General features: G+C 70.2%; 58 protein-coding genes, 1 pseudogene and 1 riboswitch (2 of these 60 running past the window's edge). Of the genes and pseudogenes, 20 read left to right on the top strand and 39 right to left on the bottom strand.

Annotated elements, in window-relative coordinates; all coding sequences use genetic code 11:
* The 3 genes in view from ABZU72_RS01890 to ABZU72_RS01880 are tightly spaced (at most 27 nt apart) and all read left to right on the top strand, a layout consistent with a single transcriptional unit that may run on beyond the window.
* A protein-coding gene (locus ABZU72_RS01890; protein ID WP_355017214.1) for an ABC transporter ATP-binding protein crosses the window boundary here: on the top strand, positions 1–271 show its 3' portion. It extends 527 nt beyond the left edge of the window; 271 of the gene's 798 nt are visible here — the last part of the coding sequence; the start codon falls outside the window, past its left edge; it ends in the stop codon at positions 269–271.
* 27 nt (positions 272–298) lie between these two features.
* Positions 299–1,312 (top strand): iron-siderophore ABC transporter substrate-binding protein, encoded by a 1,014-nt coding sequence (locus ABZU72_RS01885; RefSeq protein ID WP_355017213.1) that lies wholly within the window; start codon positions 299–301, stop codon positions 1,310–1,312.
* Complete coding sequence (locus ABZU72_RS01880) at positions 1,309–3,408, top strand: iron ABC transporter permease (RefSeq protein ID WP_355017212.1); 2,100 nt, start codon at positions 1,309–1,311, stop codon at positions 3,406–3,408. The genes ABZU72_RS01885 and ABZU72_RS01880 overlap by 4 nt, the downstream gene beginning before the upstream one ends.
* A gap of 10 nt (positions 3,409–3,418) precedes the next feature.
* Here ABZU72_RS01880 and ABZU72_RS01875 read toward each other — a convergent pair whose 3' ends face one another.
* The 5 genes from ABZU72_RS01875 to ABZU72_RS01855 form a co-directional block, all read right to left on the bottom strand.
* On the bottom strand, positions 3,419–4,462 hold the full coding sequence (locus ABZU72_RS01875) for an ATP-binding protein (RefSeq protein ID WP_355017211.1): 1,044 nt from the start codon (positions 4,460–4,462) through the stop codon (positions 3,419–3,421).
* Positions 4,463–4,499: 37 nt separating this feature from the next.
* Positions 4,500–5,702 (bottom strand): oxygenase MpaB family protein, encoded by a 1,203-nt coding sequence (locus ABZU72_RS01870; protein ID WP_355017210.1) that lies wholly within the window; start codon positions 5,700–5,702, stop codon positions 4,500–4,502.
* Between the two features lie 68 nt (positions 5,703–5,770).
* A complete protein-coding gene (locus ABZU72_RS01865) occupies positions 5,771–6,958 on the bottom strand; it encodes an MFS transporter (protein ID WP_355017209.1) in 1,188 nt (395 codons plus the stop codon).
* Between the two features lie 4 nt (positions 6,959–6,962).
* Positions 6,963–8,018, bottom strand: a complete 1,056-nt coding sequence (locus ABZU72_RS01860) for a MerR family transcriptional regulator (protein WP_355017208.1) — start codon at positions 8,016–8,018, stop codon at positions 6,963–6,965.
* A gap of 55 nt (positions 8,019–8,073) precedes the next feature.
* A complete protein-coding gene (locus ABZU72_RS01855; RefSeq protein ID WP_355017207.1) occupies positions 8,074–8,616 on the bottom strand; it encodes a TetR/AcrR family transcriptional regulator in 543 nt (180 codons plus the stop codon).
* Between the two features lie 79 nt (positions 8,617–8,695).
* Between ABZU72_RS01855 and ABZU72_RS01850 the strand changes: the two genes are divergently transcribed.
* Positions 8,696–9,244, top strand: a complete 549-nt coding sequence (locus ABZU72_RS01850; RefSeq protein ID WP_355017206.1) for a hypothetical protein — start codon at positions 8,696–8,698, stop codon at positions 9,242–9,244.
* Here the strand turns inward: ABZU72_RS01850 and ABZU72_RS01845 are convergent.
* The 5 genes from ABZU72_RS01845 to ABZU72_RS01825 form a co-directional block, all read right to left on the bottom strand.
* Positions 9,234–10,052 carry an RNA methyltransferase gene (locus ABZU72_RS01845; RefSeq protein ID WP_355017205.1) on the bottom strand — a complete coding sequence of 273 codons (819 nt, stop codon included), beginning with the start codon at positions 10,050–10,052 and terminating at the stop codon, positions 9,234–9,236. The two genes, ABZU72_RS01850 and ABZU72_RS01845, sit on opposite strands and share 11 nt — an antisense overlap.
* Before the next feature lie 84 nt (positions 10,053–10,136).
* Positions 10,137–10,520, bottom strand: a complete 384-nt coding sequence (gene rplT, locus ABZU72_RS01840) for a 50S ribosomal protein L20 (protein ID WP_355017204.1) — start codon at positions 10,518–10,520, stop codon at positions 10,137–10,139.
* A gap of 43 nt (positions 10,521–10,563) precedes the next feature.
* Entirely contained in the window at positions 10,564–10,776 is a 213-nt protein-coding gene (locus ABZU72_RS01835) for a 50S ribosomal protein L35 (RefSeq protein ID WP_008359371.1), read from the bottom strand.
* A gap of 75 nt (positions 10,777–10,851) precedes the next feature.
* The gene (gene infC / locus ABZU72_RS01830; RefSeq protein WP_355017203.1) at positions 10,852–11,595 is read right to left on the bottom strand and encodes a translation initiation factor IF-3; all 744 of its coding nucleotides are present in this window, start codon (positions 11,593–11,595) and stop codon (positions 10,852–10,854) included.
* 257 nt (positions 11,596–11,852) lie between these two features.
* Complete coding sequence (locus tag ABZU72_RS01825) at positions 11,853–12,347, bottom strand: SseB family protein (RefSeq protein WP_355017202.1); 495 nt, start codon at positions 12,345–12,347, stop codon at positions 11,853–11,855.
* A 90-nt stretch (positions 12,348–12,437) separates the two neighbouring features.
* Between ABZU72_RS01825 and ABZU72_RS01820 the strand changes: the two genes are divergently transcribed.
* From ABZU72_RS01820 to ABZU72_RS01800, 5 genes are all read left to right on the top strand, one after another.
* Positions 12,438–12,902, top strand: a complete 465-nt coding sequence (locus ABZU72_RS01820) for a hypothetical protein (RefSeq protein ID WP_355017201.1) — start codon at positions 12,438–12,440, stop codon at positions 12,900–12,902.
* A 1-nt stretch (position 12,903) separates the two neighbouring features.
* Positions 12,904–13,473, top strand: a complete 570-nt coding sequence (locus tag ABZU72_RS01815) for a 4-amino-4-deoxy-L-arabinose transferase (RefSeq protein WP_355017200.1) — start codon at positions 12,904–12,906, stop codon at positions 13,471–13,473.
* 76 nt (positions 13,474–13,549) lie between these two features.
* Positions 13,550–14,452, top strand: coding sequence for an aldose 1-epimerase family protein (locus ABZU72_RS01810; protein WP_355017199.1), 903 nt, complete (start codon positions 13,550–13,552; stop codon positions 14,450–14,452).
* On the top strand, positions 14,449–15,087 hold the full coding sequence (ccmA, locus tag ABZU72_RS01805; protein ID WP_355017198.1) for a heme ABC exporter ATP-binding protein CcmA: 639 nt from the start codon (positions 14,449–14,451) through the stop codon (positions 15,085–15,087). The genes ABZU72_RS01810 and ccmA overlap by 4 nt, the downstream gene beginning before the upstream one ends.
* A complete protein-coding gene (locus tag ABZU72_RS01800; protein ID WP_355017197.1) occupies positions 15,084–16,538 on the top strand; it encodes a DUF6297 family protein in 1,455 nt (484 codons plus the stop codon). Before ccmA ends, ABZU72_RS01800 begins: the two co-directional genes overlap by 4 nt.
* A 7-nt stretch (positions 16,539–16,545) precedes the next feature.
* On the opposite strand, the gene ABZU72_RS01795 is transcribed toward ABZU72_RS01800, so the two are convergent.
* The 4 genes from ABZU72_RS01795 to ABZU72_RS01780 form a co-directional block, all read right to left on the bottom strand.
* The gene (locus ABZU72_RS01795; protein WP_355017196.1) at positions 16,546–17,760 is read right to left on the bottom strand and encodes an SGNH/GDSL hydrolase family protein; all 1,215 of its coding nucleotides are present in this window, start codon (positions 17,758–17,760) and stop codon (positions 16,546–16,548) included.
* Between the two features lie 91 nt (positions 17,761–17,851).
* Positions 17,852–18,304 (bottom strand): PH domain-containing protein, encoded by a 453-nt coding sequence (locus ABZU72_RS01790; RefSeq protein WP_355017195.1) that lies wholly within the window; start codon positions 18,302–18,304, stop codon positions 17,852–17,854.
* Positions 18,288–19,178, bottom strand: a complete 891-nt coding sequence (gene hisG, locus ABZU72_RS01785) for an ATP phosphoribosyltransferase (RefSeq protein ID WP_355017194.1) — start codon at positions 19,176–19,178, stop codon at positions 18,288–18,290. Before hisG ends, ABZU72_RS01790 begins: the two co-directional genes overlap by 17 nt.
* Positions 19,179–19,188: 10 nt before the next feature.
* Positions 19,189–19,452, bottom strand: coding sequence for a phosphoribosyl-ATP diphosphatase (locus ABZU72_RS01780; protein ID WP_008359350.1), 264 nt, complete (start codon positions 19,450–19,452; stop codon positions 19,189–19,191).
* A 107-nt stretch (positions 19,453–19,559) separates the two neighbouring features.
* On the opposite strand from ABZU72_RS01780, the gene ABZU72_RS01775 reads away from it, so the two are divergent.
* Complete coding sequence (locus ABZU72_RS01775) at positions 19,560–19,814, top strand: helix-turn-helix transcriptional regulator (RefSeq protein WP_355017193.1); 255 nt, start codon at positions 19,560–19,562, stop codon at positions 19,812–19,814.
* Positions 19,811–20,431, top strand: a complete 621-nt coding sequence (locus tag ABZU72_RS01770; protein ID WP_355017192.1) for a hypothetical protein — start codon at positions 19,811–19,813, stop codon at positions 20,429–20,431. The genes ABZU72_RS01775 and ABZU72_RS01770 overlap by 4 nt, the downstream gene beginning before the upstream one ends.
* Before the next feature lie 21 nt (positions 20,432–20,452).
* On the opposite strand, the gene ABZU72_RS01765 is transcribed toward ABZU72_RS01770, so the two are convergent.
* The 4 genes from ABZU72_RS01765 to ABZU72_RS01750 all read right to left on the bottom strand — a co-directional run bounded on the left by ABZU72_RS01765 (position 20,453) and on the right by ABZU72_RS01750 (position 23,844).
* On the bottom strand, positions 20,453–20,980 hold the full coding sequence (locus ABZU72_RS01765; RefSeq protein ID WP_355017191.1) for a gamma carbonic anhydrase family protein: 528 nt from the start codon (positions 20,978–20,980) through the stop codon (positions 20,453–20,455).
* Between the two features lie 11 nt (positions 20,981–20,991).
* The gene (locus ABZU72_RS01760) at positions 20,992–21,996 is read right to left on the bottom strand and encodes a cation diffusion facilitator family transporter (protein ID WP_355017190.1); all 1,005 of its coding nucleotides are present in this window, start codon (positions 21,994–21,996) and stop codon (positions 20,992–20,994) included.
* Complete coding sequence (locus tag ABZU72_RS01755; protein ID WP_355017189.1) at positions 21,993–22,349, bottom strand: metalloregulator ArsR/SmtB family transcription factor; 357 nt, start codon at positions 22,347–22,349, stop codon at positions 21,993–21,995. Before ABZU72_RS01755 ends, ABZU72_RS01760 begins: the two co-directional genes overlap by 4 nt.
* 253 nt (positions 22,350–22,602) lie before the next feature.
* Positions 22,603–23,844 (bottom strand): DUF222 domain-containing protein, encoded by a 1,242-nt coding sequence (locus ABZU72_RS01750; RefSeq protein ID WP_355017188.1) that lies wholly within the window; start codon positions 23,842–23,844, stop codon positions 22,603–22,605.
* Between the two features lie 342 nt (positions 23,845–24,186).
* Between ABZU72_RS01750 and ABZU72_RS01745 the strand changes: the two genes are divergently transcribed.
* Both ABZU72_RS01745 and ABZU72_RS01740 read left to right on the top strand, forming a co-directional pair.
* Positions 24,187–24,795, top strand: a complete 609-nt coding sequence (locus ABZU72_RS01745) for a class I SAM-dependent methyltransferase (RefSeq protein ID WP_355017187.1) — start codon at positions 24,187–24,189, stop codon at positions 24,793–24,795.
* Between the two features lie 311 nt (positions 24,796–25,106).
* A pseudogene (locus ABZU72_RS01740) lies at positions 25,107–25,364 on the top strand (TipAS antibiotic-recognition domain-containing protein); the annotation flags it as partial.
* 7 nt (positions 25,365–25,371) lie between these two features.
* Here ABZU72_RS01740 and ribH read toward each other — a convergent pair.
* From ribH to ABZU72_RS01705, 7 genes are all read right to left on the bottom strand, one after another.
* On the bottom strand, positions 25,372–25,854 hold the full coding sequence (gene ribH, locus ABZU72_RS01735; RefSeq protein ID WP_350657968.1) for a 6,7-dimethyl-8-ribityllumazine synthase: 483 nt from the start codon (positions 25,852–25,854) through the stop codon (positions 25,372–25,374).
* Positions 25,851–27,122, bottom strand: a complete 1,272-nt coding sequence (locus ABZU72_RS01730; RefSeq protein ID WP_355017186.1) for a bifunctional 3,4-dihydroxy-2-butanone-4-phosphate synthase/GTP cyclohydrolase II — start codon at positions 27,120–27,122, stop codon at positions 25,851–25,853. Before ABZU72_RS01730 ends, ribH begins: the two co-directional genes overlap by 4 nt.
* Complete coding sequence (locus ABZU72_RS01725; protein ID WP_355017185.1) at positions 27,119–27,715, bottom strand: riboflavin synthase; 597 nt, start codon at positions 27,713–27,715, stop codon at positions 27,119–27,121. The genes ABZU72_RS01730 and ABZU72_RS01725 overlap by 4 nt, the downstream gene beginning before the upstream one ends.
* On the bottom strand, positions 27,715–28,782 hold the full coding sequence (gene ribD / locus ABZU72_RS01720) for a bifunctional diaminohydroxyphosphoribosylaminopyrimidine deaminase/5-amino-6-(5-phosphoribosylamino)uracil reductase RibD (protein ID WP_355017184.1): 1,068 nt from the start codon (positions 28,780–28,782) through the stop codon (positions 27,715–27,717). The genes ABZU72_RS01725 and ribD overlap by 1 nt, the downstream gene beginning before the upstream one ends.
* A 90-nt stretch (positions 28,783–28,872) precedes the next feature.
* Positions 28,873–29,020: riboswitch (FMN riboswitch) on the bottom strand.
* Between the two features lie 50 nt (positions 29,021–29,070).
* Positions 29,071–29,739, bottom strand: coding sequence for a ribulose-phosphate 3-epimerase (gene rpe / locus ABZU72_RS01715; RefSeq protein ID WP_355017183.1), 669 nt, complete (start codon positions 29,737–29,739; stop codon positions 29,071–29,073).
* 28 nt (positions 29,740–29,767) lie between these two features.
* On the bottom strand, positions 29,768–30,409 hold the full coding sequence (locus ABZU72_RS01710; RefSeq protein ID WP_355017182.1) for an HAD family phosphatase: 642 nt from the start codon (positions 30,407–30,409) through the stop codon (positions 29,768–29,770).
* 20 nt (positions 30,410–30,429) lie between these two features.
* Positions 30,430–31,578, bottom strand: coding sequence for a sterol desaturase family protein (locus tag ABZU72_RS01705; protein ID WP_355017181.1), 1,149 nt, complete (start codon positions 31,576–31,578; stop codon positions 30,430–30,432).
* Between the two features lie 202 nt (positions 31,579–31,780).
* On the opposite strand from ABZU72_RS01705, the gene ABZU72_RS01700 reads away from it, so the two are divergent.
* Positions 31,781–34,081, top strand: coding sequence for an FdhF/YdeP family oxidoreductase (locus ABZU72_RS01700; protein WP_355017180.1), 2,301 nt, complete (start codon positions 31,781–31,783; stop codon positions 34,079–34,081).
* A gap of 3 nt (positions 34,082–34,084) precedes the next feature.
* On the opposite strand, the gene fdhD is transcribed toward ABZU72_RS01700, so the two are convergent.
* The 4 genes from fdhD to ABZU72_RS01680 are packed head-to-tail and all read right to left on the bottom strand — an operon-like array spanning position 34,085 to position 37,708.
* Positions 34,085–34,921, bottom strand: a complete 837-nt coding sequence (fdhD, locus tag ABZU72_RS01695; RefSeq protein ID WP_355017179.1) for a formate dehydrogenase accessory sulfurtransferase FdhD — start codon at positions 34,919–34,921, stop codon at positions 34,085–34,087.
* Entirely contained in the window at positions 34,909–36,171 is a 1,263-nt protein-coding gene (locus ABZU72_RS01690; protein WP_355017178.1) for an MFS transporter, read from the bottom strand. The genes fdhD and ABZU72_RS01690 overlap by 13 nt, the downstream gene beginning before the upstream one ends.
* 21 nt (positions 36,172–36,192) lie before the next feature.
* On the bottom strand, positions 36,193–37,161 hold the full coding sequence (locus tag ABZU72_RS01685) for a Dyp-type peroxidase (RefSeq protein ID WP_355017177.1): 969 nt from the start codon (positions 37,159–37,161) through the stop codon (positions 36,193–36,195).
* 28 nt (positions 37,162–37,189) lie between these two features.
* Positions 37,190–37,708 (bottom strand): hypothetical protein, encoded by a 519-nt coding sequence (locus ABZU72_RS01680; RefSeq protein WP_355017176.1) that lies wholly within the window; start codon positions 37,706–37,708, stop codon positions 37,190–37,192.
* Positions 37,709–37,848: 140 nt separating this feature from the next.
* On the opposite strand from ABZU72_RS01680, the gene ABZU72_RS01675 reads away from it, so the two are divergent.
* Positions 37,849–38,499: a DUF1345 domain-containing protein gene (locus tag ABZU72_RS01675; protein WP_355017175.1), complete on the top strand. Its 651-nt coding sequence runs from the start codon at positions 37,849–37,851 to the stop codon at positions 38,497–38,499.
* On the opposite strand, the gene ABZU72_RS01670 is transcribed toward ABZU72_RS01675, so the two are convergent.
* Complete coding sequence (locus ABZU72_RS01670; RefSeq protein WP_355017174.1) at positions 38,468–39,730, bottom strand: helix-turn-helix domain-containing protein; 1,263 nt, start codon at positions 39,728–39,730, stop codon at positions 38,468–38,470. The genes ABZU72_RS01675 and ABZU72_RS01670 overlap by 32 nt on opposite strands.
* A gap of 126 nt (positions 39,731–39,856) precedes the next feature.
* Here ABZU72_RS01670 and ABZU72_RS01665 point away from each other — a divergent pair, with 126 nt between their 5' ends.
* On the top strand, positions 39,857–40,771 hold the full coding sequence (locus ABZU72_RS01665; RefSeq protein ID WP_355017173.1) for a hypothetical protein: 915 nt from the start codon (positions 39,857–39,859) through the stop codon (positions 40,769–40,771).
* Positions 40,772–40,780: 9 nt separating this feature from the next.
* Here the strand turns inward: ABZU72_RS01665 and ABZU72_RS01660 are convergent, their stop codons facing one another.
* Positions 40,781–41,182: a TIGR03668 family PPOX class F420-dependent oxidoreductase gene (locus ABZU72_RS01660; RefSeq protein ID WP_355017172.1), complete on the bottom strand. Its 402-nt coding sequence runs from the start codon at positions 41,180–41,182 to the stop codon at positions 40,781–40,783.
* Between the two features lie 78 nt (positions 41,183–41,260).
* Here ABZU72_RS01660 and ABZU72_RS01655 point away from each other — a divergent pair, with 78 nt between their 5' ends.
* A complete protein-coding gene (locus ABZU72_RS01655; RefSeq protein WP_355017171.1) occupies positions 41,261–41,992 on the top strand; it encodes a hypothetical protein in 732 nt (243 codons plus the stop codon).
* Here ABZU72_RS01655 and metH read toward each other — a convergent pair.
* The gene (gene metH, locus ABZU72_RS01650; RefSeq protein ID WP_355017170.1) at positions 41,974–45,687 is read right to left on the bottom strand and encodes a methionine synthase; all 3,714 of its coding nucleotides are present in this window, start codon (positions 45,685–45,687) and stop codon (positions 41,974–41,976) included. The genes ABZU72_RS01655 and metH overlap by 19 nt on opposite strands.
* Positions 45,688–45,876: 189 nt before the next feature.
* On the opposite strand from metH, the gene ABZU72_RS01645 reads away from it, so the two are divergent.
* Complete coding sequence (locus ABZU72_RS01645; protein WP_355017169.1) at positions 45,877–46,725, top strand: PAC2 family protein; 849 nt, start codon at positions 45,877–45,879, stop codon at positions 46,723–46,725.
* Positions 46,726–46,844: 119 nt separating this feature from the next.
* Here ABZU72_RS01645 and mshC read toward each other — a convergent pair whose 3' ends face one another.
* From mshC to ABZU72_RS01625, 4 genes are read right to left on the bottom strand one after another with little or no spacing between them, the layout of a single operon-like run.
* Positions 46,845–48,077 (bottom strand): cysteine--1-D-myo-inosityl 2-amino-2-deoxy-alpha-D-glucopyranoside ligase, encoded by a 1,233-nt coding sequence (mshC, locus tag ABZU72_RS01640; protein ID WP_355017168.1) that lies wholly within the window; start codon positions 48,075–48,077, stop codon positions 46,845–46,847.
* A 32-nt stretch (positions 48,078–48,109) separates the two neighbouring features.
* Positions 48,110–48,913, bottom strand: a complete 804-nt coding sequence (locus ABZU72_RS01635) for an SCO1664 family protein (protein ID WP_355017167.1) — start codon at positions 48,911–48,913, stop codon at positions 48,110–48,112.
* Entirely contained in the window at positions 48,900–49,505 is a 606-nt protein-coding gene (locus ABZU72_RS01630) for a DUF3090 domain-containing protein (RefSeq protein WP_355017166.1), read from the bottom strand. The genes ABZU72_RS01635 and ABZU72_RS01630 overlap by 14 nt, the downstream gene beginning before the upstream one ends.
* 2 nt (positions 49,506–49,507) lie before the next feature.
* Positions 49,508–50,245, bottom strand: a complete 738-nt coding sequence (locus ABZU72_RS01625) for a histidine phosphatase family protein (protein ID WP_355017165.1) — start codon at positions 50,243–50,245, stop codon at positions 49,508–49,510.
* A 69-nt stretch (positions 50,246–50,314) separates the two neighbouring features.
* On the opposite strand from ABZU72_RS01625, the gene corA reads away from it, so the two are divergent.
* Positions 50,315–51,295, top strand: coding sequence for a magnesium/cobalt transporter CorA (gene corA, locus ABZU72_RS01620; RefSeq protein ID WP_355017164.1), 981 nt, complete (start codon positions 50,315–50,317; stop codon positions 51,293–51,295).
* A 579-nt stretch (positions 51,296–51,874) separates the two neighbouring features.
* Positions 51,875–52,570, top strand: coding sequence for a hypothetical protein (locus ABZU72_RS01615; RefSeq protein WP_355017163.1), 696 nt, complete (start codon positions 51,875–51,877; stop codon positions 52,568–52,570).
* Here ABZU72_RS01615 and ABZU72_RS01610 read toward each other — a convergent pair.
* The 3 genes in view from ABZU72_RS01610 to ABZU72_RS01600 are tightly spaced (at most 19 nt apart) and all read right to left on the bottom strand, a layout consistent with a single transcriptional unit that may run on beyond the window.
* Positions 52,567–53,772 (bottom strand): hypothetical protein, encoded by a 1,206-nt coding sequence (locus ABZU72_RS01610; RefSeq protein WP_355017162.1) that lies wholly within the window; start codon positions 53,770–53,772, stop codon positions 52,567–52,569. The two genes, ABZU72_RS01615 and ABZU72_RS01610, sit on opposite strands and share 4 nt — an antisense overlap.
* Positions 53,772–55,028, bottom strand: coding sequence for a threonine ammonia-lyase IlvA (gene ilvA / locus ABZU72_RS01605; RefSeq protein WP_355017161.1), 1,257 nt, complete (start codon positions 55,026–55,028; stop codon positions 53,772–53,774). The genes ABZU72_RS01610 and ilvA overlap by 1 nt, the downstream gene beginning before the upstream one ends.
* Before the next feature lie 19 nt (positions 55,029–55,047).
* Positions 55,048–55,132, bottom strand: the 3' portion of a protein-coding gene (locus tag ABZU72_RS01600) for an undecaprenyl-diphosphate phosphatase (RefSeq protein WP_355017160.1). Its footprint extends 740 nt past the window's final position; the window shows 85 of its 825 coding nt (coding positions 741–825); its start codon lies beyond the right edge, outside the window — the gene reads right to left on this strand; the stop codon is at positions 55,048–55,050.

Raw genomic sequence — 55,132 nt, 5'->3', positions numbered from 1 at the left:
GGTCGAGATCCTTGACTTGGTCCGCGATCTCGCGGACCACCACGGGACGGCCGTCGGCGTCGTCCTGCACGACCTGAACCAGACCGCCGCTGTGGCGGACCAGGTCGTACTGCTGCACCACGGCGATGTGCACGCCGCCGGCGAACCCGCTGACGTGCTCACCGCCGAACACCTCTCCGAGGTGTACGGGCTCCCGATCGAGGTGACCTCCGATCCGGAGTCCGGGCGCGTCCGGGTCGAGCCCCGCGGCAGGCATCACGCCCGGCTCTGACGCCGGCGGACACGAAGAGGAAACACGATGTTTCGACGTACGACCACTGCTGCCCTGACAGCGGCCGGCGCCCTGATGCTGGCCGCCTGCGGACAGACGACGACCGCTGCCGATTCCGGTGAGCCCGAGAAGAAGGCCTCCGCGGGCTGCGAGGGCGTCTCGACCTCCACCGGCCCGGTCAGCCTGACCGACTCCTTCGGCAACAAGGTCGAGCTCGACAAGCCCGCCGAGCGGGTCGCGGTGCTGGAGTGGCAGCAGACCGAGGACCTGCTCAGTCTGTGCGTGGACCCGGTGGCCGTCGCCGACGGCAAGGGCTACCGCACCTGGGACACCGCCGAGGAGCTCGGCGACGGCGCCACCGAGGTCGGCACCCGCGGCGAGCCGAACCTGGAGACCCTCTTCGGCACCAACCCCGACCTGATCGTCGTCGAGGCCTACACCGCCGAGGACGAGATCCTCAAGCAGCTCGCCAAGTACGACGTCCCCGTCCTCGCCACCAAGGGCGCCGACGCCAAGGACCCGGTCGCCAACATGGTGACCACCTTCGAGATGATCGCCGAGGCGACCGGCCGCGAGGAGCAGGCCGAGAAGATCGTCGGCGAGTTCGAGGACAAGCTCGCCGACTCCAAGAAGGCGGTCGCGGAGGCCGACGCCGCAGGCACCGAGTTCGTCTACTTCGACGGCTGGATCGACGGCGCCAACGTGGCGATCCGCCCGTTCGGCCAGGGCTCGCTGATCGGTGAGCTCGGCGAGGAGCTCGGGCTGAAGAACGCCTGGACGGGCGAGGTCGACCCCGCGTACGGCCTCGGGCAGACCGACATCGAGGGCATGACCACCCTCGGCGACGCCACCTTCTTCCACACCGGAACCGTCGACCCCGCCGGCGACATCAACGCCGAGCTGGCCAAGAACGAGGTCTGGAAGTCGATCCCGGCCGTCAGCGAGGGCCGCACCCACGCCTTCCCCGAGGGCATCTGGACCTTCGGTGGGCCCCGATCGGCCGAGCAGGTTCTGGACGCGTACGTCGACCTGCTCAAGTGACCGATGCCCTCAAGGCCCCGCGAGCGGGTGCCGGAGGCGCCTCTGTCGTCCTCCTGTGCCTGCTCGCCGGGCTGCTGCTCACCGCTTGCTGGCATCTCACCCAGGGCACCTCGGGTGTAGGGCCCGCCGACTTCCTCGACGCGCTGCTCGGGCGTGAGCAGTCCCACGGCGCGACCGCGTCGACGATGGAGATCATCACCGGGTCGCGGATCCCCCGGCTCGCGGCGGGCATCGCGGTCGGCTTCGCCCTCGGCGTCGCCGGGGCGCTCCTGCAGTCGCTCGCGCGCAACGCGATGGCTGCCCCCGACACCCTGGCGGTGACCGGCGGCGCCTACTTCGCGGTCACCCTGGTCGCCGCGTTCGGGCTGTCGGTCCCGCTGTGGGCCTCCAGCATCACGGCCTTCCTCGGCGGCCTCGTCGCCGCCGGGATCGTCCTCGCCCTCGCCGGTGGCGCGGGCACCTCGACGACCCGGCTGATCCTGGCCGGCTCGGCGGTGGCGCTCGCGCTCCAGGCCGCTACCTCGACGCTGCTCATCCTGTACTCCGAGGAGACCACGAGCCTGTTCGCCTGGGGCAGCGGATCGCTGAGCCAGCTCGGGCTGCAGGCGTTCTGGCAGGTGGCACCGGTGGTCGTGGTGGCGACCGTCTGCGGCCTGCTGCTCGCCCGCCGGCTCGACCTGCTCTCGGCCGGCGACGACGCCGCCTCGGTCCTCGGCGTACCGGTCCGCTCGACGCGGGCGATCGGGACCGTGCTCGCGGTGCTGCTCACCTCAGCAGCGGTGACCCTGGCGGGGCCGATCGGCTTCGTCGGGCTCTGCGCCCCAGTGCTGGTACGCCTTCTTGGCCGGGTCGTCCCGGCGCTGAACCGGCACGCCGTCCTGATCCCGGCCGCCGGTCTCGTGGGCGCCCTCGTCGTGGTCGTGGCGGACGTCCTCGTCCGGGCGGTGCTCGGTGCGGACGAGGCCATGTCCGTGCCCACCGGAGTGACGACGACGATCGCCGGTGCGGTCGTGATGGTGCTCCTCGCCCGTGGCGGGCGCGACTCCGGGCCCACCCGCCGTCCACCCGGCGCCACCGTCACCATCCGCAGCCGGCTCCGGTTCCTGGTGGTGCTCGTCCTGCTGCTCGCGCTGACCGTCGGGGCCACCGTCGTCGGCCTGCTCGCCGGGCATCAGTGGCTCTACACCGGCGACATCGTCGCCTGGATCCAGGGCGAGGGCATCCCGCTGGTCCAGTTCGCACTCGACGAGCGTGCGCCCCGGGTCGCCGCAGCCGTCCTCGCCGGTGGTGCCCTCGCTCTCGCCGGCACCTTCGTCCAGGCCACCTGCCGCAACCCGCTGGCCGAGCCCGGGATCCTGGGCATCACCGGCGGCGCCGGCGTGGGCGCGGTCATCGTGGTCACCGGCCTCTCCTCGGGCTGGAGCGGCGGCAGCTCGGCCGCGGCCTCGACGACCACCATGCTCATCGCCGCGACCGCCGGAGCGCTGGTCGCCTTCGGCGTCGTCTACGGCCTGGCCTGGCGCCACGGCATCGACACCGACAGGCTGGTGCTCATCGGCATCGGTGTCTGGTACGGGTCGGTCTCGCTCAGCACCTTCCTGCTGGTGCGCTCCAACCCGTGGGACACACCGCGGATCTACACCTGGCTCTCGGGCTCGACCTACGGTCGCAGCTGGGAGCAGGTCGTCCCGGTCGCGGTGGCGTTGGCCGTCGCGATTCCGATCGCCTTCGTGGTACGTCGCGAGCTCGACCTGCTCACGCTGGACGACGACACGCCACGGCTGGTCGGCGTCTCCTCGGAGCGGGTGCGCCTGCTGATCCTGCTGACCGCCGCGGTGCTCACCGCGATGGCGGTCTCCGCCGTCGGTGTCGTCGGCTTCGTCGGCCTGGTCGCGCCGCACATCGCGCGCGCCCTCGTCGGCGGGCGCAGTGCGCGGGTGGTCCCGGTCGCCATCCTGGTCGGGGCGCTGCTCCTCGTGGTCGCCGACGCCATCGGCCGCACCGCGATCAGTCCCGCCCAAATCCCCGCGGGTCTCGTCGTCGCGCTCATCGGCGCGCCGTACTTCATCTTCCTGCTGGCCCGCTCGAGGCCGTGAGGGAGTGACCTCAGGCCGACGGCGGATTCCGGGGCCAGGCGACCTCGATGCGGGCCCCGCCGCCGTCGGCATCGCCGATCGTGACCGAGCCGTGGTGGGCGCGGGTGAGGCCGCCGACTATGTAGAGGCCCAGGCCCGAGCCGCCGCGGGCGCCGTGCTTCCAGAACTTGGTGAACACGCGCTGGCGCAGCTCGGCGGGGATGCCCTCGCCGCGGTCCTCGACGACCAGCAGGACCTGGTCGGGGTCGTCGGGCCGAACGCCCAGGCTCACGGTGACGACACCGTCCCCGTGGCGTACGGCGTTCTCGACGAGGTTGGTGACGACCTGGGTGAACTTGTCCGGGTCGGCGTGGATCTCGAGCTCGTCCTCACCTGCGGAGATGTCGAGCTCGATCGGCCTGGACGTCGCCGAGCGCACCGACTCGACCACCCGGGTGACGAGCACCGTCGCGTCGCTGGCGCGCGGGTAGAGCTGCAGCCGGCCGGTGTCGATCCGGGCGACGTCGAGGAGCTCGGCGATCAGCCTCGAGAGCCGGTCGGAGTCGGAGGCGACGGTCTTGAGCATCAGCTTCTTCTGATCGTCGTTGAGCCGGTCCCAGCGGTTCAGGAGCGCCTGGACGAACCCTTTGACCCCGGTCAGCGGCGAGCGCAGCTCGTGGGCGACGGTGGCGACCAGGTCGGACCGCTCCCGGTCCAGGCGCTTGCGGCCCCGGCCCGAGCGCAGCGAGATCGAGACCTGGTCGACGTCGGCGTCCAGGGACGGTCGCCGGATCGTCGAGACGACCAGCACCTCGGTGCCGTCGGGCAGCAGCCAGGCCTGCTCCGGGGTGCCGGTGACGGTCCGCAGGGTGTCGTAGGGCCGGTTGGCCTCGGTCCAGGTCTGCCCTTCGGTGCTCCTCAGCGCGAGTACGTCACCCAGCGGCTTCCCCAGGCTCGAGACCGGGTCGACGCCGAGCATTCGCCCGGCCAGGGCGGAGACCAGGACGACCGCGCCATCCGCGTCGGCGACGACGACACCGTCGGGCAGGGCATCGGCGAGTTCTCTGGCGTCCACGCCGACACCCTAGACCGAGGAGACCGACGCCGGGCCGCTACTCCGGACGATTGCTCAGCGGCAGCGTGATCGGCGCCGGGTCACCGGGCGAGAAGTAGATCTTGATGAAGGTGTGCACGGCCTCCGGGAGCAGGTTGGAGACGAGCGGGATGTTGGGGACGGTGCTCTGGTAGGACCGGACCAGCAGCGGCACGGCGCTCGCCCAGACCGGAGCGAGCACCGGGTCCTTGTCGAAGGCGATCATGTCGGCGTACGCATCCCCGATCACGTAGCGACCCAGCGACTCCAGCTCGTGGCGCAGCAGCGGGTTGCCCTCGCCGATCACGGCGTCGAGCAGCGCCTGGGCCAGCTCGACGCCCTCCTGGGTGCCACCCGTCGCCGGGCCCATCACCTGGTCGTACTGCGCGTACGCCGCGGCCCAGTCCTTCGGCAGATACTGCTCCTGAACGCCGAGGAGATGGAGGTCGACGTTCCAGGCGTGCAGGAAGGCGTCGGCGAGCTCCTTGCTCGGCGCGATGTCCCACTCGGTGAACTTCTTCATCACCCAGGTGCCGAGGCTGTGGAAGGTGACCAGGATGTCGGCCTGGCTGATCGGGATCTCCTGGCCGGCGCCGACCTTCGCCCAGTGCGGGGACTGCGGCAGCAGGTGGCGTACGGCGGCGTGGACCATCCGGGTCTTGACGGAGTCGACCATCAGCCGGCCGGACGCGGTCCAGCCCTGGGCGTCCATCACGTCGTAGCCGAGCACGGTCGTCTTGGCGATCCGGTCGCGCATGTTCGCGCCACCGTAGGAGTAGTAGACCGACCATGCCTCGCGCTTGATGGCACAGCTGATCAGACCGCTGCCGAGGGTGTAGAGGAGCGCGAGGAAGAAGCCGTACCTCTCCTCGTTGAACGTGCCGGCCAGCTGCAGCTTCCCCTGGTCGGCCCAGGTCGGGAGACTGCGGGCCTCCTCGATGAAGTCGGTCAGGTAGCCCGGCAGCCCGTCGGGCACCGGCTGGTCGTTGGTGGTCCAGCCCTTCAGGATCTCGTTGACCTCGGCGACCTTGTCGGTGCCCTCGCCGTAGAGACGCTCGATGACCGGGTCGGCGCGGACGTCCCAGACGTACTCGGGATCCAAGCCCTCCCCCGTGCCCGCGATCGAGGCGCTCGGCGACCACGTCCACAGCGGGAAGGTCGCGCCCGCGGCCGCCGCCGCGCCGCCCGAGGCCAACAGTCGTCGTCTGCTCACGTTCGTCATGCCGTGCTCCTTCGCATCGCCCTGAGAGAACCCCGCATCCCGAGTGAAACAGATTTACCTTTCGTGTATCAGACCCTCTGGGGTATCGGGCGCGGCAGCCTGGCGACCCGGGCGGCGGCCGGGACCGTGGCCAGGAGCAGTGCGGCGATGACCGCAAGAGCCAGCCGTACGTCGACCCCGGCCGCCACGCCGAGCAGCGGTGTCGCGAGCAGGACCGGGCCTGTCTGGGCCAGCTGGGTCAGGCTCGAGAACCGGGCGAGCATCTCCGGCGGGGTGCGGGCGACATAGGCCGGGAGGAGGTAGCTGGTCAGCATCGTGGTGCCGACGCCGACGAGGCCGACCGCGAGGATCCCCGCCCAGATCTCCGTACGCACCGCCAGCAGGACCACCCCGCCGGCCGCGAGTGCCGGGCCGGCGACCGCGACCGGTGCGCGCGGCGCGCCCCAGCGGGCGACGGCGAGGGTCATCACCAGTCCCCCGGCGACCCACGCCCCGGAGACGAGACCGGTCTCGGCGGCCGTCCAGCCGCGTTCGCGGCCGGCGAGCGGCAGAGCGAGCATGACCAGCGGGAGCACCGTCGCGGCGAGGCCGGTGATGGCGACCAGGACCGGGACTACGCCGGGCGTGCGCACCGCCGTCCTCGCACCGTCGGCCAGGCTGTGCCAGACCGAGCCCTGGGCGGGCTCGGGGGCCGGCTCGTGCGGTGGCCGGACCAGGAGGAGCGCGACGAGCACGATGGCGTACGTGGCCGCGTCCAGGCCGGCGGTCAGCGGCAAGCCGCCGTGGCCGATCAGGAAGCCGCCGGCCGCAGGCCCCGCGGTGCGGGCGATCTGGTGGGCGGAGCCGACCAGCGCCATCCGCCGGTCGAGGTCCTCGGCCCCGAACAGCCGCGGGAAGACTCCTTCAGCGGGTCGCCGGAGGGCCTGGATGGTGCCCGAGAGGGCGCCGACCGCGACCAGCATCCACAGTCCCGCACCATCGATCGCGCCGACCGCGAACGCGGCCATGACCAGCACCATCGCGGCATCGCAGGCGGCCATCGTCCGCCGGATTCCGATCCGGTCTGCCAGCACTCCCCCGGCGAGCACCAGCACGGCCAGCGGGATGCCCTCGATCGTCAGCACCAGGCTGGCCGCGTCGGCACCGAAACCCGCCGCCGCCCAGCCGATCGCGAAGAAGGTCACCGAGTCGCCGAAGACCGATGCGGTCGACGCTGCCAGCCAGGGGCGGAACCCCCGGCCCTGGGCCACTCCCACGGACTCAGCCTTCGGGGTTGTGCCGCACGGGCATGACCAGCGCGGTGAACCCAGGCTGGTAGGGCGAGGTCACCACCACCGGCCGGTCCGGCGCGGTCACCGCCAGCTGGATCTCGTCGCCCAGGCACGCTGCCAGGGCGCGGCCGAACAGGGCCGTGCCCAGTCGGAGCCGGCTCGGAGGGCCGGTCACCACGCCACGTACGTCGCTCTGCTCGGCGGTGTGCGGCGAGCGGAGCCCCGCCTGATCGCCGAGGAAGAGGTCGACCTCGGCGTAGGCGGCCGCATCGAGACCCGCGAGCAGGTCGGACTTGACGAGCACCGCCCAGGTGACGGGCGGCTCCAGACCGGCCAGCACGAGCCGGTGCGCCGGGTAGGTGGTGTCGCGGCCCAGGTCCTGCCCGGCGAGGGTGAGGGTGCCATCGGCGATGCGCAGCTCGGCGGTGGTGATCGCATCCAGCCGGTCGGCCAGCACGGCGGCGTCGGGCAGGGACAGGACCGCCCGGCCACCGTCCCCCTCGGCCGCCGCCGGCAGCTCCCGCACCGCCATCCAGTAGCGGTTGGTCGCCACCACGTCCACGTCCGATCCACCGCTACCGCCCCCGACGTCTATCAGGACAGAAGCGAGCTCGGAGGCCGGATCGGACTCGGCCGCGTGCCGCACCTGCCGGATCGCTGCGGCCAGCACGGGACCGGGCAGCTCGACGAGCGCGGGCCTGGCGGCGGGCCCGGCATCGACGGCGGCCATCACGCCGCGTACGGCCTCCTCGGCCCGCCCCGTCCGCGCCGTCTGCTCCTCCAGGAACCCGATCAACGCTGCCCGCGCCTCTCTAGCCGGCGAGTCGAGCACAACCCGCATCGTCTCGATCGGGACCCCGGCCTCCCGCATGCCCACGATCAGCCGCGCCCGGTCGGCGAGCTCGGGCGTGTAGTAGCGATAGCCCGTCCCGGAGTCGACCTCCGCCGGCACCAGCAGCCCGCACTCGTCGTAATGCCGCAGCGCGCTCGCGGTCAGGCCCACCGCCCGCGCGAAGGCCCCGATCGTCAACAGTGGCTCATCCATGCCGCAACCATCGTCCTTCAGGCCAGATGAAGGTCAAGACGCCGACGAGAGGCCGTCACGGGAGGGTCAGCAGCCGGATGACAGGTCGCGCGACGTCGCCGGCGTCATCGGCAGGGTCGTGCGGAACCGAGCCGGCGAGCCACAGGCTGGCGAAGCCGTGCACGATCGACCATGCGGCCAGTTCGGTGGTCTTGTTGGCCGATGTCGACAGCGCCTCGGTGAGCGCCCGGCCGGCGCGCTGCTCGGCGGCAGCCAGCTCCGGCGCATCGGGATCGTACAGCGCCGGGCTGAACATCACCTCGAAGTGCGCACGGTGCCCCACCGCGAACCGCACGTACGCCACCCCGGCCTCGATCAGGTCGCCACCGGCAGCGGACAGTGCGTCCGCGAGCAGGTCGTAGCCCTCGGCCGCGAGCGCTGTGAGCAGACCGCGTTTGCCGCCGAAGTGGTGGGAGAACGCCGCGTGCGAGACGCCGGCTCGCCGGGCGACGTCGCGCATGCTGAGCGCGGCAGGTCCGCCGCCCTCCTCGAGCGCTTCGACGGTCGCGGCGAGCGCGGTTCTGCGCAGGTCCCCGTGATGGTAGGTCCGATCGGTCACGAGGCGATCTTACCATTGACAACATTTGGCAGCGCGCTTATCTTGCCAGTGGTAACTTCATCGTCAGAGGAGAGCACTCATGCTCGAGACACTCATGCTTCTCGTTGTTCCCACGGCCGGGTTCAGACTGCTCGGGGCCCTGGGCCTGAGCCGTTTCGCGACCTGGCGATCCAGCGCCACCCACGGCTTGGCGGTGCTGCTGCTGTTCACCGGGAGCGCGCACTTCGTTCCGGACAGCGTCACGATCATGCCCAGCCATGACGATCTGGTCGCCATGGTCCCGCCGTTCGTTCCCGCCGCCAGCCTCACGATCTACATCACCGGCGTACTGGAGCTGCTGGGCGCCGTCGGGCTCGTCATCACGCGGACGCGCCCGGCTGCCGGACTCGGACTGGCCGTGCTCTTCGTCCTGCTGTTGCCCGCCAACATCTACGCGGCGGTCGAGAACATCCCGCTCAACGGCGATCCGGCTACGCCGCTCTGGTTCCGACTCCCCGAGCAGGTCGTCTACGTCGTCGTGGCGCTCTGGGCGGCGCTACCCGTTCGACAGGGCCGCGTCCCGCGACCGGCAGGAACGCCGAACCCCGGAGCCGACGAGGCCGATCGACGCTTCGGCGTCAGGAACTGACTTCTCGGCGTTGGGCCTTGGCGCTGGCGTAGAGGCACAGGGCGGCGGCGGTGGAGAGGTTGAGCGACTCGGCCCTGCCGAAGATCGGGATGCTCATGATCTCGTCGGCCTCGGCGGCGAGCTCGGGCGGGAGGCCCCAGGCCTCGTTGCCCATCAGCCAGGCGGTGGGCCGGGCCAGGAGCGCGTCGGCGCTGAACAGGTCGGCGGTGCCGTGCATGTCGGCGGCCAGGACGGTCAGGCCGGCGGCCTTGGCCGCCTTGACGGCGACCAGCGGATCCCGCTCGATCGCGATCGGGAGGTGGAAGGCGGAGCCGACCGAGGCCCGGATGGTCTTGGGGTTGTAGAGGTCGACCGAGTCGCCGGCCAGGATCACCCCGGACGCGCCAGCCGCGTCGGCACAGCGGATGACGGTGCCGGCGTTGCCGGGATCGCGTACGTCGGCACAGATCACCACGAGCGGACCCGCGATGTCGGTGAGCGGCACGTCGAGGAACCGGCACAGTGCCACCACCCCGGCGGGGGTGACCGAGTCGGAGAGCCCGGCCATCGCTCGGTCCTCGACGAGAGTGACCGGTTGGTCGGCCAGCACCGAGGCGTACGCCTCGGCTCCGGCTTCGGTCGCGAAGATCTCCTGCACGCAACTCACCCCAGAATCCAGCACAGTGCCGAGCGCACCCTCAACGGCCTTCGGACCGTCGGCCAGGAAGACCCGCCGCTCCGAGCGAACCGCACGTCGCGCGAGCTTGCGGATCTCCTTGAGGCGCGAGTTCCCCGCGGACAGCTTCACGTTCTCCCCCGACTCATTCACTGACGAAGACTCCCACGTCGCAACAGAGAACGACGCCCCCAGCCCGGCACAGCGGCCGGTGGGGGCGTCGTTTCAAACGCAAGCTCAGGCGTTCGCCGGGGCGTTGACGTCCTCCGGCAGAGCAGCCTTGGCCTGGGCGACGATCGCGTTGAACGCGGCCACGTCGTTGACGGCGAGCTCGGCGAGGATCTTGCGGTCGACCTCGATGCCGGCCAGGTTGAGACCCTGGATGAAGCGGTTGTAGGTCATGCCCTCGGCACGCGCCGCCGCGTTGATCCGCTGGATCCACAGCTTGCGGAAGTTGCCCTTGTTCTTGCGGCGGTCGTTGTAGGCGTAGACGAGCGAGTGGGTGACCTGCTCCTTCGCCTTGCGGTAGAGGCGCGAGCGCTGGCCACGGTAACCCTGGGCCCGCTCGAGGGTGGTGCGACGCTTCTTCGCAGCGTTCACTGCGCGCTTGACGCGTGCCATTTCAGTGCTCCTTGAATGCTAGGGAAAGTTTCGGGGTGATCGCTCAGCGACCGAGCAGCTTCTTCGCGCGCTTCACGTCGGCGGGGGCGAGCTCCACCAGACCGGCGTTGCGACGGTGCTTCTTGCGCGAGCCGGTCGTCGGCGCGGAGGCGAACGCAGCGCCGGACTTACGGCCGGCCTGCAGGCGCTGGATCTTCCCGGAACCGGTCACCTTGAAGCGCTTCTTGGAACCGGAGTGGGTCTTGTTCTTCGGCATGTTCTTCTCTCTCTCGTCGTCCGGCCGGTCACGGGGCGCCGCGGCGGCGGAAGTCTCTTGCTGGGCCCGGGAGGCTCAGACGTCGATGTCGGGGTCGAGGTTCTCCGAGCGGCGCTTGACCTTCGGAGTGGAGACCGGACGCGCGGCGTTCGCAGCCGTACGCTCCGCCTTCTCGGCGGCCTCGTCGGCAGCGCGCTCGGCGGCCTTCTCCTCCTTGGCCTCCTTGGCCTCGACCTTGGCGTCGGCCTTCTTCTTGTGAGGGCCGATGACCATGGTCATGTTGCGGCCGTCCTGCTTCGGCGAGGACTCGACGAAGCCAAGCTCCTCGACGTCCTCGGCGAGCTTCTGCAGCAGGCGGAAGCCGAGCTCGGGACGGTGCTGCTCACGACCGCGGAACATGATCGTGATCTTCACCTTGTCCCCGGCGTTGAGGAACCGCACGACGTGACCCTTCTTGGTCTCGTAGTCGTGCTTGTCGATCTTCGGACGAAGCTTCATCTCCTTGATGATCACGTTCGTCTGGTTTCGACGGGCTTCACGGGCCTTCTGGGCGTTCTCGTACTTGAACTTCCCGTAGTCCATGAGCTTGCAGACCGGCGGCTTGCCCTGCGGGGCGATCTCGACCAGGTCGAGGTCGGCCTCCTGGGCCAGGCGCAGCGCGTCAGGGGTCGGCACGATGCCGACCGTCTCTCCGTTGGGACCAACGAGGCGGACCTCGGGAACCCGGATCCGGTCGTTGATACGAAGCTCAGTGCTGATGTGTCCTCCAGTTGTTGTGGCTGCGGAGGCTCTGGATCTCGGCTTCCGGGCCGCGTGCACGGGCGGTCCGGAAATCAAAAAAGGCTTCCGCTTGTCAGGTCACAAGCGGAAGCCAGTCATAACGCTCACCCGCGCACGGGCTCGCACCACCGGGGACACTGTCTCCGGGACCGGACCCGACGACCTTCGTTGCCAGGCGGTCGATGCGGGTGGGAGAACGCTGTCGTGATCTCCGCTTGTTGGATCAAACCGACGGCGTACGTCGGCTGATCGGTCAACACGGAACATTACTGCAACATTCCCCGCTGTCCCAATCGTCAGGGCCGCACCCAGGCGGTACGCGGCCCTACGGTCGCCAGCTGCCAGCCCTCGGCCACCTTCTGCAGGTCGTCGCCCTCGATCGCGAACGGGACCGGGCCGGCGAGATCGAGCACGAGGGCGTCGGCGCCGTCGTGGACGGCGGCCTGAGCCGCGTCCCGCAGGGAGACCGGAACCGGGCGGGCGTCGGCCTGCCACGCCTGCAGCGGCGCGGTGCCGGTGAAACCGAGCAGCGCCTGGCGCCCGTCGGCACCGGTGAGCAGCACGGTGGCCATGTCAGAGGTCTTGTCGTGCGCCAGACCGGCTTCGTCGACCTCGATCTCGCCCAGCACCGCGACCACCGGGACGAGCACCCGGGCAGCCGCCAGGGTGATGAGCACATCGGCGTGCGTGGCCCGGCCCGCGGCGTACGACCTCATCACGGTCGCGACCTCAGGGCTGGTCTCACCGGTGTCGCCAGGAAATGCCGTGCCGAGTAGTCGTTTGTCGTTCATCGCCTCCCCATTCAACAACAGAGCAACATCAGGGCAGATATCGGGGACAGTCCGGGTGCCAGACGACCACGACGGTGGAAGACTGCAGGTATGGACCAAGGCGCCTACCTCGCACTAGCCGCCGCGCTCACCATTCTGGGCGCGATCTGGACCTGGGTCGCGTTCCGACGGCGCGGCCTCGGAGCCGGCGTGAAGGCTGCCGGGTGGACGCTGCTCGCCCCGGCGGCGTACCTCACCGGCCTGCTGCGCGCCGGCGGCCGGATCGTCGACGCGATCGCCGACTGGGCCGCACGCCTGGTCTTCAGCCCGACCGTCTGGATCGGGTTCGGCATCGCCGCGCTCGCCATCGTGCTGATCTTCGTCTCCCGCCTCCTGCCCACCAAGGAGAAGCCGAGCCGAGCGGCCCGGAAGGGGGCTGCCGGTGCTGCGCCCGCCGGTTCGGCCGGCCCGGCCTCGGTCGCGGCTCCGAAGACGGCCAAGGGCCCGGTGGTCGACGACGATGACGACGACATGGCCGACGTGAACGACATCTTGAAGAAGTACGGCATCTCCTGAGTTGACCGACTCCACTGATGGCCTCGGGCTCCACTTCAGCGAGCCGGCAACCGATCTCCTCACGATCGCGATGAGCCGCCCGGCCACCCTCGGCCCCGGACGGCTGATCTGCGTCGACGGCCCCGCCGGCTCCGGGAAGACGACGCTCGCCACCGCCCTGGCTGAGATGACGCAGGCCCCGGTGGTCCACATGGACGACCTGTACGCCGGCTGGGACGGCCTCGCCGAGGGCATCGCCCAGCTCGAGACGATCCTGCTTCCCCTCGTCGAGGGAGCCCCCGGCTCCTACCGGCGTTATGACTGGCACGCGCGCGAGTTCGCCGAGACCGTGCTGGTCCCGCCGAGCCCGCTGCTCGTCATCGAGGGCGTCGGCAGCGGCGCCGCCGCGTACGACGGCTTCCGCACCGCCCTCGCCTGGGTCGACGCGCCCGAGGAGGAGCGCCGGCGACGCGGCATCGACCGCGACGGCGAGACCTTCGCACCCCATTGGGACGCCTGGGCGGCCGCGGAGATCGAGCACTTCGCCCGCGACCTGACCGCCGCCCGCGCCGACATCATCGTGACCATCTGAGCGGCCGTCGCTCCATGGCCCGAGGCTAACCCGACCGGCCACCGGGACGTACCGGCCACCTCGATAGCCTGTGACCGTGCTGAGACCGAGTGGAGAGCAGTTCACGATCGATGGCGGGGGCTACTCCGCGACGGTGACGGAGAGTGGCGGCGCGCTGCGGCTGCTGTCCTACGAGGGGCGGGACCTGATCGCCGGGTTCGGCGACGACGAGCAGTCCAGCGGGGGCAAGGGTCAGCTGCTGGCGCCGTGGCCCAACCGGATCCGCGACGGCCGCTACGAGTTCGGCGGGAAGACCTATCAGCTCGGGCTCACCGAGGTCGCACGCAACAACGCCTCCCACGGGCTGGTGCGGTGGTCTCAGTGGCTGCCCATCGACGAGGCCAAGGACTCGATCACCCTGGCCACCCGGTTGATGGCGCAGAGCGGCTATCCGTGGACCCTCGACCTCGAGGTGACGTACTCAATCGGCCCTGACGGGCTCACCGTGACCCAGGCGGCGACCAACCACGCCGACTCCCCCGCGCCCTACGCCGCCGGCGCGCACCCCTATCTCACCGTCGGGGCCGGTCCGGTCGACGAGTGGACGCTCACCCTGCCGGCGCGGACGCGCCTGCTCTCCGACGAGCGCAAGCTGCCCACCACGAGCGAGGCGACGGCGGGGACGGCCTACGACTTCACCTCCGCCAAGCCCATCGGCGACGTCGTCCTCGACCACGCCTTCACCGATCTCGACCGGGGCGAGGACGGACGGGCGACGGTCACGATCCAGGGTCCCGACGGCAGCGTCGCGCTCTGGGTCGACGAGCACCACCCGTGGCTGATGGTCTACAGCGCCGACGACCAGGCGCCGGCCCGCGGCGGTCTCGCCGTCGAGCCGATGACCGCTCCCCCGGACGCCTACAACTCGGGCACCGACCTGATCACGCTTGCCCCCGACGAGCGCCTCGAGGTCACCTGGGGCATCACCGCGCTGACATGACGCTGCTGACCGTCTCCGGGCTCAGCAGGACCTACGGCGACCACGCCGTCCTCGACGGGCTCGACCTCACCCTCGCGGCCGGCCGGGCGATCGCCCTGACCGGTACGAACGGGTCGGGCAAGTCGACACTGTTGCGTTGCGTGGCCGGGGCCGACGAACCGACCGCCGGCGAGGTGCTGCTGGACGGCAGGCCGTACGACGAACGCTCGGCGCAGATGCGCCGGGACGTCGCCGCTCTGCTCGACGACCTGGACCTCTTCCCGGACCTCGCGGTGATCGAGCACCTCGACCTGGTCGCGCACGCCCATCGGGTCGAGGATCCCGAGGGCACCGTCGACGGCGTGCTGGACGAGGTCGGCCTCAACGATCAGGCCGACCAGCTGCCCGGGTCGCTCTCCTCGGGTCAGCGTCAGCGGCTCGCGCTCGCGCTGCTCCTGGTCCGGCCCCGCCGGCTGCTGCTCCTCGACGAGCCCGAACAGCGGCTGGACGCCGAGGGCGCCATCTGGCTCGCCGACCTGCTCCGACGGGAGAAGGAGGCCGGGGTCGGCATCCTCTTCGCCAGCCACCACCCGGCTCTTGTCGAGGCGGTGGCCGACGACGTCGTACGCCTGGGCTCCTCCTCCGACGAAGCATGAGCACGGAGACACCGGCGCCGACGCCGGCTGAGATCCGCGGACTGGTCCGCGAGTGGCGTCGCGGACACGTCACCGCACCCTGGGGCGAGGTGCTCTACCAGGCCTACCTCGCTCTCCTGACGGTCCTGATCTACGGCTCGGGGCTCGTCAGCGCGGTGGTCAATGCCGGGCAGGCGGTGGAGGGCTGCACCACCGGGCCCTGCGTCGGCACCCGCGCCGCCGGACCGGTCCTTCTCGTGCTGATCTGGCTGGCCCTGGGCGCCGCGGCGCTCCGGCTCCTGGGACCGCTCATGGCCTCGCCCGCGACCTCGGCGCTGGTGCTCTCCACGCCGGTGGACCGTGGCCGCTGGCTGGGACGGCAGTACGCGACGGTCCTGACCCTAGGAGCCCTCGCCGCCGCGGTCCCGGCCCTCCTCGCCGCCGTGACCGCTGGCTGGCCGCTGCACACCGGAGGCGCGCTGGCGCTCGCCGCGGCGCTGCTGGCACCGGCGACGTACGCCGCGGGGGCCGTCGCCCAGGCGCGACCGGGGTCGGCATGGCGGATGGTCGGGCCGGTGACGGCGCTCGTCGCCCTGGCCGCGGTGGCGGCCGTGGCCGCCGGCGTCACGGCCCGGCTGACCCCGCCCGCGGACGCGCGGTGGTGGCTGGTGCCGGCTGTGCTCGCGCCGGTGACCACCGGGGCCGCAGTGCTCGCGCGCCGTCGTCTCGGTGACCTGCGCCGTCGTGACCTGACTCGCGGACATGGGCTGGCCAACGGGCTCTCCGGCGCTCTCGCCGGGATGGACACCGCCCTCGCCTACGACGTCGTGCTCCAGCACACCAGCAGCCAGCGTGCCGTCGTCCGGGCACGGCGCCTGCGGGGTCCTCGCGGGCCGCTCGCGCTCGTCACCGCCGATCTCGTCCGACTGCGGCGGGCGCCGCTGCGCGTCCTGGCGCCCGCCGCCGCGGTGGTGCCTGCGTACGCCTTGGCGGAGGCGGGCGCGGGTGCGCTGGTCGTGCCGGTGATGGTGGTCCTCGGCTTCGGGGCGGCCATCCCGCTCGGCGCCGGGCTGCGGGTACTGTCGCGATCGAGCAGCCTCGCACGGCTGCTGGGCACCTCATCCTGGCAGCTGCGGCTCGGCGCGCTGGTGGTCCCGACAGTGCTGCTGATGGCCTACGGGCTGGGCTGTCTGTGGGCGCTGCCACACCCGCTGCTGGCTCCAGCGATCGGGCTCGGCGCACTCGCCACGCTCACCCGGTGGCTCGTCGCTCCCCCGCCCGACTACGCCTCAGCGATGGTCTCCACCCCGATGGGGGCGATGCCGGTCTCGCTGTTCGGCAACGCGGTGCGCGGCTTCGACATCGCCGGGCTGGTGAGCATCCCGGCGCTGTTCGCCCCCGACGCCCTCGGCGCCACCGTCTCGATGGCGATCTCGGTCGTGACGCTCGGGGTGCTCGTCGGCCGCCGCTGAGCCAGGCTCAGCGGTCACACTCCAGCAGCCGCAGGTCGAACGCGTCGGCCATCGCCGCATAGCCGGCGTCGCCGGGGTGGAGGTGGTCCCCGGAGTCGTACGCAGGCAGGAACCGCGCCGGTCGCTCGGGGTCACGCGTGGCCGCGTCGAAGTCGACGATGCCGTCGAACTCACCGGAGGTCCGGATCCACTCGTTGACCGCGACCCGCACCCGGTCGCGCGCCGGGGTGTAGCGGCTGCCGCCCTCGTACGGGGTGAGGGTGGCGCCGACGACGCACACGTCCTCGGCGTGCGCCTGCGCGACCAGGTCGCGGTAGGCCACGATCAGGTCGGAAGCCTCGTCGGCGTCGTCCCAGCGGATGTCGTTGATCCCCTCCAGCAGCACGACCGTGGAGACGCCGGGCTGGTCCAGGACGTCTCGCCGGAAGCGGTCCAGCCCGCGCTGGCCACCGGTGCTGTCGACGAGCACGCGGTTGGCGGAGATGCCCTCGTTCATCATGCCGAACCGGCCGGCGAACGAGCTCGCAGCCACCCGGTCGGCCAGCACGTCAGGGTAGCGCCGGTCGGCTCCGACCGTGGAGCCGTTGCCGTCGGTGATCGAGTCGCCGAAGAGCACCACGGTCTTGACCCGGCGCGGCTTCTCGACGACGACGCTCTCGACCCAGTACCAACTGGAGATCTCCGTCGTGAACGCCGCGCCCGACTCCTCGCCGGCCACGTCCGCGCCGGCCGTCCCGGAGACGTAGGAGGTCTGCGTGGCCACGTCGTGCCCGGTGATCGGGCCGCTCTCGCCGACGACGTGGAAGCTCACCGCGAGGGTCGTATCGGCCGGCACCGACGCGTCTACCGGGTCGCTGAGCACCTCGGTGCCGGGGGCGACGGTGACCTGGTCGGCGCCGTCGAAGGTCAGCGGCCGGTTCGTGCCGGACACCACCGCGGCACCGTCCGCGGCCAGGCCGATGTGTACCGAGGCGAACGTCACCGGACGGTCGCCGAACACGTTGGACAGGGTGATGCGTACGCCGGAGCCACCCAGCGAGGTGTGCACCAGGTTGCGCACCGACCGGTCCGTCAGGCCGGCGGCGCCGGTCTGACCGCCCACCTCGTCGGCCGAGGCACCCCACGTGCCGACCGGGTGCACCGGCGCGGCCTGGGCCGGCACGGTCGAGACCAGAGTGAGGACAGCCGCCAGCGCCGCGAGAGCACGAGTCCATGAGATCACAAAGACACGCTAGGACTCCGAGGGCACCGCGATCAGAGCTTCGGGCGAAGATTCCCCGAAGCGTTGTAAGTGGTTCGCCGCAGGGTCGCTGCTAGGACAGTTCTTCGGCCAGTGTGCGCAGCGTGTGTACGGCCTTCTTCGACGAGCCCCCGTCGGAGGCCTGGATGCCGAGGACGGAGATGTTGTGGCCCGAGGCCAGGTCGATGTTGGGCCACGGCGCGCCACGCGGGTAGTTGATCGCGAGGACCTCGGCCCACTCCAGGTCACGGCGCTTGAAGCCGTTGACCACGGTCAGACCGTCCTCACGTGCGACCACCCGCGACCGGGTCACCGCGTGCACGCAGACCACGATCCCGATCCCCAGGGCCCCAAAGGTGAGTCGCTCGAACATGGTCACCTGCGCCTTGATCTCGGGCGTGAACCCGACCCAGACCATCGTGCACATGATCGCCAGGGCGGCCACGAGGAACCAGCCCATCACGCGTGCCCCGAGCGGGCGCCAGGTGTGCGGCAGCTTCACCGGCAGGTCAGATCCGGCAGGCATTGATCTCCGTCAGCAGGATCGCGCGGGCACCCACGGCGTACAGATCGTCCATCAGCTTCTGCGAACCGGCCCGCGGCACCATCGCACGGACGGCGACCCAGCCCTCGCGGTGCAGCGGGCTGACCGTCGGCCCCTCGAGACCCGGCGTCATCGCGGAGGCCTCGGTGAGGTCCTCGGCGCGGATGTCGTAGTCCATCATCACGTAGCTGCGCGCGATCAGGACGCCGTCGAGGCGGCGCTTGAAGGTCTCGTACGCCTCCGGCAGCCCTGCCGAAGCGGAGCCCGAGGCATCCAGGCCACCCGACCGGGTGATCACCACGGCCTCGGAGCGCATGATCGGCTCGCCGAAGATCTCCAGGCCGGCCTGCCGCATCGTGGAGCCGGTCTCGACCACGTCGGCGATCGCGTCGGCGACACCGAGCTGGATCGAGGTCTCGACGGCGCCGTCGAGACGGGTGACGCTCGCGTCGATCCCCTCGCGCTCCAGGAAGGCCGAGACGACCCCGACATAGGAGGTCGCGATCCGCTTGCCGCGCAGCTCCTCGATCGAGGTGAAGGCACCGGCGCGGCCGGCGAAGTGGAACCGGCTTCGGCCGAAGCCGAGCCCGATGACCTCGTCGGCCTTGGCGCCGGAGTCGAGGAGCAGGTCGCGGCCGGTGATGCCGATGTCGAGGGTGCCTTCGCCGACGTAGAGCGCGATGTCGCGCGGGCGGAGGTAGAAGAACTCGACGCCGTTCTCCTCGTCGATGAGGGTCAGACGCTTGGAGTCCTCGCGCTGGCGGTAGCCCGCCTCGCGCAGCAGCTCGGAGGCGGAGCTGGACAGAGAGCCCTTGTTAGGGACGGCGATCCGGAGAGGCTTGTCATCGGTTGTCATGAGGGTTCCCCTACAGGTGTGAGTAGACGTCGTCGATCGAGATTCCGCTGGCGAGCATGAGCACCTGGGCGTGGTAGAGCAGCTGGGAGATCTCCTCCGCGGTCGCTTCCTTGCCCTCGTACTCGGCCGCCATCCAGGACTCGGCGGCCTCCTCGACCAGCTTCTTCCCGATCGCATGGACCCCGGCGTCGAGCTGTGCCACGGTGCCGGATCCTTCAGGTCGGGTCCGGGCCTTCTCACTCAGCTCGGCCCAGAGCTCGTCGAACGTCTTCACGAGCGTCAAGCCTAGGCCGTACGCGACCCGGCCCCCGAATCGTCTCACCGAATCGATAGCAGTCCTGCTATAGACGGCCATAGCAGACCTGCGATATCTTCGATCTCATGAGCACCGACGACGAGGACACCGCGTTCTACGTCGGGATCGCCGCGCAGGTCACCGAGCACCGGGTCGCGCGGGGCCTGTCCCAGCGCGAGCTCGCCGAGCTCTGCGGCACGACGCAGTCGGCGATCGCTCGACTGGAGTCCGGGTCCCGTCCACCCAAGATCGACACCCTTCTCCGGGTGGCAGCCGCCCTCGACTGCCGCCTCGAGGTCGGCTTCCACGCCCGCACCCGAGCCCACAGGAGCACGCCATGAAGACCCCGATTGCCGCCGATGAGGTCGAGTCGACCCGCAGCGAGCGGTTCCTGGCGGTCGCACTGACCGCCTTCCTGCTCGTCGGCACCGTCTGGTTCTACGTCAAGGTCGCCGGCTGGTGGCCGCTCTACATGGACTGGGACCAGTGCAACAACGGCCAGACGGCGTGTGAGATCCCCGGTCACGAGGCGATGCAGATCGGCATCCGCCTCGGCTTCATCATCCTGCTCTGCCTGGTCGGATTCTGGGTCCTCTACCGGCTGCGCCGCAGCGGCTCCCGCTTCCTCCCGCTCGGCTTCGCGCTCGCCGCGACCGGGGTGATCATGGCCCTGGTCTTCGCCTTCCACTACACCTTCGAGTACGCCGACTTCGGCCCGCTCATCCTGTCGCTGTTCGGTGCCGCGGCCACCGTCGGCGTCTTCGTCGCCGTCCAGCGCCTGCTGGCCAAGCGGATCCCAGCCATGCGCGTACGCAAGGGCGACTGCCCCTACTGCGGCTACCCGGCCCGCGGCAAGCACTGCGAGGGCTGCGGCCGAGAGACCATCGCCCCGTGCGCGACCTGCGAGGCAGATCGCCGGGTCGGCTCGCTCCACTGCGTGGCCTGCGGCGCCGACTGACCCTCCACCTCAGGTTGAGGGCTAGACCGGACGCACCGTCGCGCGGTGCAGCTTCATGAACTCGACGTAGCCTGGCGCGTTGAGCTCGAGGATCGCCGCAGGGTTGGTGCCGGGCTCGATCGTGCCGCGGATCTTCGCCGGCACGCCCATCACCAGGCTGCGGTCGGGCACCTCGGTCCCCTCGACCACCATCGCGCCGGCCGCGATCAGGCAGCCGTCGCCGATGACCACGGCGTCGGAGACCACTGCCCCGTTGCCGATCAGCGACCCGGTCCCGATCCGGTCGCCGTGCACCACGCAGCCGTGCGCGACCGTGCTGTGCGGGCCCATCTCGAGGGAGGAGCCAGGGCGTACGTGCAGCACCGAGTTGTCCTGCACGTTGGAGCCCTCACCGATGATGATCGGCCCGACGTCGGCGCGTAGCACCGCGCCGTACCAGACACTGGCGTTCGGCCCGAGGCGAACGTCACCGATCAGCGTCGCTGTCGGCGCCACCCAGGCGTCGGGATGGATCTGCGGACTCTTGCCGTCGAACTCGAAGATGTTCATCGACGCAGATACTAGGCATGCGCGCCGTCGGGGCTGACGTGGAGGACCACGCTGGTCAGGCGCGGCAGCGCCTCCAGGAGATGCTCCTCGGCGTGGTGGGCGATGTCGTGGCCGGCGGAGACGGGCAGCTCGGCTGACACGGTGATGTCGCCGTCGGCGTGGAGGGTATGGCCGATCCATCGCAGCCTCAGGCTGCGGACCTCGAGCACCCCGTCGACCGTGCCGACCGCCTCCCTCGCCCTGCGTACGTCATCAGGGGTGACCGCATCCATCAGCCGGGCGCCGACCTGCTTGAGCGCCGAGCGCAGCACGCCGAGGATCGCGATGGCGATGAGCAGTCCGATCACCGGGTCTGCCCACGGCATCCCGACCGCGACCCCGGCAGCACCGAACACCACGGCCAGCGAGGTGAAGCCGTCCGTACGCGCGTGGAGCCCGTCCGCGACCAGAGCGGCCGAGCCGATCTGACGGCCCACGCGGATCCGATAGCGCGCGACGATCTCGTTGCCCAGGAACCCGACCACCCCCGCCGCCGCGACCGCCCAGACGTGCTCGACCTCGCGCGGATGGAAGAGCCGGTCGATGGCCTCCCAGCCCGCCAGGATGCTGGAGAGGGCGATCATGGCGACGACGAAGAGACCGGCGAGGTCCTCCGCCCGGCCGTACCCGTAGGTGAACCGGTCGTTGGCCGGACGCCGGGCGAGCCAGAACGCCACCAGCAACGGCACCGCCGTCAGCGCGTCCGCGACATTGTGGAGCGTGTCCCCCAGCAGAGCCACCGACCCGGTCAGGCTCACGACGACCGCCTGCAGTCCCGCTGTCAGCGCGAGGACGCCGAGGCTGATCCACAGCGCCCGCCGGCCACGTACGTCAGCCTCCAACGCCTCGTCGACCTGATCCGCCGCATCGTGGGAGTGAGCCCCGAAGACGTCCGAGACCGCATGCTTGAGCCGCGACCACCGCCCATCGTGCGCATGGCTGTGGTCGTGTGGGTGATCGTGCAACGTATGGGTCATGCCGACTCCTCCCCCGACCGGTGGTGCGCCGGAACCTGGTCCAGGAGATGCTCCACGTGGCCGATCGTGTCGAGGACCAGCTGGCGCACATGCCCGTTCTCGACGCGGTAGAGCACCGAGGTCCCCTCCTTCCGCGTCGTCACCAGCCGAGCCATCCGCATCTTCGCCAGATGCTGCGAGACCCCCGGCACCGGCTTGTCCAGCATCGACGCAAGCTCGGAGACCGACCGCTCCTCGTCCAGCAACAGCCCCGCCATCTGGAGGCGCGTCGGGTCGGCCAGCATCCGCAGCACCTCGACGGCAAGAGTGACCACGTCGTCGCCCCACACCGGAGGTTGCGTATTTGCATGCATGCGCAAATTGTAGCGATATGACGGCCTCCTCGACACCCCACCCACGGCACCGTCGAGTCGGCAGCTCTGCCGAGCACAGAGGATGCGAAGACTCGCAGCCGAGCACGAAGCCGTTCACAACGGCCTGACGGGCCTTCACCGGGTGCCGCCCGACCCCTTGAGAGGGCCGTGCCGGCCAAGGCCTGAATTCGACCGAGTCGGGCGGTTCTTGGGCGCTCGGCTGGTGCGGTGTGAATCGCTGTGATCGGTCGCTCTATGTGCGTCGAGTGAAGCGGATGTCGCCGCTGGGGAGGCGTTCGTGGAGGTATGCGGTGTCGTGGGCGCGGTGGTGGTGATGGGAGCAGAGAAGGGCGGCGTTGTCGAGGTCGGTCGCGCCGCCTTGGGCCCAGGCGATCCAGTGGTGGGCCTCGGCCCAGGTGCCGGGGATGTCGCAGCCCTCGGCCTCACAGGTCGCCGAACGGAGCAGGAGAGCTCGGCGTTGGGCGGCGGTGAAGAAACGTTCCTTGCGCCCGAGATCGAGAACCTCCGAGGCACCGCCGAGGACCGCCGGAATGATGCCTGCGGTGCAGGCCAGCCGCCGGGCCTCGGCCGCGGTGATCGGGCTGCCGCCGACGATGTCGCCGACGCCGGCCTCCTTGCGGAGCTGGTCGATGTCGATGGTCACGATCACCGTGGTGGCGTCCCCGCCATGGATCGGTAGCCGGGTCGGGTCGAGGGTCTCCAGCATCTGGCACAACGCCCGACCCAGCCGCCGGGCGTAGGGCAGGAACTCGCCGGTCTCGGTGCGGCTGCCGTCGTCACGGCGTGGTGAGGCGAACGCCTCCAGGTTGGTGGCCAGCCGGTCCGCAGCGGCATCGGGGACCACCGCAGAGATCCGCGTGGTGCCATCCCCGAGGCGCCGCATGGACAGGCGGGTCTTCTTCCGGGCGTGGGCCTCCTCCACGGCGAGCCGTCGGGCTTCCTCGGCCTCGGCGATCTCAGGGGCGATCAGATCGAGGATCCGACGCCCGAGGCGGCGCAGCTGGGTGGGGTCGAACTGGGTCGCGTAGCCGACCAGCGCTTCTTCGGCCTTGACCCGGATCTCTGGGTCGAGATCGGTGGGGAGGTCTTCGAGGGCGTCGACGATCACTGTGGCTTGGGCCGGGTTGCAGTCCCCGGCGCGCATCGCGGCCGCGACCTGGTGGTAGGTCCGGTCCAGTGCGTGAGCGAGCCGGAGGTCGGCGCGCAGGTTCTCGGGGCGCTGGTGGGTGTGGTGATGCAACCACGCCGCGACATCCCGCGCCGCGCTCTCGGCCGCCACATCATGGGCAGCGGCGAGCACCCGGAGCTCGAGCTCAGCCAGCTGGGCCTTGGCCCGGGCGATCTCGAGCAAGGTGGCGGCCTTCTGGTCGGTGGCCATGAACGAAGGGTTCGCCGCCGCAACCCCATCAAGAGCGGCGGTGATCGCGACCACGGCCCCGAGCACAGGGTGTTGTGGCTGTTGCAGCGTGGTCATCACGGTCACCTCCCGACGTACGAACTCAAAGGGTCTGCACACACGCAGATCCATCTTGGTTCGCTGGTCTCGGAGGCCCGGAGTACGGGCTATTACTTACCCTCGCAGCTCAGCGTTCACGCCCCTGGTTCCCCTGGATTACCCCACACCCGTTGTCTCCCGGATGAATAGGGCACGCCTCTTTCGAGGTGGTCGGCGGCTGGAAGCCCGCAAGACAGCCAAATGGCACCCAGCCAGGCACCCTGGTTCTAAATCTCCCAACCCAAACACAGTATTGGCCCCACCCACGCTGGAACTCAGCACAAGGCGCCCGCAGTCGAAGCCCGCTACCCTCGATGACCGATGACCATGACCGAGATCGGCGCAGCCTACGACGGCCGCGCAGCCGAGTACATCGACCTGTTCGGAACGATCGACCAGCTCGCCGAGCGCGACCGCGAGACGATCACCACCTGGCGAGACACCACGTCCGGCCGCCTATTGGATGCCGGCTGCGGCCCCGGCCTCTGGAGCCAGGAGCTGACCACAAGCGGCGTACGCGAGGTGGTCGGCGTGGATGCCTCGGCCGAGTTCGTCGCCGCCGCACGAGCGCGGTATCCAGAGGTCAGCTTCGAGCGAGCGGACCTGGCCGCGCTCCCGCTGGAGGCCAGGTCGATCGGCGGCATCCTGGCGTGGTGCTCGATCATCCACACCCCGCCCGCCGACCTCCCCGCGATCTTCGACGAGTTCGCCCGCGTGCTCACACCCGGCGGGTCGGTGCTGATCGGGTTCTTCGACGGCGAGCCAGGCGAGGCGTTCGACCACGCGGTGCACACGGCCTACTTCTGGTCCGCCGAGGCGCTCGGAGACCTGCTGGAACCGAACGGCTTCATCGTCGAGCAGACGTCAGCCCGGAAGGACCCGGGTGCGCGTCGCCGGCAAGGCGATCTGGTCGCGAGACTCGTCGCCTGACTTCCGGTCAGCTTGACCCTCACGCAACGTGAGGCTCAACGATTCCCTGCATGAGCGACTACTACGACGCATTCGAGGTCAGCCCCGTGCCACTGCCGGGACCCGACGCGGTGGCCCCGGAGCCGTTCCGCGGGATCTATGGCATGCCTCAGTTCCTGACTGTTCCGTGCGCCGCTGGATGTTCCAGGACGTGCTGCTCGTCCCCGCCGGGCCCGGGCTCGCTGAGCCGACAGCACCGCCGGCCACGAGCGTCAGCTTCTCCTGCGTACTGAGCTCGTACGCCGGCGGGATACTGCCTCTATACCGACGCCGACCTGCAGCGGCTGAGCCGGGCGATGACCACGCTCGAGCAGGATCTCGGTGCCGCGATCGACATGGACGTACCGCCCGGAAGCCCCGAGGCCAACGAGCTCGCCGAGCGTCACCGTGAGGTCTTCGGCAACTTCTTCCCGATCACACACCAGATGCAGGTCTGCAGGTCTGCCTCGGACGGATGTTCGAGGCAGACCCGGGCTTCGTGGCCCACTACGACGGCATCCGAGACGGTCTGGCGAGCCATCTGGCGGTGACGGCGTCTCAGTAGTGGCGTACGCAGTCACGCAGGGCGAGCGCGGTCTCCATGGCCGCCGCCGCAGCCTCGTAGCCCTTGTCCTCGCTGGACCCCTCGAGCCCGGCCCGGTCGAGCGCCTGCTCCTCGTTGTCGCAGGTCAGCAGGCCGAAGCCGACGGGGATGAGGTGGTCGATCGCGATCCGGTTCAGCCCGTCGGTCGCGGCCGAGCAGACGTAGTCGAAGTGCGGGGTGCCACCGCGGATGACCACGCCCAGCGCGACGATGGCGTCGTAGCCCGACTTCGCGAGCGCGGCCGCGGCGACCGGGAGCTCGAAGGCGCCCGGGACCCGGACGACCGTCAGGCCGCCGACGGCGGCGTCCTTCAGCGCCCGCTCGGCGCCGTTCAGCAGGCCGGCCATCACCTCGTCGTGCCAGCGCGCCGCCACCACGGCGACCCTCAGGTCGCTCGCGTCGACGACCTCGGGGGTCGGGGCTCCCTTGCCACTCATCGATTCTCCTCAGACAGATCGGGCAGCGCGTGACCCATCCGGTCACGCTTGGTCAGCAGGTAGGCGAGGTTGTGCTCGTTGGGTCGCGGGGTGAGCGGGACCCGCTCGGCGACCTCGACACCGTACGCCTCCAGGTGACTCACCTTCTCGGGGTTGTTGGTCATCAGGCGTACCGAGTCGACCTTGAGGTCGCGCAGGATCTGCGAGGCGGCGCCGTAGTGTCGCGCGTCGGCGGGCAGGCCGAGATCGAGGTTGGCGTCGACGGTGTCGCGACCGCCGTCCTGCAGCTGGTAGGCCTGCAGCTTGGCGAGCAGCCCGATCCCGCGGCCCTCGTGTCCGCGCAGGTAGACAACCACACCGCAGCCCTCCGCCGCGATCCGCGAGAGGGCCTCCCGCAGCTGCGGCCCGCAGTCGCAGCGCCGCGACCCGAACACATCGCCGGTCAGGCACTCCGAGTGCACGCGCGCGAGCACCGGATCGCATCCGGCGGTGTCTCCGTAGACCAGCGCGACGTGCTCGACCCCGTCGTCGATGGTGCGATACCCGTACGCGGTGAAGTCCCCGAACTCGGTGGGCAGCCGGGTCACCGCGTGACGCTCGACCAGCACCTCCGTACGCCGCCGATAGGTGACCAGGTCGGCGATCGAGATCATCGCGAGACCGTGCTCGTCGGCGAACTCCCGCAGCTGCGGGGCGCGCTGCATGGTGCCGTCGTCGTTGACGAGCTCGACCAGCGCACCGGCGGGCTCCAGACCGGCCAGCCGGGTCAGGTCGACCGCGGCCTCGGTGTGGCCGACCCGGACCAGCACTCCCCCGTCACGTGCCCGCAGTGGGAAGACGTGGCCGGGCCGGGTCAGGTCCCCGGCCACCGACGACGGACCGGCGAGCAGCCGAGTCGTGAGCGCCCGGTCGGCCGCCGAGATGCCGGTCGAGACGCCCTCGCGGGCGTCCACCGAGACCGCGTACGCCGTCTGCTTGCGGTCCTCGTTGACACGAGTCATCGGCGGCAGGTCGAGAGCGTCGAGCCGCTCCCCCGGCAGCGCCACGCAGATCACGCCGGAGGACCAGCGGATCGCGAAGGCCATCACCTCCGGTGTCGCCAGCTCGGCGGAGAAGATCAGGTCTCCCTCGTTCTCGCGGTCCTCGTCGTCGACGACCACGACCGGCTTGCCGGCCGCCAGGTCGGCGATCGCGTTCTCGACCGGATCCAGCCGGACCCCGACGTACTGCTCGGTGCTGTTCTCGATACTGCTGTGCTCGATCTTCACGGCCGAACCCCTCCCAGAAGCTTCTCGACGTGCTTGGCGATGATGTCGGTCTCGAGGTTGACCTCGTCGCCGACGGCCCGGAACCCCAGTGACGTACGCGCCAGGGTCTCCGGGATGAGGCTCACCGTGAAGGCGTCATCGCTCACGGAGACGACGGTGAGGCTGATCCCGTCGACCGCGATCGAGCCCTTCTCGACGACATAGCGAGCCAGCTCAGGGTCGAGGGAGATCGTGACGACCTCCCAGTGCTCGCTGGGCTCACGCGAGACGACGCGCCCGACGCCGTCGACGTGCCCTTGCACGATGTGGCCACCGAGCCGGGTGCTCGGGGTGACCGCGCGCTCCAGGTTGACCTGGTCGCCGACCGAGAGCGCGTGCAGGCTGGTGCGCTTGAGCGTCTCCAGCATCACGTCGGCGGTCCACTCGTTCTCACCCAGAGTGGCGACGGTCAGGCAGCAGCCGTTGACCGCGATGGAGGCGCCCAATTCGGCGTCCGACAGCACGGTCGCGGCGGAGATGGTCAGGCGTACGGCGTCGCCCTGGTCCTCGATCCCGGCGACGGTGCCGAGCTCCTCAACAATCCCGGTGAACATCACTGCTCCCCTTTCTGTGGTTCCAAGATGAGTCGTACGTTCGGCTCGTCGCCCACCGCGGCAGGAGCGAGCACATCGACTGAGCGCACCCGCGGCCGGAAGGCGTCGGAGATGGTCGTGATCCCGAGGTCGGCGACGGCCGAGCGACCGGCGCCGAGCAAGAACGGGGCGACGTAGACGACGATCTCGTCGACGAGGCCGGCGTCCAGGAAGGCCGCGGCCAGCGTCGGCCCACCCTCGAGAAAAACATGGCGGCGCTCGCGCTCCCACAAGGCGGTCAACGCCTCGTGCGGATCGCGCGTGCGGAGGTGGAGGGACGGCGCCTGCGCGTCGAAGATCCGGCGGTCCTCAGGAAGGTCGCGCTCCCCCATGACGACCCGGAGAGGCTGTACGCCGACCGGCCGGTCCTCCAGGTCACGGACCGTCAGCGCGGGGTCGTCGACCGCGACCGTGTTGGTCCCGACCAGCATCGTGTCGCTCAGCGCCCGCAGCTTGTGGGTGTCGAGCCGCGCGGCACGCGAGGAGACCCAGCGCGAGGTGCCGTCGGCGGCGGCGCTGCGCCCGTCGAGCGTGGTGGCGAACTTCCAGGTCACGTAGGGGCGCTGCAGCTCCGCCGCCCGGGTCCAGACCCGGTTGAGCTCACGGGACTCCGCTGCGTACAGGCCCTGCTCGACCTCGATGCCCGCCTGCTTCAGTGTGGCGGCACCGCCGGCGGCGACCGGGTTGGGGTCGGACTGGGCGTAGACGACACGGGCGACCCCGGCCTCGATCAGCGCCTGCGAGCAGGGGCCGGTGCGGCCGGTGTGGTTGCACGGCTCGAGCGTCACGACTGCGGTCGCTCCCCGAGCGGCCTCCCCGGCGCCGGCCAGCGCATCGACCTCGGCGTGAGGCGTGCCGGGCCCGCGGTGGTAGCCCTCGCCGACCATCGACCCGTCAGGCGCCAGGAGTACGCAGCCCACCCGCGGGTTCGGATAGATGGCAGGTCCCGGGGCGCCGATCGCAGCGGCCAGCTCCAGGGCGCGACGCATCGCTCCCGGCTCCGGGTCACGCTGGTCCAAGCACTTCATCTGATCCCCTCTGGTCCGTCTCACGGACTCCGGGGTCAGGCCGAGACATCGCGCCGCACCCTGGTCTCAGGGTGGTCACGACGAATCGGGCTGCGTGCGTCTTCCCATCCGGACTTTAACCGTCGGTCCAAGATTCTCACTTGGTCAACCGATGACTGGCTGTCATCGGGTCGCGGACTTCTGAATCTTCGATCCAGTCACCGCCGGCTCGGAATTTCACCGACCCCAGAGCACGCAAGCACAAGCTCGTCTTCAACCAGTGTGCCACACACGTGGCACGGACCTGGATCAGGCGTCGACTGCTGAGACGGCCTTGTCACGCAGCGCGTTGACCATCGCGTCCGGGTCGGTCGCCGAGTAGACGGCGGAGCCGGCGACGAAGACGTCGGCCCCGGCCTCGGCGCAGCGCTCGATGGTCTCCAGCGAGACGCCGCCGTCGACCTGCAGCCAGGTCTCGACGCCGGCCTTGTCCATCATCGCCCGCGCCCGGCGGATCTTGGGCAGCACCAGGTCGAGGAACTTCTGCCCGCCGAAGCCCGGCTCGACGGTCATCAGCAGCACCATGTCGAGCTCGGCCAGCATGTCCTCGTACGGCTCGATCGGGGTCATCGGCTTGAGCGCCATCGACGCCCGGGCACCCTTGGCGCGGATCTCGCGGGCCAGCCGGACCGGAGCCTTGGTGGCCTCGACGTGGAAGGTCACCGAGCCACAGCCGGCCTCGACGTAGGCCGGGGCCTCGCGGTCGGCGTTCTCGATCATCAGGTGGGCATCGAGCGGGGTGTCCGTGGACCGCGCGAGCGCTTCGACCATCGCCGGCCCGAAGGTCAGGTTGGGCACGAAGTGGTTGTCCATCACGTCGACATGGATCCAGTCGGCGCTGGGGATCCGGGCGACTTCCGCACCGAGGGCGGCGAAGTCGGCGTTGAGGATGGACGGAGTGATCTGGATGTGGCCCACGGAAGGCACCCTAGATGACCCGGAGGGGTCAGAGGGCAGCCAGGTCGGCGTACGTCATTCCCTCGAGCGTGTCGCGGAAGACCCTGCGCTCGCCGGGGGCGACGGGGACGTGGTTCTCGACCACCAGGACGGTGCAGCCGGCCGCCTCGGCGGAGCGCGCTCCGGTGTTGGAGTCCTCCACCGCGATGGTGTCCTCGGCCGCGACGCCGAGGGCGGCGGCCGCGGTGAGGTAGGGCTCGGGGTGGGGCTTGCCGTTGCGGACCATGTCGCCGGTGACGATCACCTTGAAGGTGCCCTCCGGAAGCTCCTGGAGGATGGGGCCGACGAACCGGGCGTACGACATCGTCACCAGCGCGCACGGCACACCCTGCTCGAACAGGTCGGTGAGCAGCTCGCGCGCACCCGGTCGCCACGGGACCTCACGCTCGACCTGCTCGACCACGCCGTCGAGGAGCATCTCGACGATCTCCTCGGGCTCGTGGGGAAGGCCCATGCCCTCCTTGACCAGCCGCGCCGACTCGATCAGCGCGTTGCCGACCAGCTCCATCGCCTGCTCCTCGGACCAGGTCGCCCCGTAACGCTCGGCGATGGCGTACTCCGCCGCGATCCAGTAGGGCTCGGTGTCGACCAGGGTGCCGTCCATGTCCATGAGAACAGCCGCAGGTTTCATGGCGAGAATCTTGCCACGCGTCAGCGGACGTACTCGTCGAAGGTCCGCTGACCGAGGAACGGGGCGACGTGCTGGGCGACGATCCCGACGGGGACGGTCTCGCGCTTGAGGACGCCATACTCCTCGGGCCAGCTGCCGTCGCGCGGGAGCTTGAAGGAGCCCATCAGCATGTCGATGACCGGCAGGTGGATGGCGTAGTTGCGGTCCCAGTAGTCGATGTGACGGGCGTGGTGCCAGTGGTGGTAGCGCGGCAGCACGACGAGGTACTCCAGCCAGCCGAAGCGGATGCCGAGGTTGGCGTGCGCGACCACCGCCTGGATGCCGACCAGCACGGCGTACGCGTTGACGACCGAGGTCGAGAAGCCCAGGAACAGCAGCGGCAGCAACACGATGCTGCGGGTCAGCACGGTCTCGACGAAGTGCACCCGGGAGCCGGCCAGCCAGTCGAGCTCGGGGCTGGAGTGGTGGACCGCGTGGAAGCGCCACAGCACCATGATCCGGTGGTAGCAGCGGTGCAGCACCGCCTGGGCGAGGTCCGCGAGGAAGACGGCGAGCAGGAAGGCCACGAGGAACGGCAGGCCGTCGATCCACGCCTGTACGCCCGGCACCTTCACCGAGGAGACCACCAACGACGTCGAGGTGGTGACCAGGATCAGGATGAGCTGGACCAGGACGTGGCTCATGAAGAAGTAGCAGGCGTCGGTGCGCCAGCCGGGCCGGAAGACCGGCACCGGGCGGCGGGCGAAGGCGTGCTCGAGCGGGATGAAGACCAGCGCGGAGAAGAACAGGGCGAGCACGAACCAGTCGAGGCCGAGCGAGAACGGCGAGTCCTCGACCCGGCCGTCGAACGGGACCTCGGTGCCGCCGAGCAGCACCGCGGCGGTCGCCGTCCCGACACCGATGAAGGCCATCCGCTTGTGCTGGTCGCGCAGCACCGCGATCGTGCCGGCGAAGAAGGCGGCCGCGAGGCCGACGAGCAGCAGCGTACGCGCGAAGTCCTCGGTGTAGACGGCGCGGAACTCACGGGTGGTCAGCAGCTCCGGGAAGTGGAAGCAGAGCACCGTGGCCAGGCTCAGGACGCCCAGGAAGCACGAGGCGGCCGGCGCGAGCAGGTGGTGGCGCAGCAGGGCGAAGCGCGGGCGCCGGGTGGCGCGCTCAGTCTCGGACATGGCAGCAGTCTTGCCGCCGACGCACTGGCTGCGCCTGAGCTGACGTACTCAAGTTTGTCGCCCGTCACCACTCGCGTTGTCCTCACCGACACATTCGTGCCGACGGGCCCGTGATCGCTCGCGGACGGAGGATCCGCGCGGATAGCGTCCGAGACGAGACAGCACAGCGCGCCCGCGATGACGACATGCACAGGAGCACGAGATGGTCGACCAGGACACCTCCGGCCAGGGGCCCGTCCCCACAGGTGAATGGAAGCAGCGCGACTATCACCATCCGGCCGCCGGGTGGGGCGCGGCGACCTCGGTCATGAAGGTGCTCGCCCGCGAGCACGCCGTCGTCTCCGGGACCCGGGCGATGCTCAAGATGAACCACGAGAACGACGGGTTCGACTGCCCCGGCTGCGCCTGGCCCGACGATCTGAAGGGCCTCAAGCTCGACCTGTGCGAGAACGGGATGAAGCACGTCGTCTGGGAGATGACGAGCAAGCGGGTCGACCGCGACTTCTTCGCCGCGCACACGGTCTCGGAGCTCGAGACCTGGTCCGACTTCGAGCTCGAGGACCAGGGCCGGCTGACCGAGCCGATGGTCTATCACGAGGCGAGCGACCGCTACGTCCCGATCAGCTGGGCCGACGCGTTCGCGCTGGTCGGCGAGACGCTGCGGGCTCTCGGCAGCCCCGACGAGGCGGCCTTCTACACCTCGGGGCGGCTCGGCAATGAGGCCACGTTCCTCTACCAGCTGTGGGCGCGCGAGTTCGGCACCAACAACCTGCCCGACTGCTCCAACATGTGCCACGAGGCCTCGGGGCGAGCCCTCACCGCCGCGATCGGGACCGGCAAGGGCACCGCCGACCTCGAGGACTGGGAGACGGCCGAGGCCCTCTTCGTACTGGGCGTCAACGCGGCCTCCAATGCGCCCCGGATGCTCACCGCACTGACCGAGGCGTACGACCGCGGCGCCCAGATCGTGCACATCAACCCGCTGGTCGAGGCGGCCGCCCGCAAGGCGATCATCCCGCACGAGTTCGTCGACATGGCGCTCAACAAGGCCACCCGCACCAGCACCCTCAACCTTCAGGTCCGCCCCGGTGGCGACCTGGCTCTGCTTCGCGGGATGGCCAAGGCGCTGCTCGAGGACCACCGCACCGACCCGAAGGCGCTCGACGTCGAGTTCATCGAGCGCTACACCTCGGGCTTCGAGGACTACCGGTCCCTGGTCGAGTCGACCTCCTGGGCCGACCTCACCCACCAGGCCGGGCTCAGCGAGGCCGACATCCGCAAGGCGGCCGCCGTCTACTCCGCCTCCGACCGTACGCTGATCAGCTGGTGCCTGGGCGTGACTCAGCACGAGCACGGCGTCGACACGGTGCGCGAGATCGTCAACGTCCTCCTCCTGCGCGGCAACCTCGGCCGCGAGGGTGCCGGCCCCTCCCCCATCCGCGGCCACAGCAACGTCCAGGGCAACCGCACCTGCGGCATCGACCACAAGCCGACCGACGCGTTCCTCGACCGGCTCGGCGAGGTCTGCGGCATCACCCCGCCGCGCGAGCACGGCCTCGACACCGTCGGCGTCATGAAGGCCATGAACGAGGGTGAGGTCAAGGTCTTCGTCGGCATGGGCGGCAACTTCGTCATGGCCGCGCCCGACACCGTCTACACCTCCAGCGGACTGCGCAACTGCGACCTGACCGTCCAGGTGAGCACCAAGCTCAACCGCAGCCACCTCGTCCACGGTCGCAAGGCGCTCATCCTCCCCTGTCTGGGCCGCACCGAGAAGGACCTCCAGGCCGGCGGCCTCCAGGAGACCTCCGTCGAGGATTCGATGAGCATGGTCCACCTCTCCCGCGGGATGAAACGGCCCGCCTCACCTCACCTGCTCTCCGAGCCCGCGATCATCGCCGGCATGGCGCGGGCGACCATGCCCAACAGCTCCAGCCCGTGGGAGTCGTGGGTCGGAGACTACGACCGGATCCGCGACGTGATGGCCAAGGCGCTGATCGGCTTCGAGGACTTCAACCGACGGGTCCGCCTCCCGCTGGGGTTCCGGCTCAAGCAGCCCGCCCGCGAGCTGGTCTTCCACACGCCGTCCGGCAAGGCGGAGTTCCTGGCGTCGCCGCTGCCCGACGTGATCCCGGCCGAGGATGACGTACTCGTGCTCCAGACGATGCGCTCCCACGACCAGTGGAACACCACGATCTACTCCGACGACGACCGCTACCGCGGCATCAAGAACCTGCGTACGTTGATCCTCATGCACGAGGACGACATGCGCTCGCGTGGGATCACCGAGGGCTCGCTGGTCGACATCGTCGCCACCGCCAAGGACGGCAGCGTCCGATCGCTCCGTGGCTACCGCGCCCTTCGCTACGACCTTCCGCGCGGCAGCGCCGCGGGCTACATGCCGGAGATGAACGTGCTGATCGGGGCCAGCGACTACAGCGTCCAGAGCGCCCAGCCGCTGATGAAGAACCTCAAGGTCCGGGTGACTCCCAGCAGCAACTGACCCTCAGCCGGCGGGTACGGCCGCGATGCGGTCGGTTCCTGCGTAGATGTTCATCGAGGAGCCGCGCAGGAACCCGACCAGGGTCAGGCCGTTGTCGTCGGCCAGGTCGACGGCGAGCGAGGAGGGGGCCGAGACCGCGGCGAGCAGCGGGATGCCGGCCATCACGGCCTTCTGGACGAGCTCGAAGGAGGCCCGGCCGCTCACCATCAGCATGCTGTTGCGCAGCGGCACCAGCCCCTCGCGCAGCGCGTGCCCGATGACCTTGTCGACCGCGTTGTGACGGCCGACGTCCTCGCGTACGCAGAGCAGGTTGCCGTCGGCGTCGAAGAGCCCGGCGGCATGCAGGCCGCCGGTGCTGTCGAAGACGCGCTGCGACTCTCGCAGCCGCTCCGGCATCGTCGCCAGGAGCTCGGGCGTGACCTGCAGAGTGTCCTCCGCGACCGACCAGGCCGATGACGTACGCACCGCCTCGAGGGAGGCCTTCCCGCACAGGCCGCACGAGGAGGTCGTGTAGAAGCTGCGCTCCAGGGAGGCGTCGGGCGGGGGTACGTGTGCGGCCAGGCCGACGTCGACCACGTTGTAGGTGTTGCCGCCGTCTGCGGTGGCGCCGGCGCAGTAGCGGACGCTCGCGACGTCGTCAGCACTGTGCACGACGCCCTCGCTGACCAGGAAGCCGATGGCAAGGTCGAAGTCGCCCCCGGGGGTGCGCATCGTGACGGTCAGCGGTCGCCCGTTGACCCTGATCTCCATCGGCTCCTCAGCGGCCAGCGTGTCGGGCCGCCGCGAGATGACGCCATCGCGTACCCGCAGCACGGGCCGTCCAACTGTCACTCTTCCCATGTCAGCTCCTGTGGTGTGGGGTCGGTTCGTGAGGGGTCATGGTGGGCGTGCCTGGCGGCGTGCACGGCTGCGCCGATGAGCAGGATGAGGCCGATCAGGGCCAGGCCTGCCAAGAGTTCAGGATAGGAGGCGGACCTCGCCATGACCGCCAGCAGCAGGGGCGCGAGGAAGCCGCTGTGGGCCACGCCCTGGAACAGCGCCGACACCGTCGGCAGCGCGCCGGGTGGCGCGAGGCGCCCGATCTCGGCAAGCCCCGACTCCAGGGTCAGGCCGTAGCCGGCGCCGAGGAATACGGCCGCGCCGAGGACCAGGAGCGGGGAGACCTCCTCGATGGCGAGGGCGCCGAGCAGGAGCCCGATGACCACGGTCCCCATCGCGACGAGGGTCGCCCGAGCGCTTCCAGGACGGTCGATCTTCGCCGCCAGCGGCTGCACCGCCAGCCCGACGAGCAGCGTGACCGCGGCAACCAGGCCACTGAACAGCGGCGCTCGGTCGAGGACTCGGTCGAGGACGAACGGCGGGAGGACGACGTAGGAGACCGTGACCGCCGCGAAGATCGCCGGGCTGGCGGGCAGCACGATCCCGACGAACCGCGGATGGGTGATGGCCGACCAGCGGTCGCTCGCCGGCGCCGCGGGCGGCGGCCCGGGTATCGAGCACATCTCCGGGATGCGGGCGGTCAGCGTGAGCACCAGCAGCGCGAAGCCGCCGTGCACCAGGCACGGCACCACGGACGGGGCCGGGAGCCAGGCGGCGAGGGTGCCAGCGAGCAGCGGACCGAGGGCGAAGCCGGCTCCCGTGGCGTACACCGCGAAGCGGGCGCCGCGGTCGGGACCGGGCGAGAGCGCGCGCAGCCACGCGGCACCGGCCGAGACGATCAGCCCGGCCGCGACCCCGGTCGCCAGCCGGCTCGCGACGACGACCTCGCCGGACACCTCGGCCAGTGCCAGCAGGAGACTTCCGGCCGCTGTGATCGCCAGGGCGATGCGTACGACCCGGCGGTGGCCGAACCTGTCGGCCGTCCGGCAGCCGAGGAGAAGGGCCGGGACCAGACCTGCGAGGTAGATGGTGAACACCTCGACGACCGACATCGTCGACCAGCCCGCCTCGAGCCGGTAGACCACTGACAGCGGGGTGAACTGGTTGGCGCCCCAGCCCGCAGCCACCAGGGCCGCTGCGACCAGGACCCGGTCGGTGCGCGCCCCAGGCGACGCCGTGATCGCCTCCGGCACACCCCCGATCGCACTCACCGCGGCCACGTCATCATCCGCTCAGGCCCGGGTGCGGGCGAGGAACGGCTCTGGATCCTCGAGGAACGCCGCGGGCGGGACGAAGAACAGGCAACCAGTGACGGCCGTGGAGAAGTCGAGGATCCGGTCGTGCCGGCCCGGCGTACGTCCCAGGAACATGTTGCGCAGCATCTCCTCGGTCACCCCCGGGTCGGCGGCATAGCCGATGAAGTACGTCCCGAACTCCCCGGTCCCCACCGCACCAAACGGCATGTTGTCGCGCACGATCGCGAACTCGGTGCCGTCGGGATCGGTGATGGTGTTGAGCGCGACGTGGGAGTCATCGGGCTTGACCGAGTCGGCCAGCTCGATGTCGCTGAGCTTCTTGCGGCCGACGACCAGCTCCTGCTCCTCGACCGAGAGCTTGTCCCAGGCGTCCAGGTCGTGGAGGTACTTCTGGACGATGACGTAGCTGGCCCCGGCGTACGTCTCCTCGGGGTCGGCCTCGCCATAGCCGACCAGCGCCGCCGGTCCGGACTCGGCTGCCGCCGTGGGGCTCTCGGTGCCGTCCACGAAGCCGAGCAGGTCACGCTCGTCCCAGTAGCGGAAGCCGTGGACCTCGTCGACGCAGTCGACGAGCCCGTCGAAGAGCACCATCAGCTGGCGGCCGAGCTCGAAGCAGAGATCGGGCCGGCCGGCACGTAGATGGAAGATCAGGTCACCGGGCGTGGCCACGGCCTCGTGCTTCTCCCCCGCCAGCGGCCGGAACGGGTGCAGCCCGTCCGGGCGCGGGGCGGCGTACAGCCGGTCCCAGGCCTCCGCCCCGATGCCGACCACGCAGCTGAGCGCCGCCTCCGGGATGCGGAAGCCGATCGCGCGGGTGGTCCCGGCGACGTCCGCGAGCGCGTCGCGCGCCTCCTGCTCCTTCCCGTCCCTGACCGTCACGGTGAGGAAGATGGCCGCCTTCGCGGGTGGTGCCAGCACGTCCTGTGCCCGGTCCTGCGGCGTCACCTGGGTCTCCTGCCTTCTCGCATCTCGGTCATGACTGAGGGACGCAGCCGCGGTGGTTGTTCCGTTCCTGGGCCCGCGCCCAGACGCCGGCGTCGCAGCAGAAGCCGCGACCGCTGCGCTTGAGGCAGAGGAGTCCGACGCACCGGCCGTCCTCGACCACCGCGAGCCGGCGGACACCGACAGCGGTCATCGATGTCCAGGTCGACCACAGGTCCGCCCCAGCACCGACCGTCCGGCCCGACAGGATCCGGCCCGACAGGATCCCGATCGCCGTCGCCGGCTCGTCGTCACGCACCTCGATGAGGTCCTGCCGCTCGACGACAGTCAGGAGCCTGTCGCCGTCGGACACCAGCGCGGCATGGACGTGGTCGTCGAGGAAGAATTCACGTACGTCACCACCGGTCGCCGTGGCCGCGAGCAGCTTCGGCCGGCGGACCATGGCGTCGGCCACGGTCGCCTCGCCGGGCGCGTACGCGAGCCGTCCGCCGCCGAACTCGACCCCACCCTCGTTGCGGGTGGTCGACTCCTCGATCCTGCTGAGGGGCACCTGTCCTCTTCTCGTTCGCGCTGCCGGTCCTGGTGGACACCACGGTACGCCGCGCTCCCCTCCTCGTCGCCGCTCACCCGGACTCGCTGTCCGCACGCACACCGACCGCTGTGACGGCCGACGACGGGTAGCCTGCAGGCGTGAGTCGGACGAGTTCGCACACGCCTCTCCCCTCGGCCGCCGGGGTGCGGTTGGCCGGCTCGCTGCTGGCCGGAGCGGTGACGGCCGCGGCCGGCGTACTCCTCGTCGACGCCCAGATCGGCACCCTTCTCGGGGTGGCGGTCCTCCATGCGGCGTTCGTCGCCTCCGGCTGGATCGCGCTGTGGCCGCTCGATGCCGACACGACCCGCGCCAACACCCGCCGCGAGGATTTCCGGCCAGCGACCGAGGAGCTCGTCGTGGTCGCCATCTCGCTGTGCGGGCTGCTCGGGATCGTGATGCTCCTCGTCGTCGGCCACTCCTCCCAGGGGCGCCTCGCCGCGGCGGTCGCGCTCGTCGGCGTCTTCCTGGCCTGGGCGAGCCTGCACCTGATGTACGCCGCGCGCTACGCGCACCTCTACTACGCCGACGACGCGGGCGGGATCGACTTCAACTCCAACGACAAACCCGCCTACCGGGACTTCTTCTACTTCAGCTACAACCTCGGGATGACCTACCAGGTCTCCGACACCTCGGTGACCAGCTCCGAGATCCGCTCCGTCGTGCTGAGGCACACCCTGCTCTCGTACGTCTTCGGGGCGGTGGTGCTGGCGAGCACGATCAACCTGGTGGCCGGGATCGCAGCGGGCTGACGCCGGGCCTCTTCCGCGCGTGGGTCGCCCACAGCTCGGTCGCCGAGGCCACCCGCAGGGCGTAGGCGGCAGCCGCCAGCTCGGCGACGTCCATCGGCTCGGCCAGGGACCGGCCGGTCAGTTCCTGGATCCTGCGCAGCCGGTTGCGCACGGTGTTGGGGTGGCAGTAGAGCAGGGTGGCGGCGCGCTCGGCGGAGCCGGACTGCTCCAGGTACATGTCGAGGGTCTCCAGCAGCAGCTCACGGTCCTCGGACGGCTGCCGCAGCACCTCCCCCAAGACGTTCTCCGCGAGCCGGCGACCCTCGGCGGGTTCGTAGACGACCAGTGCCGCCAGCGGACTGTGGTCGAAGGCTCGCAGCCCGGCGTTGCCGGGCTCCAGCCCGGCCAGCGCCGCTCGCGCCAGGCGCAGCGCGCGCGGAGTCTCCGGGAGCGAGGCATAGGGCGGGCTCACCCCGGTCCGAGCGTCGGCGAAGCCGCGCAGGGTCTCCAGGACCTCCTCCTCCCGCTCCTCGGGGAACGACACGATGCCGAGCTGCTGCGCCGGGGTCAGCCGCCATCCGGAGACGAAGCCCTTCTCGGCGAGGCGTTGCTCGACGTTGACCAGGCTCTCCTTGGCGAGCCCGTTCGTCTCGGCGGCGACCACGATCAACAGCGCGTCGGCCGGGAAGCCGAGCAGCGCAGCCGCCTCCCAGGGGCCCGACTCGGGACCGGGACGCCCGGTGAGCACCGCCTCCACGACCGCCGAGCGTCGCCGCTGCTCGGCGAGCATCAGCTCGGCCGTGGTCGCCCGGTAGGCCTCGGTCAGGACGACGGCGTGCTCGTCGGTGAAGCGCCAGATGACGCCGGCGGTGTCGATCAGGGCATCGGTCAGCGCCGGCTGACGGGTGACCTGCACGTGCTCGACCAGGGCGTCCCAGAGCGCGGCGAAGCAGATCCGGTAGGCCCTCAGCACCTCCGGGAGCGGCACTCCCTGCTTCGCGCGGCGCCTGCCGGTGCGGTCGGAGGCCTCCAGATCGAGCTGGGCGTGCGGGTCGCCGATCGCTGCGACCACCGAGCGAAGGTTGTGGACGAAGGACTGCCGCAGCTCGTCGAGGGAGACCAGCCCACTCTCCCGGTCGCGGTAGTAGGTCGTGATCCGCTCGGCGACCTGCGCGCACGCCTCGTCGGCGAGCCGGGCGATGTTCTGCTCCGCCCAGGCCGCGAGCCGAGATCGCCCGTCCTGTCCTGTCACATGCCCTCCTTCGCCGGTCCCGGGACCATCCTGTCATCAGTCGTGCCGCCAGTTGACCCGTCGACTCGGCACGGGATCGCCCAGCCACGTACGATCTGCCTACCTACGACGGGAGCCGGAGGTTCCGTGAACGAGATCCAGCTCAGCGACCTGAGTCTTGGACGCCATATCGCCCAGGGCTCACAGGGCCGCATCATCGAGCTGGCCGACCACCCCGGGACGGTCGCGAAGCTGTACCGCACGCGAGAGCTCGGCCTCGTGGACGGCCGTGCCCTGGCGGAGCTGGTGCGGATCCGCGGGTTCGTCGAGAGCGAGGGCCTGCAGGTGGATCACTTCGCCGCCTGGCCGCACACGGTCGTGCTCGACGGGCTACGCACCGCCGGCTTCCTGATGCAGCGGGTCCATGAGCCGTTCCTGGCCGGGTTCGGTCCCGCGACCGCGCTCGCGGAGCTGGGCCTGCTCGTGGACACGGGTGACGTACGCAGCCCCGGGATCTTCGAGCGGGTGCTGCTGATGCGGGCGCTGGCCGCGGTGATGGACGCGCTGCACCGGCAGGGGCTCGTCCTCGGCGACCTCTCGCCGCGCAACATCGCCTGGTCGGTGTCGCCGGTCCCCCGGGTGATGCTGCTGGACTGCGACGGGATCCGGCCGGCAGGCGAGGACGGGGTGCTGCCGCCCGCCGACACCCGTGGCTGGGAGGACCCCACCAACCTCGGCCTGCCGCCGACCGCCGACAGCGACCGCTTCAAGCTGGCCCTCACCATCGCCCGCGTGCTCACCGGCGACCGCAACGCCGCCCCCGGCCTCCGGCCCGACCTGACCTTCGCCGGCGAGGCCGGCATCCTGGTCGGTCCGCTGACCCGGCTGATGGACCAGGCCGCCGGTCCTCCCGGACTCCGCCCGACCGCGTCACAGTGGGCCACCGTCCTGGACGTACGCAGCCCCTGGGCCGGAACGGCCCCGCCGGTGCCTCCTTCGATGCGCTCGCGCGGTCCGTCTCCCAGCGGGGAGATCCTGCGCCCCTTCCGACGCTCGCGCTGATCCCAGACCTCAGGTCGCCGACCAGCCGGACCACCGGCTGACCTCGATGACGATCACCGCCCCGGTGGGCGGCTGCTCGCGGTAGTCGGCGTACTTCGCGACCAGCGGGTCGAGGTCTCGGGTCGCGTGCACCCGGGCGACGCCGTCGGCGCGTGCCCACCACAGCTGCGACCAGTCGTCGTCGTAGGCGTCGACCAGGAGCGACACGGCCGGGTTCGCCGCGATGTCCTCGAGCCGCCGCAGCCGGGTGGTCGACTTGGGCTTGTGGTCGACCGCCGTGAGGATCTTCTCGCCCACCAGGGCGAACACGATCGGCACGATCCGGGGCACGGCATCGGCCGAGACCGTCGCCAGCCGCGCCACCCGGGCGCCGGCGAACCGCTCTCTCGCCCACTGCTCATCGTGTCGCACCGTCCGAGCCTATCCGCGTCGGCGAGGACGGCCCGGAGACGGATACGGTGTCCCGCATGGCTTCCGAACCCCTCCCTCGTGCTGCCTGCTGAGGCCGAGCGGCTGCTCACCGTCGACCTGGTCGAGTGGCTCGCCGACCTGGTCGATCCGGCGCTGCTGAGGCAGGAGTCGCCGAAGGCGCGGCTCCAGGGGCTGCGCAGCGCGGTCGTCCACCGGATCGGGGTCAACGAGGCCTCCGCACTGCTGCACTTCCGCGACGGTCTCGAGCACAACCCGCTGCCGCTGCGCGACCAGGACGGGCTGCGGCTGGTGCTGGTCACCAGCCGCGGAGAGGACCTGGCCGTCGACGACGTCGAGTTCGCCGACTGGAGCCGCGACGACGACTGCCTGCGCTGCCGGACCGCGCTGGAGAGCTGGGCGCCACCCGCCTTCGACAACGGTTCACGGATCACGTCCGTGGGCGCTCTGCACATCGCCTACGACCACGCCGACCGCGCCGGCATGGAGCCCGAGGAGATTCTGGCCCGGCTCCGGCCAGCGGTCGCCGAGGCCAATACCGCCCTCGGCACCTGGGACGCCTCGACGGTCGGCGCCTACTGGTATCCCGCCACCGAGACCTGGGCCCACGTCATCCCGCTGCCCCTGGACCGGCAGCGCGACCCGGTGGCGGGCGTGCTCATCCGCCACCCGGACGGCTACCACCTCGTCACGATCCTGACGCGGCGTACGGCGTTCTGGAACGTGGTCAGCGTCGGTCAGGTCCCGCCGGCGTGGCTGGACAACCCCGAGGATCAGTCCTCCGGGTCGTAGCCCAGGTTGGGCGACAGCCAGCGCTCGGCCTCGGTCATCGTCCAGCCCTTGCGCCGGGCGTAGTCGGCGACCTGGTCCTGACCGATACGGCCGACGACGAAGTACTGCGAGTCGGGGTGGCCGTAGTAGAGGCCCGAGACCGACGCGCCCGGCCACATCGCCATCGACTCGGTGAGCTCGATGCCGGTGTTCGCCTCGACGTCGAGCAGCGACCAGATGGTCTGCTTCTCGGTGTGGTCGGGGCAGGCCGGGTAGCCCGGAGCGGGGCGGATGCCGGAGTACTTCTCGGCGATCAGGTCCTCGTTGGGGAGCTTCCCGTCGCCACCCTCGTCGGCGGCGTAGCCCCAGAACTCGGTGCGTACGCGCTCGTGGAGGCGCTCCGCGAACGCCTCGGCGAGGCGGTCGGCGAGCGCCTCCACCAAGATCGCGGAGTAGTCGTCGAGGTCGTCCTTGAACGCCTTGACCCGGTCGGGCAGGCCGATCCCGGCCGTCACCGCGAAGGCGCCGACGTGGTCAGCCCCCTCGCCGACCGGAGCGACGAAGTCGGCCATCGACTTGTTGGAGATGCCGTCGCGGTGCTGGCCCTGCTGACGCAGCTGGAACAGTGTCGCGCGCTCCTCGGTGCGCGAGTCGTCGGCATAGACGATCACGTCCTCACCGGTCGAGTTGGCCGGGAAGAGGCCGTAGACGCCGCGTGCCTCGATCCACTTCTCCTCGATGATCTTGTCGAGCATCTCCTGCGCGTCGTCGTAGAGCTTGCGCGCGGCCTCGCCGGTGGCCGGGTTGTTGAGGATGTCGGGGAAGCGTCCCTTCATCTCCCAGGCGTTGAAGAACGGCTGCCAGTCGATGTAGTCGCGCAGCTCGGCGATCGGGTATTCCAGCAGCGTGTGCACGCCGGGCTGTGCGGGCTCCGCCGGCGCCTTCGAGAAGTCGAGCTCCGGCTTGTTGGCCTTCGCCTGGACGTACGTCAGCGACACCCGCTCGCGCCGCTCGGCGTGGCGCTCGCGGAGCGAGTCGTAGTCGACCTTGACCTCGGCCATCAGCTTCTCGCGGCGGCCGGCGTCGAGGAGGGCTGCCGCGGTCGGCACCGAGCGGGAGGCGTCCTTGACCCACACGACCGGGCCGTCGTAGGCCTTGTCGATCTTGACCGCGGTGTGGGCCCGCGAGGTGGTGGCGCCGCCGATGAGCAGCGGCAGGTCGAGCCCGACGCGCTGCATCTCGGTGGCGAAGCCGACCATCTCGTCCAGCGACGGCGTGATCAGGCCGGAGAGGCCGATGATGTCGGCGTCGTGCTCCTTGGCGGCGTCGAGGATCTTCTGGGCAGGCACCATCACGCCGAGGTCGATCACCTCGTAGTTGTTGCACTGCAGCACCACGCCGACGATGTTCTTGCCGATGTCGTGGACGTCGCCCTTGACGGTTGCCATCACGATGGTGCCGTTCTTGGTCTCGGCGTCGCCCGGCTTCTTCTCGGCCTCGATGAACGGGATCAGGTACGCGACCGCCTTCTTCATCACCCGCGCGCTCTTGACCACCTGAGGCAGGAACATCTTGCCGGCACCGAACAGGTCGCCGACGACGTTCATGCCGTCCATCAGCGGCCCCTCGATGACCTCGATCGGACGGCCACCACGAGCCGAGATCTCGGCGCGGAGCTCCTCGGTGTCGGCCTCGACGTAGGCATCCAGGCCCTTGACGAGCGCGTGGGTGATCCGCGCCCCTACCGGCAGCTCGCGCCAGGCCTCGGCCTTGGCCTCCGCCTCGGGTGAGTCCTTGTTGTACTTCGAGGCGATCTCCAGCAGCCGCTCGGCGGCGTCGGCGCGCCGGTTGAGCACGACGTCCTCGATCCGGTCCCGCAGCTCGGGGTCGACCTCGGAGTAGGGCACCAGCGCGCCGGCGTTGACGATGCCCATGTCCAGGCCCGCCTCGATCGCGTGGTAGAGGAAGACCGCGTGGATCGCCTCGCGCACGGGGTTGTTGCCGCGGAAGGAGAAGCTCACGTTGGAGATGCCGCCGGAGACCTTCGCGCCGGGGAGGTTCTGCTTGATCCAGCGAACCGCCTCGATGAAGTCCGCGCCGTAAGTCGCGTGCTCCTCGATCCCGGTCGCGACCGCGAACACGTTGGGGTCGAAGATGATGTCGTCGGGCTCGAAGCCGACCTCGTCGACGAGAATCCGGTAGGCCCGCTCGCACACCGCGATCCGGCGCTCGTAGGAGTCGGCCTGGCCGTCCTCGTCGAAGGCCATCACGACCGCGGCGGCGCCGTAGCGCTTGCACAGCTCGGCGTGCTCGACGAAGGACTCCACGCCCTCCTTGAGCGAGATCGAGTTGACGATCGGCTTGCCCTGGACGAGCTTGAGGCCGGCCTCGATGACCTCCCACTTGGAGGAGTCGATCATGATCGGGACCCGGGAGATGTCAGGCTCGGAGGCGACCAGGGTCAGGAACCGGGTCATCGCGGCGACCCCGTCGATCATGCCCTCGTCCATGTTGACGTCGATGACCTGGGCGCCGTTCTCGACCTGCTGAGCGGCCACGGAGAGCGCGGTGTCGAAGTCGCCGGCCTTGATCAGGTTGCGGAACTTCGCCGACCCGGTGATGTTGGTCCGCTCCCCCACGTTGACGAAGAGGCTCTCCTCGGTCACGGTGAACGGCTCCAGGCCGGAGAGCCGCAGCGCGGGCTCGACCTCGGGGACGTCGCGGGGCGCGACCCCCTCGACCTGCTTGGCGATCTCGGCGATGTGGGCCGGGGTGGTGCCGCAGCAGCCGCCGACCAGGTTCACGAACCCGGCCGTGGCGAACTCGTGGACGTGGCCAGCGGTGTCACTCGGGCCCTCGTCGTACTCGCCGAAGGCGTTCGGGAGCCCCGCGTTGGGGTAGCAGGAGACGAACGCGTCCGAGATCCGGGAGAGCTCGGCGATGTAGGGGCGCATCTCCTGGGCGCCGAGCGCACAGTTGAGGCCGACCAGGAGCGGGTCGGCGTGGCGTACGGAATCCCAGAACGCCTCGGTGACCTGCCCCGACAGGGTGCGGCCGCTGGCGTCGGTGATCGTCCCGGAGATCACTACCGGCCAGCGGCGGCCGTACTCCTCGAAGACCTGCTTGACAGCGAAGATCGCCGCCTTGGCGTTGAGGGTGTCGAAGATCGTCTCGATGAAGATCAGGTCCGAGCCGCCCTCGAGGAGCGCGCGGGTCGCGTCGGCGTAGGCGTCGCGGAGCTGCTCGTAGGTGACGTTGCGGGCGCCGGGGTCGTTCACGTCCGGGCTGATGGAGGCCGTACGCGTCGTCGGGCCGAGCGCGCCGGCGACGTAGCGCGGCTTCTCGGGGGTCGCGTAGATGTCCGCGGCCGCACGAGCCAGGCGCGCGGCCTCGAAGTTGATCTCGTAGGCGAGGTCGGCCAGGTCGTAGTCGCTCAGCGAGACCGCGTTTGCGTTGAAGGTGTTGGTCTCGATGATGTCGGCGCCGGCCTCGAGGTATTCGCGGTGGATGCCCTCGATGATCTGCGGCTGGGTCAGGTTGAGCAGGTCGTTGTTGCCGATGAGGTCGCTGGGCCAGTCCTTGAATCGCTCGCCGCGGTAACCGGCCTCGTCGGGACGGTCACGCTGGATCGCAGTGCCCATCGCACCGTCGAGCACCATGATCCGCTCCTTCAGGGTGGCGGTCAGGGTCTCGGTGACATCAGGGCGCAGACTCACTCTTGTTTCCTCTCCCGGGCGGGCACGGTGGTGTGCACGGCTTTGCCTGAAACACGCTACGACGTAGGTGCGCGGGCCATGCCATTTCATTCCGAATCCTGACACTGGCAGTCCACCAGGTGGGAATTGAGAAGGTGTACGTGGGGTGAACGGCGCCGACTCCCTGGTCCCGGTGACTAGGGTGGAGGTGTGATCGAGATCGAAGAGACCCGCGACCTGGTCGATCCTGTGGTGATCGCCGCGTTCGAGGGCTGGAACGACGCGGCCGATGCCGCCTCCGGCACGGTTGACCATCTGATGGACGTCTGGCACGCGCGGGTGGTGGCCGAGATCGATCCCGAGGACTTCTACGACTACCAGGTCAACCGGCCGGTCACGGCCACCGACGAGAACGGCTTCCGTTCCATCACCTGGCCCACCACCCAGGTCGCCGTCTGCTCCCCGCCCGACCTGGACCGCGACATCATCCTGGTGCGCGGCATCGAGCCCAACATGCGCTGGAAGCAGTTCGTCAGCGAGATCCTGGAATGCGTCGACGAGCTCGGCGGCCAGCTCGTGGTGACCCTCGGTGCGCTCCTCGCCGACGCCCCGCACACCCGGCCGATCCCGGTCTCCGGCACCGCCACCGAGCCCGACCTCGTCGACCGCCTCAAGCTCGACTCGCCGTCCTACGAGGGGCCGACCGGCATCGTCGGCGTGCTCCAGGAGGCCTGCATCCAGTCCGACATCCCCGCGGTCTCCTACTGGGCCGCCGTCCCCCACTACGTCGCCGCCCCGCCCTGCCCCAAGGCCACCCTCGCGATCATCAACAAGCTCGAGGACCTCCTGCAGTGCTCCATCCCCCTCGGCGACCTCCCCGAGGACGCTCGAGCCTGGGAGCGCGGCGTCAACGACCTCGCCGAAGAGGACGAGGACGTCTCCGACTACGTACGCTCCCTCGAGGAGGCCCGCGACACCGCCGACCTCCCCGAGGCCAGCGGCGACGCGATCGCTCGGGAGTTCGAGCGCTACCTCAAGCGGCGTACGGACGACTCTTAGAACCGGGCGCAGGGATACCCGGTTAACCGGGTATCCCTGCGCTTCTCAGGCAATGCAACACCCGAGAAGCGCAGGAAACACCTGAGCGGTGTGACGCATGTGACCCCTGGGGCCGGCAGTCAGAGCTTGATGCCGAGCGCCGCGTCGACGACCTGGGCGATCGTCTCGCCGGCGAGAGCGTCGGAGGTCTCGGCGAGACCGCCCTCACCGAGCGTGGCGGCGACCCAGGCGTCGACGGCCTCGACCGCACGCGGGGCGTCGAGGTCGTCGGCCAAAGCACCCAGGATCGTTTCGACGACCGGGGCCGCGGGAGCGCCGCGGCCGAGGGCGACGGCCTTGCGCCACTCGGCGATCTTGTCGACGGCGTCGAAGAGCTTGGCGTCGGTCCACTCCCAGTCGTCGCGGTAGTGGTGGCCCAGCAGCACCAGCCGGATCGCCATCGGGTCGATCTCGGAGTTGCGCAGGGCGGAGACGAAGACGAGGTTGCCACGCGACTTGGACATCTTGTGGCCGTCGTAGGCCACCATCCCGCCGTGGGTGTAGATCTCGGCGAAGTCCTTGCCTGCCGACCGCGCGTGCGAGCCGGACATCTCGTGGTGCGGGAAGACCAGGTCGGAGCCGCCGGCCTGGACGGTGAACCCGGCACCGAGGTGCTCCAGGGCGATCGCGGTGCACTCGATGTGCCAGCCGGGGCGGCCGGGACCGTAGGGCGAGGGCCAGGACGGCTCGCCGGGACGCTCGGCGCGCCACAGCAGCGGGTCGAGCGGGTCCTTCTTGCCGGCCCGCTCCGGGTCGCCGCCGCGCTCGCCGAAGAGCTCGATCATCTCCGAACGGCCCAGGCGAGACTCCTCGCCGAACGCGTCGTCGACGGCCACCGAGGCGTAGACGTCCTCGTCGACCTTGTAGATCGCGCCGGCCTCCTCGAGCTCGCCGATCAGCGAGACGACCAGCGGGATCGACTCGACCGCGCCGATGTAGTGCTGCGGCGGGACGACCCGCAGCGCCTCCATGTCCTGCCGGAAGAGCTCGGTCTCGCGCTCGGCGAGCGCCTCCCACTCGATGCCGACCTTGTCGGCCCGCTCGAGCAGCGGGTCGTCGACGTCGGTGACGTTCTGGGTGTAGCCGACCTCGTAGCCGGCGTTGAGCCAGGCCCGGTGGAGCAGGTCGAAGGCGACGTAGGTGTTGGCGTGGCCCATGTGGGTCGCGTCGTAGGGCGTGATGCCACAGACGTACAGCGAACGCCGCCCCTGACCCTCCGTCGGGACGACCGCGTCCCGCTGATGGTCATAGAGCTGCACCTCGGGCCCGTTGACGGACAGTTCTGGGACGTCGGGGGCAGACCATGCGCGCATGGGTGCAGCCTACTTGGCGGGGACCACGTGTCTCAGAAGGGCGGCCACGGGATGACATGGCGGTCGTACTCCGGCCGCGGGAAGACCCTCTCGGCGAGCAGGATCTCGCAGCGCCGGCCGAGCGCGTCGACCTCCCGACCCGTCAGGTACGCAGCCAGCTCCCGCCCCAGCGCGCCGGCGAGCCCCTCATGGACCGCCCGGATACCGGCGAGCTCCTCGTCGGAGAAGCCCTGCCCCCGCCATCCCCACAGGATGGTGCGCAGCTTCGGCTCCTCGTGGAAGGTCAGCCCGTGGTCGCAGCCGTAGCGACGCCCGCCGGAGACCGGCAGGACGTGGCCGCCCTTACGGTCGGCGTTGTTGGTGATCGCGTCGAAGACCGCCATCCGTCGCAGCCCGGGGGTGTCCTCGTGGGCCAGGGTGACGACCCGGTCCCGGTCGTCGAAGCCGTCGAAGACCCGGAGGTAGCCGTCCGGCACCGCCCCCTCCGGCACGATCGTGACCGGCTCGAGGGTCTCGTCGGCGTGGACCCAGCGCTGGATCATCCCCGGGCCGTGAGGCCCGTCGCCGAGCCAGGTCCCGGGGACCACGGACCATCCCAGCGTCTCCGAGACGAGGTACGCGGCGACCTCGCGGTGCGCGAGCTGCCCGTCGGGGAAGTCCCACAGCGGCCGCTCCCCCGCGATCGGCTTGTAGACCACCTCGGACTCGCCGAGGGTGGCCAGGAACGTCGCGTTGGAGGCCGTGGTCAGTCGCCCGACGAGCTCCAGCGTCCCCTCATTCTCGGGGGCACTGGGCGCGATCTCCGGGGCCGGATCCACAGGATCAGACCGGGTCACGCCGCTTGAACCCGTTCGCCCGGACGCACAGGTGTCCCTCGGGGTCGATCGGGCCGCCGCAGAACGGGCAGTTGGGGCGTCCGGCACCCAGCACCGCCTCGGCCCGCTTGACGAAGGCACGGGCGTTGCGCGGGGCGATCCGCACCAGGAGCACCTCGTCGGGCTCCGGCTCATCCAGCTCGATGGCCGCCACGGCGTCCTCGTCGACCAGCTGGCCCGACTCGTCGACCTCCGCGATGATCTCGGTCTCGCTGATCGGGAAGACCTCGAGGACGACCTTGTCCTCGTCGGGGTCCCAGGCCAGCGTCATCGTGCCGGCGCGGAACTCCTCCTCGATCGGCTGCTCCAGCGGTCCGTTGTCGTCGAGGTCGTAGGGAGCGATCGCCGGCACCACAGCCGGCGCCGACTTCATCACCTCGTCGAGGAGCTCGTCGAGCCGTTCGGCGAGCACCGTGACCTGCTGCTTCTCCAGGGCCACGGAGACGACTCGCGCTCCCTCACGCGCCTGGAGGAAGAACGTACGCGCCCCGGGCTCGCCGACGGTGCCGACGACGAATCGCTCGGGCGGGTCGAAGGCGTGCATCACAGGCATGGTCAAACCTTATCCAGACCAGGCTCAGGACCCGAGCCGCCGCCCACGACGGCGTCGTCGTTACGCCGCCGCGACGACTTGCGTCCCTTCTTCGCGGCCGGCTTCGGGGCCAGCCAGGACAGATCGCCGGCGTGCGTGTTCGTGGCCAGGACCGAGGGACGCCCCTCGCCGTAACGGACGACCGAGATCGAGGCCGGGTCGACGTGCAGCCGCTGGAAGAGATCCAGGTGCATGCCGAGCGCGTCGGCCAGGATCGACTTGATCAGGTCGCCGTGGCTCACGCACAGCCAGACCGCCGCGTCGCCGTGCGCGGCCGTGACGGCGGCGTCGTGGCGGCGTACGGCCTCGACTCCTCGGGCCTGCATGGCGGCCATCGACTCGCCCCCGGGGAAGGTGACCGCGGAGGGCTGGGTCTGCACCGTCTTCCACAGCTTGCGACGCGCCAGGGTGGTGATCTTCTCCCCCTGCCACTCGCCGTAGTCGCACTCGGAGACGCCGTCCTCGACGACGACGGTGGGCTGCTCGGCGCGACCCTCGAGGATCACCGACAGGGTCTGCTGGCAGCGCTCCATCGGACTGGTCACCGCGAGCGCCAGCGGGACCGGCGCGATCCGCTCGGCAGCTCTGCTCGCCTGCTCCACGCCGCGCTCGTCCAGCCTCACCCCGGGAAGCCGACCGGCCAGGGTGCCGGATGCGTTCGCCGTCGTACGGCCGTGTCTCACCAGGATCATCGTCGCCACGACTCGCGACCCTATCCACACCGGTGAAGCCGGCCCACAATGCCGGGCAGCATGCCCTAACCTGACAACGTGATCGTCGACAGCGCTCTCTACCGCGGCGGTGCGCGCGACAGGATCGACTGCGCACCGCACGACTACGCCACGCTGCGCAGCGGCGTGAAGGACGAGGGCGACTTCGTCTGGCTCGGGCTCTACCAGCCCAGCCAGTACGAGCTCGAGGAGGTCGCCGAGGCCTTCGGCCTGCATCCGCTCGCCGTCGAGGACGCGCTGACCGCCCACCAGCGGCCCAAGCTGGAGCGCTACGAGGGCGGGATGTTCCTGGTCGTCAAGACGCTCTGGTACGTCGACTCCGAGGACGCCGTCGAGACGGGCGAGGTCGCCTTCTTCATCGGCCCCGACTACGTGATCACGGTCCGCCACGGTCGCGGAACCCGGCTCGCGCCGGCCCGTGAGCTGCTGGAGAACAGCGACGAGCAGCTCCTCGCCGAGGGGCCCTACTCCGCGGTCCACGCGGTGGTCGACTACATCGTGGACGGCTACGTGGACGTCGCCACCGAGCTCACCAAGGACGTCGACGAGGTCGAGACCTCGGTCTTCTCCGACGAGCGCACCCACGACTCGGCCCGGATCTACCGCCTGCGCCGCGAGATCGCAGAGGTACGCCGCGCGGTGATGCCGCTGCGCGAGCCGGTGCGCCGCTTCGCCAACGGAGAGGGCGGGATCGACCCTGACCTGCGCCCCTACTTCCGCGACGTCCTCGACCATCTCGCCTCCATCGTGGAGTCGATCGAGAACCTCGAGACGTTGCTGTCCTCCGCCTTCGAGGCCCACCTGGCGCAGCTCTCGCTCCAGCAGAACGACGACATGCGCAAGATCTCGGCGGGCGCGGCGATGATCGTGGTGCCGACCCTCATCGCCGGGATCTACGGGATGAACTTCACCCACATGCCCGAGCTCGACTGGAGGTTCGGCTACCCGTTCGCGCTGCTGCTGATGGGTGGCGTGATCACCGGGATGTGGATCTTCTTCCGCAAGTCCGGATGGTTCTGATTGATCGCGACGAACCAGGTCAGCCATCCCGCGCGGTGCGAATCTTGCGGCCCAGGTCCCGAACCGCGGCACCGTCACCCCATCCGTCTCCGCCGAACCAAGGGTCGACCTCGTCGCCTCTGAGCCAGGCAAGTACGCCGCCGGGGTCGGCATGACCTTCGGCACTGAGTCGCGCGTCGACAACATCCGAAACCTCGGAGCCGTCCGCGATCCGGGACCATCGGAGCGCTCCCGCAGGGTCGTCGTAGATCAGCCAGTTCGGTGCGCGGCCCGACGTAACGCAGGCGCAGATGAGCACGGCACGGTTGGCTGGTGAACGCGTCCCGCCAGCCGAGCCCAACTCGATTGCACGCGTAGTCACTTGCTCAAGGAGCGCCTCGACGAGTGCCACAGACTGGTCGTCCGAATCTGCTGCCTCTGGTCGACCGAACACCCATCAACCGTACGCGGAGCGCGCCATGCAATAGAGGAAACTGGTTCCTAGCCAGTTTCCTCTATTGCAAGGCGCGCGCTCCCGCGGCCTCGTCTGGCAGAACAATTGGCGTGGACGCGGGTCCGGTGGCGACCTACCGTCGGCCCATGCTGATCACCTCGGGCCAGGCATGTGAGCTCCTGGGAAGGGTGCACCTCCTCGGCCGCAACCAAGCGCTCCGGGTGCTGCAGTCCGGACTCGCCGGAGAACGTACGCGACTCGGAGCCGGTTACGGGTATGACAGCGACGCGCTCGATGCCCTCCTCGCCCGGCCCCGTTGCGGCACCGAGGCGCTCGACCAGCACAGACCGTTCATCGCTCGTATCGGGCGCAACCGGCCGTTCGACGCACGCGCGGCTTGGGATGAGCAACGCGAGCAGTTGGCGGACGGCTGGTACTTACCAAGGCTCGCCGTCGAGCAGATGCGCGGACACCATCCGGTCCCGTTCCTGGCGACCCTTGGCGCCTGGGTCGTCTTCGGCGGCAGGATCAGCGGCTATGAGAAGACCCGCATGGAGCCGGTCGACGTGCGGCCACAGAACCGGAGCCATGGCCCCACCCGATTCACCTTGACCCCGCCCGGAGACTGGTTCCCCGAGTTCGAAGGCACCTGGCTGCCGATCGAGAACGGCGCGACCTGGACCCACTGGGGCGCCCTGAACTCGACTCCGTCACGAGCGGATCCGTTCCGCGCCGACTACCACGAGCGGCTCGACGACGAACGCTTCATGAAGCGGCTCTACTCGACTGCTCGCCACCGGTCGCTAGCCCGCAGACTCGCCGACCCACCAACCGACAGCTAGTCGAGCTGCTTGACCGGGCGGGCATCGAGATGCTCCCGGTCGCACCACAGCGAGAGGTCGTCGGCGAACTCCGACTCGCCCTCACCGCCCTTCGAGTCGAGCTGCTCACCCTGATACCACTCGGTGAGCATCGCGGCGTCGTCGTAGCCGGCCGGCATCCGCGGGCCCTGGTAGCGGACCGCGACGACCTCCTTCTCGCGCACAGAGATCATCCACGCCCAACCCGCGTCGTCGCCCTGGGCCGGCTGCCAGGCGAAGACCAGCGGGCCACGTTGACCCTTCGTGGTGACGCAGTGCTTGCGCAGCGTCGGCGCCGAGCAGGGCTTGCGGGTCATCCAGGCGGGCGGGGACGGCGCGGCGAGGACGTCGATGTCGGCGTCCGGCATCCCCGTGAAGTCAGGCGAGGAGCGCTGCAGCAGCCGCCCTCCGATGGCATCGGGGCCGAACTTGTCACGCAGCGGGGACCGGATGACGCCCTTGTAGTAGCCGTAGCCACCCCGGCCGCCGACATAAGCCTGGGCGATGCCGTGGTCGGTGTTGGGCACCAGCTCGTACGCCGTGGGGTCGGGCTCGCCGCCCTCCCAGTCGTCGAGCTCCTCACCCAGGGCGAGGGTCGAGGAGGTCGCCTGGTAGCGGAGCCGCGGGTCCTCGACGACGGCGACCAGCTTCTCGACGCTGATCGGCATGTCGAGCGTGCGAGGGTCGCCGGTGATGGTGGGCCCGGCGTAGCCGATCGAGGCGGTCTCGCCGCCCTCGCGCAGCAGCACGACCCCGACGACGCCGGGGTCCTCCTCGGGCTCCTCCTCGGTCCAGCGCAGCTGCATCTCGGCGTTCTTCACCTCGGTCGGCAGATCGACGCAGCGCTGCCCGAGCTCGCTCCGGCATGCCCCGACCTCCTCTGGCGGCTGAGCCGAGACGGCGACGTTCACCAGGTCGCCGTCGTACTCACCGTCGGTGCCGTAGCGAAGGTCGACCGAGACCTGCTCGGGAGGCGTGGACTCGTCGGTGTACGAGGCGGCCCGGCTGGAGGTGTCGGTCGGCAGGTGCTCGAGCGCGACCGCTGCGACGGCACGGTGGGTGATACGGCCCGGATCGACGCCGGCGCCGGCGTCGACAGCCTGGCCGGAGCACCCCGAGACTCCGACCAGCAAGCCGACGACGCCGACCACGGCGAGAGGCCTCACGGCCTTGGCAGCGCGCATCAGTGGAGGAAGGTGAACAGAGGCGAGTCGGGCTCGATCCGCTCTATGAGCAGGTCGCTGGCGCCCATCCGCCCGAGGAGACCCTCGAGACCGTCGGCGGAGTCGAGGTCGATACCGATCAGCGCGGGACCGAGCTCACGGTTGGACTTCTTGACGTACTCGAAGACCACGATGTCCTCGCCGTCTGCGAGCACGTCGTCGAGGAAGCCGCGCAGCGCCCCGGGAGCCTGCGGGAAGGAGACCAGGAAGTAGTGGCGCAGACCCTGGTGGATCAGCGCCCGCTCGAGCACGTCGGCGTAGCGGGAGACGTCGTTGTTGCCGCCGGAGAGGACGGCACCGACACGCTTGGCGCCGCGCAGATCGATCTGCCCCAGGGCCGCCACCGCGAGCGCGCCGGCGGGCTCGGCGATGATCCCCTCGGTCTGGTAGAGCTCGAGCATCTCCACGCAGATCGCGCCGACCGGCACGGAGACGAGCTCGTCGACGTACTCCTTGACGATCGGGTACGTCACCTTCCCCGCGGTCGCGACCGCGGCTCCGTCCACGAAGGTGTCGAGTGTGTCCAGCCGGACCGGCTCACCGGCCTCGATCGCGGCCGCCATCGAGGCCGCGCCCGCGGGCTCGACCCCGATGATCCGGGTCTGCGGCCAGACCTCGCGCACCCAGGTCGCCACCCCCGAGGCGAGCCCACCGCCACCGACCGGCAGGAGCAGCACGTCGAGCGGCTCACTGATCTGGGAGGTCAGCTCGTAGCCGACCGTGCCCTGCCCGGCGATCGTGCGCGGGTCGTCGAAGGCGGAGACATAGGTGGCGCCGAGCCCGCGCCCGAGCTCGTAGGCGTAGGCCGAGGCCTCGTCGTAGGTCGAGCCGTGCAGGGTGAGCGTCACGTGCGAGCCGCCGAGGGCGGTGACACGGTCGCGCTTCTGCTTGGGCGTGTTGGTCGGGACCACGATGTGGCCGGGCACCCCGAGGCGGGCGCAGGAGATCGCGACACCCTGGGCGTGGTTGCCGGCGCTGGCGCACACCACGCCGCGCTCGAGCTCCTCGGGCGTCAGCGAGCTCATCAGGTTGTAGGCGCCCCGGACCTTGTAGGAGCGCCCCAGCTGCAGGTCCTCCCGTTTGAGCAGGACCTCGGCGGCGTACCTCTCCGAGAGTCTGACCGAGCGTTCGACCGCCGTGCGCGTGGCGATCGTGCGCGCGGCGGCCTCCTCGATCGCTGCGGGTGTTACGGCGGGCTTCACACCGGACTCAGGCACGTGCCTGAGTTTGTCACGATCACCACTCGGTGAGCACACCCGCGCCGAGGAGTCCCAGAACCACGAGTCCGAGGACGACCCGGTAGATCACGAACGGGGTGTAG

This window comes from Nocardioides sp. NPDC004968 (genome assembly GCF_040608935.1).
Classification (GTDB): domain Bacteria; phylum Actinomycetota; class Actinomycetes; order Propionibacteriales; family Nocardioidaceae; genus Nocardioides.
Note: the sequence above shows the minus strand (reverse complement) of the source record. Positions and strands in the feature narration are given on the sequence as shown.

What these genes read in the sequence shown, in the direction of transcription:
- ABZU72_RS01610 (WP_355017162.1), bottom strand. Translation starts at nt 53,772, where the DNA reads ATGCGCGCTGCCAAGGCCGTGAGGCCTCTCGCCGTGGTCGGCGTCGTC.
- ribH (WP_350657968.1), bottom strand. Translation starts at nt 25,854, where the DNA reads ATGAGTGGCAAGGGAGCCCCGACCCCCGAGGTCGTCGACGCGAGCGAC.
- ABZU72_RS01775 (WP_355017193.1), top strand. Translation starts at nt 19,560, where the DNA reads ATGAGCACCGACGACGAGGACACCGCGTTCTACGTCGGGATCGCCGCG.
- mshC (WP_355017168.1), bottom strand. Translation starts at nt 48,077, where the DNA reads ATGCGCGCATGGTCTGCCCCCGACGTCCCAGAACTGTCCGTCAACGGG.
- ABZU72_RS01700 (WP_355017180.1), top strand. Translation starts at nt 31,781, where the DNA reads ATGGTCGACCAGGACACCTCCGGCCAGGGGCCCGTCCCCACAGGTGAA.
- ABZU72_RS01615 (WP_355017163.1), top strand. Translation starts at nt 51,875, where the DNA reads ATGCTGATCACCTCGGGCCAGGCATGTGAGCTCCTGGGAAGGGTGCAC.
- ABZU72_RS01705 (WP_355017181.1), bottom strand. Translation starts at nt 31,578, where the DNA reads ATGTCCGAGACTGAGCGCGCCACCCGGCGCCCGCGCTTCGCCCTGCTG.
- ABZU72_RS01860 (WP_355017208.1), bottom strand. Translation starts at nt 8,018, where the DNA reads ATGGATGAGCCACTGTTGACGATCGGGGCCTTCGCGCGGGCGGTGGGC.
- ABZU72_RS01850 (WP_355017206.1), top strand. Translation starts at nt 8,696, where the DNA reads ATGCTCGAGACACTCATGCTTCTCGTTGTTCCCACGGCCGGGTTCAGA.
- ABZU72_RS01755 (WP_355017189.1), bottom strand. Translation starts at nt 22,349, where the DNA reads ATGCATGCAAATACGCAACCTCCGGTGTGGGGCGACGACGTGGTCACT.
- ABZU72_RS01725 (WP_355017185.1), bottom strand. Translation starts at nt 27,715, where the DNA reads ATGTTCACCGGGATTGTTGAGGAGCTCGGCACCGTCGCCGGGATCGAG.
- rplT (WP_355017204.1), bottom strand. Translation starts at nt 10,520, where the DNA reads ATGGCACGCGTCAAGCGCGCAGTGAACGCTGCGAAGAAGCGTCGCACC.
- ccmA (WP_355017198.1), top strand. Translation starts at nt 14,449, where the DNA reads ATGACGCTGCTGACCGTCTCCGGGCTCAGCAGGACCTACGGCGACCAC.
- ABZU72_RS01800 (WP_355017197.1), top strand. Translation starts at nt 15,084, where the DNA reads ATGAGCACGGAGACACCGGCGCCGACGCCGGCTGAGATCCGCGGACTG.
- hisG (WP_355017194.1), bottom strand. Translation starts at nt 19,178, where the DNA reads ATGACAACCGATGACAAGCCTCTCCGGATCGCCGTCCCTAACAAGGGC.
- ABZU72_RS01745 (WP_355017187.1), top strand. Translation starts at nt 24,187, where the DNA reads ATGACCATGACCGAGATCGGCGCAGCCTACGACGGCCGCGCAGCCGAG.
- ABZU72_RS01760 (WP_355017190.1), bottom strand. Translation starts at nt 21,996, where the DNA reads ATGACCCATACGTTGCACGATCACCCACACGACCACAGCCATGCGCAC.
- ABZU72_RS01825 (WP_355017202.1), bottom strand. Translation starts at nt 12,347, where the DNA reads ATGAACGACAAACGACTACTCGGCACGGCATTTCCTGGCGACACCGGT.
- ABZU72_RS01630 (WP_355017166.1), bottom strand. Translation starts at nt 49,505, where the DNA reads ATGCCTGTGATGCACGCCTTCGACCCGCCCGAGCGATTCGTCGTCGGC.
- ABZU72_RS01835 (WP_008359371.1), bottom strand. Translation starts at nt 10,776, where the DNA reads ATGCCGAAGAACAAGACCCACTCCGGTTCCAAGAAGCGCTTCAAGGTG.
- ribD (WP_355017184.1), bottom strand. Translation starts at nt 28,782, where the DNA reads ATGAAGTGCTTGGACCAGCGTGACCCGGAGCCGGGAGCGATGCGTCGC.
- ABZU72_RS01710 (WP_355017182.1), bottom strand. Translation starts at nt 30,409, where the DNA reads ATGAAACCTGCGGCTGTTCTCATGGACATGGACGGCACCCTGGTCGAC.
- ABZU72_RS01770 (WP_355017192.1), top strand. Translation starts at nt 19,811, where the DNA reads ATGAAGACCCCGATTGCCGCCGATGAGGTCGAGTCGACCCGCAGCGAG.
- ABZU72_RS01885 (WP_355017213.1), top strand. Translation starts at nt 299, where the DNA reads ATGTTTCGACGTACGACCACTGCTGCCCTGACAGCGGCCGGCGCCCTG.
- ABZU72_RS01870 (WP_355017210.1), bottom strand. Translation starts at nt 5,702, where the DNA reads ATGACGAACGTGAGCAGACGACGACTGTTGGCCTCGGGCGGCGCGGCG.
- fdhD (WP_355017179.1), bottom strand. Translation starts at nt 34,921, where the DNA reads ATGGGAAGAGTGACAGTTGGACGGCCCGTGCTGCGGGTACGCGATGGC.
- ABZU72_RS01765 (WP_355017191.1), bottom strand. Translation starts at nt 20,980, where the DNA reads ATGAACATCTTCGAGTTCGACGGCAAGAGTCCGCAGATCCATCCCGAC.
- ABZU72_RS01750 (WP_355017188.1), bottom strand. Translation starts at nt 23,844, where the DNA reads ATGACCACGCTGCAACAGCCACAACACCCTGTGCTCGGGGCCGTGGTC.
- ABZU72_RS01820 (WP_355017201.1), top strand. Translation starts at nt 12,438, where the DNA reads ATGGACCAAGGCGCCTACCTCGCACTAGCCGCCGCGCTCACCATTCTG.
- ABZU72_RS01790 (WP_355017195.1), bottom strand. Translation starts at nt 18,304, where the DNA reads ATGCCTGCCGGATCTGACCTGCCGGTGAAGCTGCCGCACACCTGGCGC.